The organism is Vibrio sp. QJM3NY_27 (assembly GCF_057785955.1).
This window is the reverse complement of the sequence record NZ_CM173511.1, coordinates 2,537,547-2,595,217: the sequence shown is the minus strand read 5'-3', so window position 1 is coordinate 2,595,217 and position 57,671 is coordinate 2,537,547. Positions and strand designations below refer to the sequence as shown.

At 44.6% G+C, this 57,671-nt stretch carries 55 protein-coding genes and 1 tRNA gene (2 of these 56 cut by a window edge); 39 read left to right on the top strand and 17 right to left on the bottom strand.

What is annotated here, in order from left to right; all coding sequences use genetic code 11:
- Positions 1-594: the final stretch of a Fe(2+) transporter permease subunit FeoB gene (gene feoB / locus AC3CIA_RS11495; RefSeq protein WP_488518146.1), read on the top strand. It extends 1,680 nt beyond the left edge of the window; only the last 594 of its 2,274 coding nucleotides appear in the window; the start codon falls outside the window, past its left edge; the stop codon is at positions 592-594.
- On the top strand, positions 591-821 hold the full coding sequence (locus AC3CIA_RS11490) for a FeoC-like transcriptional regulator (RefSeq protein ID WP_004734201.1): 231 nt from the start codon (positions 591-593) through the stop codon (positions 819-821). Before feoB ends, AC3CIA_RS11490 begins: the two co-directional genes overlap by 4 nt.
- A 137-nt stretch (positions 822-958) precedes the next feature.
- On the opposite strand, the gene AC3CIA_RS11485 is transcribed toward AC3CIA_RS11490, so the two are convergent.
- Together AC3CIA_RS11485 and argS are read right to left on the bottom strand one after the other, a co-directional pair.
- Positions 959-1,387 (bottom strand): HIT family protein, encoded by a 429-nt coding sequence (locus tag AC3CIA_RS11485; RefSeq protein WP_004734200.1) that lies wholly within the window; start codon positions 1,385-1,387, stop codon positions 959-961.
- A gap of 269 nt (positions 1,388-1,656) precedes the next feature.
- Entirely contained in the window at positions 1,657-3,390 is a 1,734-nt protein-coding gene (argS, locus tag AC3CIA_RS11480) for an arginine--tRNA ligase (RefSeq protein WP_017088029.1), read from the bottom strand.
- A gap of 350 nt (positions 3,391-3,740) precedes the next feature.
- On the opposite strand from argS, the gene AC3CIA_RS11475 reads away from it, so the two are divergent.
- Positions 3,741-4,337, top strand: a complete 597-nt coding sequence (locus AC3CIA_RS11475) for a VOC family protein (protein WP_428785449.1) — start codon at positions 3,741-3,743, stop codon at positions 4,335-4,337.
- A gap of 130 nt (positions 4,338-4,467) precedes the next feature.
- Here AC3CIA_RS11475 and purU read toward each other — a convergent pair whose 3' ends face one another.
- A complete protein-coding gene (gene purU / locus AC3CIA_RS11470; protein WP_065205162.1) occupies positions 4,468-5,301 on the bottom strand; it encodes a formyltetrahydrofolate deformylase in 834 nt (277 codons plus the stop codon).
- A gap of 282 nt (positions 5,302-5,583) precedes the next feature.
- Here purU and AC3CIA_RS11465 point away from each other — a divergent pair, with 282 nt between their 5' ends.
- The 8 genes from AC3CIA_RS11465 to rnd all read left to right on the top strand — a co-directional run bounded on the left by AC3CIA_RS11465 (position 5,584) and on the right by rnd (position 13,705).
- On the top strand, positions 5,584-5,784 hold the full coding sequence (locus AC3CIA_RS11465) for a hypothetical protein (protein ID WP_488518145.1): 201 nt from the start codon (positions 5,584-5,586) through the stop codon (positions 5,782-5,784).
- A 160-nt stretch (positions 5,785-5,944) separates the two neighbouring features.
- On the top strand, positions 5,945-7,873 hold the full coding sequence (gene yoaA, locus AC3CIA_RS11460; protein ID WP_488518144.1) for a DNA repair helicase YoaA: 1,929 nt from the start codon (positions 5,945-5,947) through the stop codon (positions 7,871-7,873).
- A 59-nt stretch (positions 7,874-7,932) separates the two neighbouring features.
- Complete coding sequence (gene tsaB / locus AC3CIA_RS11455) at positions 7,933-8,634, top strand: tRNA (adenosine(37)-N6)-threonylcarbamoyltransferase complex dimerization subunit type 1 TsaB (RefSeq protein ID WP_017074519.1); 702 nt, start codon at positions 7,933-7,935, stop codon at positions 8,632-8,634.
- A 91-nt stretch (positions 8,635-8,725) separates the two neighbouring features.
- Entirely contained in the window at positions 8,726-9,031 is a 306-nt protein-coding gene (locus tag AC3CIA_RS11450; protein ID WP_017074520.1) for a hypothetical protein, read from the top strand.
- 39 nt (positions 9,032-9,070) lie between these two features.
- Entirely contained in the window at positions 9,071-9,631 is a 561-nt protein-coding gene (locus tag AC3CIA_RS11445) for a Slp family lipoprotein (RefSeq protein WP_488518143.1), read from the top strand.
- A gap of 53 nt (positions 9,632-9,684) precedes the next feature.
- Positions 9,685-10,641: an alpha/beta hydrolase gene (locus AC3CIA_RS11440; protein WP_488518142.1), complete on the top strand. Its 957-nt coding sequence runs from the start codon at positions 9,685-9,687 to the stop codon at positions 10,639-10,641.
- A 106-nt stretch (positions 10,642-10,747) separates the two neighbouring features.
- On the top strand, positions 10,748-12,442 hold the full coding sequence (gene fadD, locus AC3CIA_RS11435; RefSeq protein ID WP_004734190.1) for a long-chain-fatty-acid--CoA ligase FadD: 1,695 nt from the start codon (positions 10,748-10,750) through the stop codon (positions 12,440-12,442).
- Positions 12,443-12,586: 144 nt separating this feature from the next.
- A complete protein-coding gene (gene rnd, locus AC3CIA_RS11430; protein WP_032500282.1) occupies positions 12,587-13,705 on the top strand; it encodes a ribonuclease D in 1,119 nt (372 codons plus the stop codon).
- Between the two features lie 113 nt (positions 13,706-13,818).
- On the opposite strand, the gene minE is transcribed toward rnd, so the two are convergent.
- Genes minE through minC form a run of 3 tightly spaced genes read right to left on the bottom strand, consistent with a single transcriptional unit; the run spans position 13,819 to position 15,585 of the window.
- Positions 13,819-14,082: a cell division topological specificity factor MinE gene (gene minE, locus AC3CIA_RS11425; protein ID WP_010436847.1), complete on the bottom strand. Its 264-nt coding sequence runs from the start codon at positions 14,080-14,082 to the stop codon at positions 13,819-13,821.
- A 6-nt stretch (positions 14,083-14,088) separates the two neighbouring features.
- On the bottom strand, positions 14,089-14,901 hold the full coding sequence (gene minD / locus AC3CIA_RS11420) for a septum site-determining protein MinD (protein ID WP_009848498.1): 813 nt from the start codon (positions 14,899-14,901) through the stop codon (positions 14,089-14,091).
- Positions 14,902-14,922: 21 nt separating this feature from the next.
- On the bottom strand, positions 14,923-15,585 hold the full coding sequence (gene minC, locus AC3CIA_RS11415) for a septum site-determining protein MinC (RefSeq protein WP_017084080.1): 663 nt from the start codon (positions 15,583-15,585) through the stop codon (positions 14,923-14,925).
- 221 nt (positions 15,586-15,806) lie between these two features.
- Here minC and AC3CIA_RS11410 point away from each other — a divergent pair, with 221 nt between their 5' ends.
- From AC3CIA_RS11410 to AC3CIA_RS11390, 5 genes are all read left to right on the top strand, one after another.
- On the top strand, positions 15,807-16,097 hold the full coding sequence (locus AC3CIA_RS11410) for a YcgL domain-containing protein (protein ID WP_017079488.1): 291 nt from the start codon (positions 15,807-15,809) through the stop codon (positions 16,095-16,097).
- Positions 16,098-16,127: 30 nt separating this feature from the next.
- Entirely contained in the window at positions 16,128-17,126 is a 999-nt protein-coding gene (locus AC3CIA_RS11405) for a lytic murein transglycosylase (RefSeq protein ID WP_017079489.1), read from the top strand.
- A gap of 152 nt (positions 17,127-17,278) precedes the next feature.
- Complete coding sequence (locus AC3CIA_RS11400) at positions 17,279-18,199, top strand: LysR family transcriptional regulator (protein ID WP_004734177.1); 921 nt, start codon at positions 17,279-17,281, stop codon at positions 18,197-18,199.
- A gap of 205 nt (positions 18,200-18,404) precedes the next feature.
- Positions 18,405-19,604, top strand: coding sequence for a NupC/NupG family nucleoside CNT transporter (locus tag AC3CIA_RS11395; protein ID WP_054547197.1), 1,200 nt, complete (start codon positions 18,405-18,407; stop codon positions 19,602-19,604).
- Between the two features lie 215 nt (positions 19,605-19,819).
- Positions 19,820-21,634, top strand: a complete 1,815-nt coding sequence (locus AC3CIA_RS11390) for a cation:proton antiporter (RefSeq protein WP_488518141.1) — start codon at positions 19,820-19,822, stop codon at positions 21,632-21,634.
- A 170-nt stretch (positions 21,635-21,804) separates the two neighbouring features.
- Here AC3CIA_RS11390 and folD read toward each other — a convergent pair whose 3' ends face one another.
- Positions 21,805-22,662 carry a bifunctional methylenetetrahydrofolate dehydrogenase/methenyltetrahydrofolate cyclohydrolase FolD gene (gene folD, locus AC3CIA_RS11385; protein ID WP_004734180.1) on the bottom strand — a complete coding sequence of 286 codons (858 nt, stop codon included), beginning with the start codon at positions 22,660-22,662 and terminating at the stop codon, positions 21,805-21,807.
- A gap of 210 nt (positions 22,663-22,872) precedes the next feature.
- Between folD and AC3CIA_RS11380 the strand changes: the two genes are divergently transcribed.
- Positions 22,873-22,949: transfer RNA gene (locus AC3CIA_RS11380), tRNA-Arg, on the top strand.
- A gap of 113 nt (positions 22,950-23,062) precedes the next feature.
- On the opposite strand, the gene AC3CIA_RS11375 is transcribed toward AC3CIA_RS11380, so the two are convergent.
- Complete coding sequence (locus AC3CIA_RS11375; RefSeq protein WP_488518140.1) at positions 23,063-23,566, bottom strand: GNAT family N-acetyltransferase; 504 nt, start codon at positions 23,564-23,566, stop codon at positions 23,063-23,065.
- Positions 23,567-23,863: 297 nt separating this feature from the next.
- Here AC3CIA_RS11375 and aroC point away from each other — a divergent pair, with 297 nt between their 5' ends.
- Positions 23,864-24,949 carry a chorismate synthase gene (aroC, locus tag AC3CIA_RS11370; protein ID WP_004734182.1) on the top strand — a complete coding sequence of 362 codons (1,086 nt, stop codon included), beginning with the start codon at positions 23,864-23,866 and terminating at the stop codon, positions 24,947-24,949.
- A gap of 108 nt (positions 24,950-25,057) precedes the next feature.
- Here aroC and AC3CIA_RS11365 read toward each other — a convergent pair whose 3' ends face one another.
- Positions 25,058-25,681, bottom strand: coding sequence for a trimeric intracellular cation channel family protein (locus tag AC3CIA_RS11365; RefSeq protein ID WP_108196203.1), 624 nt, complete (start codon positions 25,679-25,681; stop codon positions 25,058-25,060).
- A 299-nt stretch (positions 25,682-25,980) separates the two neighbouring features.
- Between AC3CIA_RS11365 and AC3CIA_RS11360 the strand changes: the two genes are divergently transcribed.
- The 3 genes from AC3CIA_RS11360 to AC3CIA_RS11350 all read left to right on the top strand — a co-directional run bounded on the left by AC3CIA_RS11360 (position 25,981) and on the right by AC3CIA_RS11350 (position 27,480).
- Positions 25,981-26,511 (top strand): elongation factor P hydroxylase, encoded by a 531-nt coding sequence (locus tag AC3CIA_RS11360; RefSeq protein WP_017079495.1) that lies wholly within the window; start codon positions 25,981-25,983, stop codon positions 26,509-26,511.
- A gap of 9 nt (positions 26,512-26,520) precedes the next feature.
- The gene (locus tag AC3CIA_RS11355; protein ID WP_065204980.1) at positions 26,521-26,784 is read left to right on the top strand and encodes a YfcL family protein; all 264 of its coding nucleotides are present in this window, start codon (positions 26,521-26,523) and stop codon (positions 26,782-26,784) included.
- 174 nt (positions 26,785-26,958) lie between these two features.
- A complete protein-coding gene (locus AC3CIA_RS11350) occupies positions 26,959-27,480 on the top strand; it encodes an NADPH-dependent FMN reductase (protein WP_248389607.1) in 522 nt (173 codons plus the stop codon).
- A 204-nt stretch (positions 27,481-27,684) separates the two neighbouring features.
- Here the strand turns inward: AC3CIA_RS11350 and mnmC are convergent, their stop codons facing one another.
- On the bottom strand, positions 27,685-29,832 hold the full coding sequence (mnmC, locus tag AC3CIA_RS11345) for a bifunctional tRNA (5-methylaminomethyl-2-thiouridine)(34)-methyltransferase MnmC2/FAD-dependent 5-carboxymethylaminomethyl-2-thiouridine(34) oxidoreductase MnmC1 (RefSeq protein ID WP_488518139.1): 2,148 nt from the start codon (positions 29,830-29,832) through the stop codon (positions 27,685-27,687).
- A 56-nt stretch (positions 29,833-29,888) separates the two neighbouring features.
- On the opposite strand from mnmC, the gene fabB reads away from it, so the two are divergent.
- Positions 29,889-31,100 carry a beta-ketoacyl-ACP synthase I gene (gene fabB, locus AC3CIA_RS11340; RefSeq protein ID WP_010436883.1) on the top strand — a complete coding sequence of 404 codons (1,212 nt, stop codon included), beginning with the start codon at positions 29,889-29,891 and terminating at the stop codon, positions 31,098-31,100.
- 167 nt (positions 31,101-31,267) lie between these two features.
- Here the strand turns inward: fabB and AC3CIA_RS11335 are convergent, their stop codons facing one another.
- Positions 31,268-31,555, bottom strand: coding sequence for a hypothetical protein (locus AC3CIA_RS11335; protein ID WP_114633851.1), 288 nt, complete (start codon positions 31,553-31,555; stop codon positions 31,268-31,270).
- 48 nt (positions 31,556-31,603) lie between these two features.
- On the opposite strand from AC3CIA_RS11335, the gene AC3CIA_RS11330 reads away from it, so the two are divergent.
- From AC3CIA_RS11330 to purF, 9 genes are all read left to right on the top strand, one after another.
- Positions 31,604-32,737, top strand: coding sequence for a 4-phosphoerythronate dehydrogenase (locus AC3CIA_RS11330; RefSeq protein ID WP_488518138.1), 1,134 nt, complete (start codon positions 31,604-31,606; stop codon positions 32,735-32,737).
- A gap of 12 nt (positions 32,738-32,749) precedes the next feature.
- Entirely contained in the window at positions 32,750-33,763 is a 1,014-nt protein-coding gene (locus AC3CIA_RS11325) for an aspartate-semialdehyde dehydrogenase (protein WP_054547203.1), read from the top strand.
- A 207-nt stretch (positions 33,764-33,970) separates the two neighbouring features.
- Positions 33,971-38,980, top strand: a complete 5,010-nt coding sequence (locus AC3CIA_RS11320; protein ID WP_488518137.1) for a FimV/HubP family polar landmark protein — start codon at positions 33,971-33,973, stop codon at positions 38,978-38,980.
- Between the two features lie 196 nt (positions 38,981-39,176).
- Positions 39,177-39,971 carry a tRNA pseudouridine(38-40) synthase TruA gene (gene truA, locus AC3CIA_RS11315; RefSeq protein ID WP_004734161.1) on the top strand — a complete coding sequence of 265 codons (795 nt, stop codon included), beginning with the start codon at positions 39,177-39,179 and terminating at the stop codon, positions 39,969-39,971.
- A 176-nt stretch (positions 39,972-40,147) separates the two neighbouring features.
- Positions 40,148-41,074, top strand: a complete 927-nt coding sequence (accD, locus tag AC3CIA_RS11310) for an acetyl-CoA carboxylase, carboxyltransferase subunit beta (RefSeq protein WP_004734162.1) — start codon at positions 40,148-40,150, stop codon at positions 41,072-41,074.
- 42 nt (positions 41,075-41,116) lie between these two features.
- Positions 41,117-42,379: a bifunctional tetrahydrofolate synthase/dihydrofolate synthase gene (folC, locus tag AC3CIA_RS11305; protein WP_171313157.1), complete on the top strand. Its 1,263-nt coding sequence runs from the start codon at positions 41,117-41,119 to the stop codon at positions 42,377-42,379.
- Complete coding sequence (locus tag AC3CIA_RS11300) at positions 42,380-42,952, top strand: SPOR domain-containing protein (protein WP_017084069.1); 573 nt, start codon at positions 42,380-42,382, stop codon at positions 42,950-42,952. It abuts the gene before it with no gap.
- 61 nt (positions 42,953-43,013) lie between these two features.
- Positions 43,014-43,505, top strand: a complete 492-nt coding sequence (locus AC3CIA_RS11295) for a CvpA family protein (RefSeq protein WP_004734165.1) — start codon at positions 43,014-43,016, stop codon at positions 43,503-43,505.
- Between the two features lie 33 nt (positions 43,506-43,538).
- Entirely contained in the window at positions 43,539-45,053 is a 1,515-nt protein-coding gene (gene purF, locus AC3CIA_RS11290; RefSeq protein WP_004734166.1) for an amidophosphoribosyltransferase, read from the top strand.
- A 79-nt stretch (positions 45,054-45,132) separates the two neighbouring features.
- Here purF and AC3CIA_RS11285 read toward each other — a convergent pair whose 3' ends face one another.
- Positions 45,133-46,008, bottom strand: a complete 876-nt coding sequence (locus AC3CIA_RS11285) for a LysR family transcriptional regulator (RefSeq protein WP_004734167.1) — start codon at positions 46,006-46,008, stop codon at positions 45,133-45,135.
- 228 nt (positions 46,009-46,236) lie between these two features.
- On the opposite strand from AC3CIA_RS11285, the gene AC3CIA_RS11280 reads away from it, so the two are divergent.
- From AC3CIA_RS11280 to recR, 7 genes are all read left to right on the top strand, one after another.
- Positions 46,237-47,340, top strand: coding sequence for a response regulator (locus tag AC3CIA_RS11280; protein WP_004734168.1), 1,104 nt, complete (start codon positions 46,237-46,239; stop codon positions 47,338-47,340).
- A 148-nt stretch (positions 47,341-47,488) separates the two neighbouring features.
- Positions 47,489-47,626 carry a hypothetical protein gene (locus tag AC3CIA_RS11275; protein ID WP_004734169.1) on the top strand — a complete coding sequence of 46 codons (138 nt, stop codon included), beginning with the start codon at positions 47,489-47,491 and terminating at the stop codon, positions 47,624-47,626.
- 74 nt (positions 47,627-47,700) lie between these two features.
- Complete coding sequence (locus AC3CIA_RS11270; protein ID WP_065204975.1) at positions 47,701-48,072, top strand: YbaN family protein; 372 nt, start codon at positions 47,701-47,703, stop codon at positions 48,070-48,072.
- A gap of 161 nt (positions 48,073-48,233) precedes the next feature.
- Positions 48,234-48,779, top strand: a complete 546-nt coding sequence (gene apt, locus AC3CIA_RS11265; RefSeq protein WP_004734171.1) for an adenine phosphoribosyltransferase — start codon at positions 48,234-48,236, stop codon at positions 48,777-48,779.
- 18 nt (positions 48,780-48,797) lie between these two features.
- Complete coding sequence (gene dnaX / locus AC3CIA_RS11260) at positions 48,798-51,068, top strand: DNA polymerase III subunit gamma/tau (RefSeq protein ID WP_488518136.1); 2,271 nt, start codon at positions 48,798-48,800, stop codon at positions 51,066-51,068.
- 168 nt (positions 51,069-51,236) lie between these two features.
- Positions 51,237-51,566, top strand: a complete 330-nt coding sequence (locus AC3CIA_RS11255; protein WP_004734156.1) for a YbaB/EbfC family nucleoid-associated protein — start codon at positions 51,237-51,239, stop codon at positions 51,564-51,566.
- A gap of 80 nt (positions 51,567-51,646) precedes the next feature.
- Complete coding sequence (recR, locus tag AC3CIA_RS11250) at positions 51,647-52,246, top strand: recombination mediator RecR (protein WP_017111149.1); 600 nt, start codon at positions 51,647-51,649, stop codon at positions 52,244-52,246.
- Positions 52,247-52,344: 98 nt separating this feature from the next.
- On the opposite strand, the gene AC3CIA_RS11245 is transcribed toward recR, so the two are convergent.
- From AC3CIA_RS11245 to AC3CIA_RS11235, 3 genes are all read right to left on the bottom strand, one after another.
- A complete protein-coding gene (locus AC3CIA_RS11245; protein ID WP_488518135.1) occupies positions 52,345-53,013 on the bottom strand; it encodes an outer membrane beta-barrel protein in 669 nt (222 codons plus the stop codon).
- Positions 53,014-53,228: 215 nt separating this feature from the next.
- A complete protein-coding gene (gene aqpZ / locus AC3CIA_RS11240) occupies positions 53,229-53,918 on the bottom strand; it encodes an aquaporin Z (protein WP_488518134.1) in 690 nt (229 codons plus the stop codon).
- Between the two features lie 93 nt (positions 53,919-54,011).
- Positions 54,012-54,260: a YkgJ family cysteine cluster protein gene (locus tag AC3CIA_RS11235; RefSeq protein WP_004734153.1), complete on the bottom strand. Its 249-nt coding sequence runs from the start codon at positions 54,258-54,260 to the stop codon at positions 54,012-54,014.
- Between the two features lie 159 nt (positions 54,261-54,419).
- Here AC3CIA_RS11235 and AC3CIA_RS11230 point away from each other — a divergent pair, with 159 nt between their 5' ends.
- Positions 54,420-54,857: a YcgN family cysteine cluster protein gene (locus tag AC3CIA_RS11230; protein WP_488518133.1), complete on the top strand. Its 438-nt coding sequence runs from the start codon at positions 54,420-54,422 to the stop codon at positions 54,855-54,857.
- Positions 54,858-55,025: 168 nt separating this feature from the next.
- On the opposite strand, the gene AC3CIA_RS11225 is transcribed toward AC3CIA_RS11230, so the two are convergent.
- A complete protein-coding gene (locus tag AC3CIA_RS11225) occupies positions 55,026-56,603 on the bottom strand; it encodes an alkaline phosphatase (RefSeq protein ID WP_488518132.1) in 1,578 nt (525 codons plus the stop codon).
- Between the two features lie 193 nt (positions 56,604-56,796).
- Positions 56,797-57,671 carry the 3' end of a BCCT family transporter gene (locus AC3CIA_RS11220; protein ID WP_488518131.1) on the bottom strand. 1,012 nt of this gene lie beyond the right edge of the window, so only the last 875 of its 1,887 coding nucleotides appear in the window; the start codon falls outside the window, past its right edge — the gene reads right to left on this strand; it ends in the stop codon at positions 56,797-56,799.

Here is a 57,671-nt window from a genome sequence, read left to right as displayed (position 1 = left end):
ATTACTGAAGAGAACTGGCCTGCAACGGTTGGTATTATTACGGGTATTTTTGCGAAAGAAGCCGTTGTTGGTACATTAAACAGCTTGTACACGACGCCATCAGACGAAGAAGCGGCTGAATTCGATTTAGCAGCAAGCTTGCAAGAAGCCGTCATGACCATCCCTGAAAACCTAGCTGGTTTGAGCTATTCAGATCCATTAGGCATTGAAGTGGGCGACTTGTCTGACTCAATCTCTGTGGCTGCAGATCAAGAGGTTGATACTTCGATCTTTGGTAACTTGAAAGACAAGTTTGTATCAGGCCACGCTGCGTTTGCTTACTTGATTCTTATCCTGCTTTACACACCTTGTGTTGCTGCGATGGGCGCTTATGTTCGTGAGTTTGGTCAGACGTTTGCCCGCTTCATTGCGGTGTGGACAATGGCTCTTGGTTACTTCGGTGCAACCTTCTACTACCAAGCAGCAAATTTCGCAGTACACCCAGTGAGTAGTGCTGTGTGGATGGTGGCAATTGCTGGTGGCTTTGTGGTGACGTATCGCGTCTTCAAGAAAATTGGCAGTAAGCAAAAAGCGCTAGAGGTGCAAGTAGTATGATTTTAACTGAACTTCATCAATACATTGATAACGAAGGTGTTGCTGCTCGTAGTGAACTCGCGTCTAAGTTTGGAATGAGCGAAGACGGTGTCGATGCGATGCTGAGTGTGTGGGTCAAGAAAGGTAAGGTATCTCGCTTGGTCGATACCAACAAGCATGGACATACAACTCGTATTCGTTACACCATCAGCAAACAAGATGGTTTGTCACTGAATGTGATGATGTAGTTCAGATCTTCATACTCTCGTTGAAAACGGCGAGATTAGACAATAAAAAAGCCGCTCACCTATTTTAGATGAGCGGCTTTTTGTCATGTGTCTATTCTGAACAGCCTTGCTTTAAAGCGTAATGAGATGAAATCGAATTACGCTTTCTTGAAGATAGAGCTCAGCGATAAAACGTTTTGAATGCGAGTATGGATTGCGGCTTGTTCTTCTTCACTGCGCTGTTCTCCTTTGGTGTTGCCCCATACTGGACCTGGCCACGCGATGTCGTCTTTGAAACGTGCAATATGGTGAATGTGCAGTTGTGGCACCATGTTACCCAGCGCGCCTAGGTTTAACTTGTCTGGTTGGAACGTCGCTTCTAATGCTTGGCTTACCGCTTGAGACTCAAGCAAGAACTGCTGTTGTTCTTTCATTGGCAGATGGTGCAACTCTTTTAGGTTGGCACGTTTTGGTACCAAGATAACCCAAGGCACAGCACTGTCTTTGCTTAGTAGTGCCAAGCTTAGTGGAAATTCGCCGATAAGCGTGGTGTCTTTTGCTAACTGTGGGTGAAGTTCAAAGCTCATTATTATTGTCCATTTCGATTTCTTGAGGTCATACCGATCACAGTAAGTAAATGATCAGAAATAGCGCAGGAAAAAGGTTTGAGAACAAGGCAGATTTTTTTGATAAGTAGTTATTCTACAATCAAAAATTCTAACGCAGTTATCGAGCGTTTTAACCAGCTAGGATGATTAGTTATTTACTACGATTGGTATCAGTATACGTTAGATAAAACAAAAGGTTGATGCTCTCACATCAACCTTTGTATTTATTCATTGTAACCCGAAGGGAATTACATACGCTCTAGAGTTTCGATACCTAGAAGAGACAGACCTTGCTTGATAGTCTTAGCTGTCAGTGCAGCAAGCTTCAGGCGGCTCTGTTTAACTGTTTCATCTTCAGCCACAAGGATAGGGCACGCTTCGTAGAAGCTAGAGAATTGACCAGCAAGTTCGAACAGGTAGCTACACATGATGTGCGGTTGACCTTCACGAGCAACAGACTGTACCGCTTCTTCAAATTGTAGAAGTTTCGCGATAAGTGCTTTCTCTTTCTCTTCAGTGATTTTGATTTCACCTTCAAGAGAGTCCATAGAAATGCCTGCTTTAGCAAAGATTGAAGCTACACGAGTGTACGCGTACTGCATGTACGGTGCCGTGTTACCTTCAAATGCCAGCATGTTTTCCCAGTCGAACACGTAATCAGTGGTACGGTGCTTAGAAAGGTCTGCGTATTTAACCGCCGCCATTGCAACTGTGTTTGCGATGGTTTTCTTCTCGTCTTCTGCTAGCTCAGGGTTTTTAGACTCAATCAGCTGAGTTGCACGCACTTCTGCTTCGTCCAGAAGATCAGCAAGACGTACTGTACCGCCTGCACGAGTTTTAAATGGCTTACCATCTTTACCTAGCATCATGCCAAACGCGTGGTGCTCAAGAGATACAGATTCAGGAACATAACCCGCTTTACGAACGATAGTCCAAGCTTGCATTAGGTGTTGGTGCTGACGAGAGTCAATGAAGTAAAGTACGCGGTCTGCGCCCAGTTCTTCAAAACGGTATTTAGCACAGGCAATATCGGTGGTGGTGTATAGGAAGCCACCGTCACGTTTTTGCACGATAACGCCCATCGGGTCGCCATCTTTGTTTTTGTATTCGTCTAGGAATACAACTTGTGCGCCGTCAGACTCTTTTGCTAGACCTTGTGTTTGTAGGTCAGAAACGATGTTTGAAAGCATATGGTTGTACATACTTTCACCCATTACATCATCACGTGTCAGTGATACGTTCAGGCGATCGTAGTTACGTTGGTTTTGAACCATGGTTACGTCAACCAGCTTTTTCCACATTTCAGCGCAGTACTCGTCGCCGCTTTGCAGTTTCACTACGTAGCCACGAGCTTTCACTGCGAATTCTTCGTCTTCGTCGTAAAGCTTTTTAGATTCACGGTAGAACTGCTCAAGATCTGAAAGTTCCATTGAAACTTCGCCAGTTTCAGCTTGGATGCGCTCAAGGTTTGCGATAAGCATACCGAATTGAGTGCCCCAGTCACCAATGTGGTTAGCACGGATAACTTTGTGGCCTAAGAACTCTAGTGTACGAACAACAGCATCACCGATGATCGTTGAACGTAGGTGGCCAACGTGCATTTCTTTTGCAACGTTTGGTGCTGAGTAGTCAGCAACAATGGTTTGTGCTTCAGCCGCTGTAACACCAAGGCGAGAGTCAGCCAGTGCTGCGTCTGCTTGTTGTGCTAGGAATGCTTCATCTAGGAAGATGTTTAGGAAACCTGGACCTGCGATTTCAACTTTAGAAGCGATACCGTCTAGGTTTAGAACGTCCAATACTTTTTGAGCAAATTCTCGTGGGTTGGTGCCTAGTCGTTTAGCAACACCCATAACGCCGTTTGCTTGGTAGTCACCAAATTGTGGTTTTGCAGATTGGCGAACAGCCGCAGGAGAGCCTGCAGGTGCGCCAGCGGCTTCTAGAGCCTGAGATACTTTGTCATTAATCAGTGCTTGGATATTCACACGCGTTTCCTTCAATTCAAGGATGAATAAGAGTGGCCGTTATTTCGTGGGTATTAAATTTGGTTAATTATGCTTCGAGTTAACGATTTAATGCCGAAATGAACAACAGACTCTGTTTAAGTTCACAAAAATGGCGTTAATCATACCAATTTTGTGGGGTTTCTTATAGGTCGAATTGATAGAAAATTAACATTTCCTGAGGGGTTTTTGACAATCGACTTTGACCAAGCCAGGTTTGTCTATTTAGGAAAGTAAGACACCGTACTTTTTGAACGTTTTTTTGTAAAAGCAACGCTTGTTGCTGAAAGTAAAACTGATACCATGCAGCCATTATTTGGAGAACAAAGACAATGACGATGAGCCTGAAGCAAGCCGAACTAGAACCACAACAAATGATTGCGCGCCTTGATACGTTTATGGCGAAAATTGAGAACCTAGGAAATGCACTGGGTTTAGATTTAAGCTTTGCTCAAGCGGATCATATTGCATTAAGAATTAATGAAACTGAGCTTGCGAAATCAGCACATCTGGCTTGGTCTGAATATGGCTCTACAATTTCAGAAGCGATGATCAATGGCCGTCCAATTGTGGTGTTGGCTTTCGATGAGCCATTGCAAAGCCTTGGTTGGAAGATTGAGTGCTTAGAGTTGCCATATCCAGCAGAAGGTAAAATTTATCCAAGCCAAGATTGGGAACATGTCGAGTTTGTGATTCCTTCTCACGCGCAAACGGCTGATGAGTATCTGGCGGATCTTAAAGAGACTTACCCGCAGTTCGCTGCTAAGTTTGAAACTTTGGCAGAGCAAGGCATTAAGGTAAAACTCTCTAGCCCGAAAGGCGAGGGTGAACGTTTGAATAACCCAACGGTGGCTTTTAAACATCAAGGCATTTGTATTAAGCTGCATCCACACTCTTTGAAGAAGATTGTTGAGTCAGAACAGGCTTAATTTGAGCCGAGAATAGTTGGGAATCTCTAAAAGCTAGTCTAATCACCAGATACAAAAAACGCGCAATGGGTTAACCCTGTTGCGCGTTTTTTATTGGGTTCTAACTGGAAGTATTACTTAAATAAGCGACTTACAGAATCACAGTCTTGTTACCGTAAACAAACACGTGATCATTGATCACTTTGTTTAAAGCCTTACTCAACACGTTCTTCTCTACGTCACGACCGGCTTGAGCCATGTCTTTCGCACTGAAGTTGTGATCCACTGGAATCACGTCTTGCTTGATGATTGGCCCTTCATCGAGATCGTTTGTCACGAAGTGCGCTGTTGCGCCAATGATTTTTACGCCGCGCTCATAAGCTTGTTGGTATGGTTTAGCACCAATGAATGCTGGTAAGAAGCTGTGGTGAATGTTGATGATTTTGTGGTTGTACTTCTCAACAAACCCCGGAGTCAGCACTCGCATGTATTTAGCAAGCACCAGATAGTCCGCCTCGTACTGGTCAATCACTTCAAGCATCTTCTTCTCATGTTCTTCACGGTTTAATCCTTCGTGAGAAACATGATGATAAGGAATATCAAAACGCTCGGTTAAGCTTTGCAGAGTATCGTAGTTGCCAACCACCGCTGCGATTTCGACATCTAAGCTGCCATCAAAGTTTTTCATTAGAATATCGCCAAGGCAGTGAGCTTCTTTAGTCACGAGTATCACGACACGCTTACGAGAAGAGCCTATCAGCTTACGTTTCGCATTCTCTGGCAGCGCTTGGTCTAAATCGGCAAGCAAGGTTTCGTCATTGAAGTAACCCTCTAGCTCGGTACGCATAAAGAAGTGGCCGCTAGTGTTATCAACGAACTCATTGTTGTGAATAATATTGAGTTGGTGCTTGTAACAAATGTTGGTGATCTTTGAGATGAGGCCTGGGGCGTCAGTACAATGTGTTAATAAAGTTTTTCTTTCCATTTGCATCTTACTTCCATGAAATGTTGCACTTATTATATGAAATCGGGATTCTTCAAATTTAATGCAGGCCGTCGAACGGTGAACTGAGCCGCAATATTACCGTTATAATTAATCTATTATCAATTTGGTTTCAACAAAATCTACCGTTCATTTAGGGGATTAATAAATTGAGAAGCTTAATAAATTCAGGTAGAGGTTAGATTTCTGACGGTTTTAACCGATATTCTCGGTCAAGTTTCACTAGAGCGAGCCAACATTTCAGCCATGCATAGGTGATCATTTATGGATAAAGAGTTACTAGCGAAAAAGTTGTACTGTAAGCGTGTAAATTCATTAGTGGGTGATGTTCAGGTGGACGGCAACGTTCTTGATGAAATGTGGGAAAACAAGGCCTCTCCGACTGATGCTGTTAAAGCTATGCAACCAAGTGATTCCGGTTTTTCTGGTGCGCCTTGGTTATCTCGTTATTTGAATCGCAAGTAGTTAAACAACCCTTTCATTTGTTTTGGGCTAGGTTGGTAAGAAGGACTTAGCCTGGCATGTTCTATTCGATAGACACCTCCGGTGCGCAGTCATTTCTGATTCGCGCCGGCTCACTAAACCTGCCATAATTCGCCTTCTATTTTTCTAAACCACGTACTCTATGATATCTAAAACGTTTTCTGCTGATGGTGCTCTGGGTAAAGCGATCCCTGGGTTTCAACCACGACAAGCTCAGCTGGATATGGCTGAAGCGGTCTCACAAGCCATTGAGCAACAAAGCCAACTGGTTGTTGAGGCGGGGACAGGTACCGGCAAGACGTTTGCTTACCTCGTGCCAGCGCTGCTAAGTGGCAAGAAAACTATCATCAGTACGGGGTCTAAAAACCTTCAAGAGCAGTTGTTTCATCGTGACTTACCATTAATGGTTGATGCGCTTGGCTTTTATGGTCAGGTTGCCCTGCTGAAAGGTCGTTCAAACTATTTGTGTTTAGACCGCTTGAGCCGCCAAATGATCGAAAGTCATGGCACCCATACCGATCCAACATTGTTAGCGCAGTTGGTGAAAGTGCGCAGTTGGTCTTCGGCGACTCAAACTGGTGACTTAGGCGATTGTGATGACATTGCTGAAGATAGCCCAATTATCCCAACTATTACTTCAACTAACGACAACTGCTTAGGCAAAGAATGCCCAAGCTACACCGATTGCTTTGTGCTGAAAGCGCGTAAAAAAGCGATGGATTCGGATGTTGTCGTGGTAAACCACCACCTGTTTCTCGCAGATTTAGCGATCAAAGAAACCGGGTTTGGTGAGCTGATACCTGAAGCCGATGTGTTTATCTTCGATGAAGCGCACCAACTTCCCGATATCGCCAGTCAGTACTTCGGACAATCAGTATCAAGCCGACAAATCCAAGAACTAGCCAAAGACATTGAAATCGCTTACCGAACTGAAGCCAAAGACATGCGTCAGCTGCAAAAAGTAGGGGATAGGCTCGTTCAATCGTCAGCCGATCTACGTATTGTGCTCGGCGACACAGCATTTCGCGGTAACTGGCGTGAAGCGTTGAAGTCAGAGTCGATCGCGAGAGAGCTAGTGCGTTTACAAGATGCGTTGCAGCTTGCAGTCGATGTATTGAAATTAGCATTGGGTCGAAGCCAGTTATTAGACACGGCTTTTGAACGTGCCACTATGATCAAATCGCGCATTGAACGTGTATGTGACGTGTCGATTACCGGTTATTCTTATTGGTATGACACCACGCCACGACACTTTGCTTTGCACATCACGCCTCTTTCGGTTGCGGAAAAATTCCATGAGCAGATTGAGCTAAAACCGGGTGCTTGGGTGTTTACCTCTGCAACTTTGGCTGTGTCGGACGATTTCGACCATTTTACCTCTCGACTCGGGTTAAAACCGTCAGCACAGTTTTCACTGCCAAGCCCGTTTGACTATCCAAATCAGGCGCGTTTGTGTGTGCCTCGCTATCTTCCCGAACCAAATAGCCCCGGCTTAGCGGATAAGCTAGTAAGAATGTTGACCCCTGTGATTGAGCAAAACCAAGGTCGCTGTTTTTTCTTGTGCACCTCACACAGCATGATGAAAGAGTTGGGGGAACGATTCCGTGAAACGCTCTCGGTTCCAGTTCTGCTACAAGGTGAGACAAGTAAGCAAAAAACCTTAGCCGAATTCATGGAATTAGGTAACGCATTGCTGGTGGCCACTGGCGCCTTCTGGGAAGGTATAGATGTTAGGGGCGACGCATTAAGCTGTGTTATCATCGATAAATTACCCTTTACCGCCCCAGACGACCCGTTACTTAAGGCTCGAATCGAGGACTGTAAGCTAAAAGGGGGTGATCCTTTTGCACAAGTGCAGTTACCAGACGCAGTGATTACCTTGAAACAAGGTGTTGGCCGATTAATACGTGATAAGCGTGATAATGGCGCTTTGATTATTTGCGATAATCGCTTGGTAACCCGCGATTACGGTGGTGTGTTTTTGGCGAGTTTACCGCCTATCCCACGTACCCGTGACTTAGGGATTATTAAAGAATTCTTAGCTAAAGACCATTCAACCGCTGCTGAGTAATTGGCATTGTTGAGCTTAGCCATTATTTTTAGATTAGATAACGAATATTTGAGACACGAATGAGCGCGAAAATTCTTGCAGTAGATACCGCAACTGAAAACTGTTCAGTTGCACTAGTAATGGGTGACCAGGTGTTCGCACGTAGCGAAGAGGCTCCTCGAGACCATACGAAAAAAATTCTACCTATGGTTGATGAAGTACTGAAAGAAGCGAACATCGCTTTAACCGATATCGACGCAATCGCGTTTGGCCAAGGCCCAGGCAGTTTCACGGGTGTGCGTATTGGTATCGGTATTGCTCAAGGCTTGGCTTTTGGTGCTGATTTACCGATGATCGGTGTGTCTACACTGGCAGCGATGGCGCAAGGCAGCTACCGTAAATTTGGTGAAACTCACGTAGCAACAGCGATTGATGCTCGCATGAGTGAAGTATACTGGGCTCGTTACAGCCGTGAACAAGATGGTCGTTGGACTGCAGTTGATGCAGAGTGTGTTACACCACCAAGCGAATTGGCTGCGCAGCTTGAAGTGGATTCTGAGACATGGGCAAAAGTAGGCACCGGTTGGGAAGCGTATGCAGAGCATATGGACACACTAGCGATCAACACTAAAGCGTGTGAGGTTCTGTTCCCAGAAGCTCAAGATATGGCGTTCCTTGCTCAATTTGCTTATGCAGAAGGCAAAGCGGTTGCAGCTGAAGAGTCTGAGCCAGTTTACCTGCGTGACAAAGTGACGTGGAAGAAACTGCCAGGTCGCGAGTAAATACGTATTATTTTGGTTCTGCATTCACTTTGCAGAGCCAAAATTAAAACAGATACAAAATCATTAAAATTAGGTACAAAATTCCTTAAGCATGGTTTCAATAAACGGCTTACCTCCTTCTTCGATAGGCAACACATCCAAAACCAATCGAACCAATAAAAAGAACGAGGTAAAAAAAGGCGATGCAAAAACCTCAGTTGGTCAGCCAACTAAGGTCGCGAATGCTGTCTCGCATTCCATTCGCCAAGTCAAAGAATCTGAGATTCACAAAGCTCAGGTTCAATATGATCTTCCAGAAGGGCGTGGACGACGTGCGATGGAAGAGTATATGGATGTGATGAATCAAGCTAAAAAAGAGGAACTTGCGAAGCTTATTGGGGTCGATATTTATATCTAGCTTTGTGCTTTTATTTATCCTGTTCTAAGGACCAGCATTATGTTTTCTCTCATTTTTAAATCTCGCTTATTTTTCCTTGTCGCTTTCTCTTCGATGGTGATGGGCTGCTCCTCTTTGCCTGAAGAACTTAATGCAAACTCTGAACAAGTCGTGACGGACTACCAAGAGTGGGTAAACACAGTGCCAGACGCTGGTGATGTTCGTTTAGGTGGTGTGATTGCTAAGGTGACAAACTTACAAGATAAGACTCGTGTTGAAGTGGTTAACATGCCGATTTCAAGTAGCGGTAAGCCAGATATTGATGCCGAACCAAAAGGGCGCTTTGTCGCTTACATTGATGGTTATGTTGAGCCATTGAGTTTTGCTGAAGGTCGTTTAGTCACCTTGGTGGGCACATCGAATGGCACAGAAGATGGCACTATTGGTGATTATCCTTATACTTTTCCGGTAATGAATGTTTATAACCAACGCTTGTGGCAAATCACAGAAAGAGTGGTTGTGAACGATTTTGCTCCTACTTACTACTCATGTCGCAGCTTACATTGTCGTAGTTTTCAAACGATGCCAAGACAAGGGCGCGTAATTAAAGATGTCGAATAAATAGCATCGTTTAGGATTAATGGATACATCAAGACAGGAATAACAAACTATCAATGATTGAAAAGTCATATTCTCTTGCGAGCGGGACGCTTGCAACACAACAGATTGGTAACCCCGAAACGACCGCTACGACGGTCGTTTTTATTCATGGGTGGTTAGATAACTCAGCGAGTTTTTCTTCTGTTATATCGAATCTAGAAGTACTTTCACCAAATTCTCATCTGGTTGCTATTGATCTCTTTGGCCATGGATTTTCATCGCATAAGTCGGGCAGTTACTACCCGTTTCATGACTATATCGACGATTTGCATCAGTTGGTGACTAAATTATCGCCAAACAGACTGGTACTAGTAGGACATTCACTTGGTGCATTGATCGCAAGTTGCTATAGTGCCGCCTTTCCTGAAAAGGTGTCAGGATTAATCCAAATTGAAGGTCACGGACCTCTTTCTGAAGCTCCCCACGAAACAGTCTCTCGCTTGAGAGATGGGGTACTCAGTCGTCTTCGACAGCGAAGAAAGCCTTCACGTCCTCTGGCAAGTCTTGAGGATGCTATTAAGCTGAGAGCTCACGCCAATCAAATCAAAGCAGAACTCATTGCTCCTATTGTTGAACGAGGAATCGTTGAGCTAAGTACTGTTGATCGAGCTGTTGTTGCTAAAGTTGCTTTTGAGGAAGCGACAGTAGATCAAGCTGCTTTTGATCAAACGACTGTAGCTCAAGGTAGTGCCGAGTTTGATAACTCTTGGCAATGGCGATGCGACCCTAACCTAAAATGTGACTCGTTATATCGAATGTCACAAGCGCATGCTGAAGCGATCATGGCGGCTATTGAATGCCCTCAATTAATAGTTTTAGGGAATGATGGATTCCGACATTTGCAGCATAATCGCTACAAATCAGCCCATAGTTCTCTGAATATAGAGACTGTTCCTGGCGGACATCATTGCCATTTAGAGAGCCCAGAGCTAGTTTCAGAGCTAATTCTTGGTGTAGTTAACAAAATTTAAACAAGTGTTTGAGCCTTTTAGTGCTCATGCACTAAAGCTGTGCTGTAATACCGCAATGATAAAAAGCGGCGAAGCAGTCGTCAGCTGATAAACGAGGAGTAACATAGTGGACAAACCTTGGCTTTCACGTTATCCAAGTGACGTACCAGAGACGATCAACCCAGATCAGTACCCATCTCTTATTGAAATGTTCGAACAGTCGGTACAGAAGTACGCAGACCAACCAGCATTCGAGAACATGGGGTCTATCATGACATTCCGTAAGCTTGAAGAGCGCAGTCGTGCTTTTGCCGCTTACTTGCAGAATGATCTAAAACTGAAGAAAGGCGATCGTGTCGCGCTTATGATGCCAAACTTGCTGCAATACCCAATTGCACTCTTTGGTGTACTGCGTGCAGGTATGATTGCAGTGAACGTCAACCCACTGTACACGCCTCGTGAACTTGAACACCAATTGAATGACTCTGGCGCAAAGGCGATTGTTATCGTTTCTAACTTTGCGAGCACACTAGAGAAAGTCGTTGATAAAACTCCGGTTAAACACGTTGTGCTAACCAGCTTGGGGCAAATGCTGCCACGAGCGAAAGGTACGATTGTCGACTTCGTAGTGAAATACGTAAAAGGCATGGTGCCTAAGTACGATCTGCCGGGTGCTATCTCATTCAGAAAAGCGCTGCATAAAGGCCGTCGCCTACAGTATGTGAAGCCATTTATGGCTGGCGATGACATCGCATTCCTACAGTACACAGGTGGTACAACGGGCGTAGCGAAAGGCGCAATCCTAACGCACCGCAATATGATTGCGAACGTACTTCAAGCGAAAGGGGCATATAGCCCTGTTCTGCAAGAAGGCCGTGAATTAGTCGTAACGGCATTGCCGCTTTACCACGTGTTCGCACTGACTGTGAACTGCTTACTGTTTGTTGAGATGGGTGGTCGTAACCTTCTGATTACTAACCCTCGTGACATTCCTGGCTTTATTAAAGAGCTGCAAAAGGTTCCATTTACCGCGATTACTGGCGTAAACACCTTGTTCAATGCGCTAGTCAATAACGAAGATTTCCACGAGTTGGATTTCAGTAATATGCGTTTATCTGTTGGCGGTGGTATGGCGGTTCAACGCGCTGTTGCTGAGCAATGGAAGAAAGCGACAGGTGTCCACCTACTTGAAGGCTATGGTTTAACCGAATGTGCTCCTTTGGTCACGGGTAACCCATATGATCTGAAAGACTACACAGGTGCAATCGGCCTACCAGTACCTTCAACAGAAGTTCGTATTGTTGATGATGAAGGTAAAGTGGTTGGTAATGACCAAGTGGGTGAATTGCAGGTTCGTGGTCCTCAAGTGATGCAAGGCTACTGGCAACGTCCAGAAGCGACCAAAGAAGTGATCGACCAAGACGGTTGGTTATCGACTGGTGATATCGTTAAGTTTGATGACGAAGGCTTGTTGTACATCGTAGACCGTAAGAAAGACATGATTCTAGTGTCGGGCTTCAACGTTTACCCGAACGAGATTGAAGACGTAGTGGCTCTGCATGGCAAAGTGTTAGAAGTTGCGGCTATCGGCCAACCTCATGAGGTGTCTGGTGAGCTGGTTAAGATTTACGTGGTAAAACGTGACCCTAGCCTAACCAAAGAAGACATTATCGCGCACTGCCGTGAACACCTAACAGGTTACAAGATCCCTAAATTGATTGAGTTCCGTGAAGAACTACCAAAAACCAATGTAGGCAAAATCTTGCGCCGAGTGCTTCGTGAAGAAAACGACGCAGAGCTTGCCAAACGCGCAAGCGAGTAACGAGCTCATTTACGAGAAGATGATGCACCACAAGCCATAGCAGCGCTTAATCTAAGCGAGCGCTGAAAAATGGTGTTAGAATGCCGACAGTTAATGTCGGCATTTTTGTATCCGGCGATCAAAGTAAAATCAGTGAGAGTTTTTGTGGATTATCAAATCATTACCCAAGTTAAAGACCTTGAGCGAGTTTGCCAACAAGCACGTGAAGCCGATGTTGTTATGCTTGATACAGAGTTCGTTCGTACAAGAACCTATTACCCTCAATTAGGCTTAATTCAGTTATTTGATGGTGAAACGCTGTCACTGATTGATCCTATTGCTCTTGATGAAATGACCCCGTTTGTTGGGCTGTTGAAAGACACTTCAGTACTGAAAGTGTTACATGCGTGTGGCGAAGATCTAGAAGTATTCCAGAACGCATTTGGCTGTACGCCAACACCAATGGTTGATACGCAGATCATGGCAGCCTTCTTAGGTCACGGTCTTTCAACTGGCTTTGCGGCTCTAGTTTCTGAGTTTGTAGGTGTTGACCTAGATAAGAGTGAATCTCGTACTGACTGGCTAGCGCGTCCGCTTTCTCAAAAGCAACTCGACTATGCAGCGGCAGACGTTCACTACTTGATGCCAATGTACAACAAGCTTCTCGAAAAAGTGATGGAAGCAGGTTGGTGGGAAGCGGCGCAACAAGAGTCTGATTTACAAGTGGCTAAGCGCATCCGTAAAGCAAACCCAGACAACGCTTACCTTGATATTAAAGGCGCGTGGCAGCTAAAACCTCAACAGCTAGCGATTTTAAGACCTCTAGCAACTTGGCGTTTAAAAGAAGCGATTAAGCGTGATTTAGCGTTGAACTTTGTTTTTAAAGAACAAGACTTATGGGCCGTAGCTCGTTTCGCGATGAAAGATCCTAAGCATATGGAGCAGGAAGGGTTTGATTACCGCTCTGTACGTCGCCATGGTGCGAAGATCAGCTCAATCGTGAAATTGGCTGAGCATACGCCAGAAGAAGAGTACCCAGCGCCAGTAGAACGTCTAATGGACTACCCTGGTTACAAGCAACTTTTCAAAGTGTTGAAAGATGAAGTGAAAACAGCATCGCAACACAGTGGTTTAGCGACTGAGTTTTTGGCGTCGAAGAAGCAACTTAACCAAGTGTTAAGCTGGATTTGGAAGTACGATCGTAACCCAGAGAAGCTGCCTGATGTAATGCAAGGTTGGCGCCTAGATGTCGTTGGCGAGAAGCTAAATAAAGCAATCAAGTAACTTTAGTTTTGTAGTAAGCAACGAATGCTTTAGAGATAAAAGTTTCAGACACAAAAAAGAGAGCCTAGGCTCTCTTTTTTATTGAGTATTGATAAGCACAGCTCAGGCTCTACTTATCGATCTTCTTCTGGAAGCTTAACGTTCAGCTCTAATACTGAGATGTCGTCATCTTTATGTTCGAATGTCAGATCAACCATTGATGGATCGACTTCAACGTACTTCGCAATACACTTCAAGATGTCTTCTTTCAGTTGCGGCAAGTATGACGGTGCAGGGTCGTCATGGCTGCGTCGCTCGGCAACAATGATCTGCAAACGCTCTTTGGCTAGGTTTGCGGTTGTCTTTTTCTGTGGTCTAAAAAACTCTAATAATGACATTGCGTATTAGCCCCCGAACAGTCTTTTGAAGATGCCTTTCTTCTGTTCCGTTAAGAAACGGAAGTCCACTTGGCTACCCAGTAGTCGCTCTACAGTATCATTGTAAGCCATACCTGCGTCTGTTGCTTCGTCAAAGATAACTGGCACACCCTTGTTCGATGCGTTCAGTACTGCTTGGCTCTCTGGAATCACGCCCAGTAGAGAGATGTGCAGGATTTCTTCAACGTCTTCAACACTTAGCATCTCACCTTGAGTTACGCGTGCTGGATTGTAGCGAGTCAGTAGAAGGTGTGTTTTTACTGGCTCCAAGCCGTCTTCTGAACGACGAGATTTAGAGTCAAGAATACCTAGAATTCGGTCTGAATCGCGTACAGAAGAGACTTCAGGGTTAGTCGTTACAATCGCTTCATCAGCGAAATACAACGCCATCAGAGCGCCTTGCTCGATACCCGCAGGAGAATCACAGATGATGAAATCAAAGCCCATTTCATCCAATTCATCAAACACACGACGAACGCCATCTTTTGTTAGTGCGTCTTTGTCACGAGTTTGAGAAGCAGGAAGAATGAACAGGTTCTCTGTACGCTTGTCTTTGATCATCGCTTGGTTCAGCGTCGCTTCACCATTGATAACATTAACGAAGTCGTACACAACACGACGCTCACAACCCATGATTAAATCTAGGTTACGCAGACCGATATCAAAGTCGATGACTGCGGTTTTCTTCCCTTTTAAAGCCAGACCTGAGGCAATAGCTGCACTGGAGGTCGTTTTGCCTACCCCGCCTTTACCCGACGTTACAACGATAATGCGTGCCATTCTGTTTTCCTTTTATTTCTCTTATATTGCGAGGACATCAACGTGTAATACATCGTTTGCCATACTGAACATGGTTTTCTTCTGCCAGTACTCGCTTTCAATTTGATCGCTGAGCCAGTAATTTCCTGCAATGGAAACCAGCTCGGCTTGTAAATCATTACAAATTATTTTTGCTTCAGTTTGACCACTTGCACCTGCAATTGCACGACCGCGTAGCGTGCCATGAATATGGATGCTGCCATCGGCAATCACTTCCGCACCTGCACTTACGTGGCTAAGAATCAGCAAATCACCATCTTTCGCATACACCTGCTGACCAGAACGTATCGGGGTTCTCACCACCTTTATCGGGGCCATCTTCGCCGGAGCTTGAGAAGGAGATTTACTTGCTGTCATCACGGCAAAACCTGCATCTCTGGCTAGGTTTTGCATGCGTTTATCTGAACAGCCAGCCACACCAACCGGGATCATGCCCGCTTGAGATATACCATTTTTCAGTTGCACGAAATCTATATCGCCCGCGACTTTGCTAATGTTGATAACAACAGGCGCAGCTGCGAAAAAAGTGGGTGCCTGGTCTACCTTCTCTTGAAGAAAAGACACTGCATTTTCGACTTGATCATCGGATAAGTGCAAAACAGATAGCGTGAAACTGCTACCTTTTAGATCTGGGTTACTAGACATCGAAAAACTACAGGACCTCAATAGCGGATTGGTACAATTTCTTTATCAATAAAATAAAGGGCATTGCCTGAAACTAGGTTTATCATGTTATATTCCCAAACCAAGCACAGCAAGTAATCTTGTTGTCAAATGAACGTTTTGTTCCCAATATTTCCCTAACATAAACTATTGATCTCGCAAGTGAGAGTTTTGTAGTCATAAACATTTAAAAAAGGTTTGTCATGCTGTGTTCTATATATAAAAGTTCAAAGAAAGAAGGAACATACCTTTATATCCCTAAGAAGGATGATTTTTCACAAGTTCCTGACGCATTGATGCAAATGTTTGGTAAACCTAGTTTTGTAATGGTAATTAAAATGGACGGCCGTAAACTGGCTCAAGTGAACATCGATAAAGTGAGAGAATCACTGAACACCGATGGTTTCTTTTTGCAGGTTCCGCCGCCACCAGTTAACGAACTTGAGCTTCATAAAGAGCGTAAAGCTCAAAATAAAGGTCAAGACGAAGAGTGATAGCCACCTCAATTCAAGGAGGAGTGATCGTTGAGTAAATTTTCGAAAACCATATTGGCTGTGTCGGCATTACTATTGGGTAATAGCCTGACCATTGGCTCGGTTCAAGCTGAAGAGCTTAGCTTTGAGCAATATGTAGAAAAACTAAAGCAACAAGGTCGTGAAGAAGGTATTTCTGAAGCGATCATTGATGAAGCTTTTGATGGTGTGACGTTTAAGCCAAGAGCGGTAAAAGCTGACAAAAACCAACCTGAAAAGAAACTGACTCTGGATGAATACATTCCACGTGCGGTTCCTGACTGGAAAGTGAAGCAGGCGAGATCACTCTATAAGAAACACTACACAGCGTTAAAGCGTATTGGTGATGAATATGGTGTTCAACCAAGATTCATTGTCGCTCTATGGGGTGTGGAGAGTAATTTTGGTAAGTTCACGGGGAATTACAGTGTTATTGATGCTCTAACAACCATGGCTTATGAAGGTCGCAGAGAAGCCTTCTTCCGTAGCGAAGCGATGGCGGCATTGAAGATACTTGATCAAGGCCATATTGCACCAAAAGAGATGAAAGGCTCTTGGGCTGGCGCGATGGGGCAACCTCAGTTTATGCCTAGCTCATTCTTAGCTTACGCCGCTGATGGCAGTGGTGATGGCAAGAAAGATATTTGGGGTACCGAAGAAGACGTGTTCGCTTCGGCGGCGAATTATCTCAGCCAATCGGGTTGGGATGACAAATATACTTGGGGGCGTCAGGTTCACGTTCCATCAACCGTGTCTATTGAGATGCAAGGTCGAGACGAAGACAAAGCGAAATACCTAAAAGAGTGGTCTGAACTTGGTATTAAGCGTTATGACGATCGCCCACTGCCTACACTTGATGAAGACATCAAAGCTTGGTTGATAATGCCGGACGATGAAACGGGTCGTTCGTACCTCATTTACAACAACTACAATGTGTTAATGAAGTGGAATCGTTCTTACTACTTTGCTTTGGCTGTCAGTCACCTAGCCGATAGAATTAAGTTTGATTAATCGACTCAATCTGATTAATAGAACTAGGTCGCTTTGAATAGCATTTAGCCTACTATAGGCAGAACAGATTAAAGGACTCTTCGGAGTCCTTTTTATTTTATATTTCAGATATTTAAGAAGGTGGTTTTGTGCTAACAGATAGAGCCGCACAGATGGTGATATTCCATGCGTTAATCAAGCATGAAGGCTTTACCAGTGCAGCAAAAAGCTTGAATGTGTCGGTATCTCACATCAGTAAACAAATTGCTTTGCTCGAGGATTCGATAGGTATCAAGTTAGTGCAAAGAACCACACGCAGCCTTACGTTAACTGAAGCTGGAGAAGTGTTCTATCAGCATTGTGAGCAGCTGTTCAATACGGTGAAAGCGGCTCAAATGGACATGGATAGCCAGCGTGACGACATTTCTGGAATATTCCGTATAGGCTTGTCTCAGTCATTTGGCACACTGCATATCATTCCAGCGATTGACCAGCTTAGACAGCTTTACCCTCAGCTGAGAATTGAAGTGCATTTGTTCGATTACAAAGTGGACATGATTGAGGAGCGCTTGGATCTCTGGATCACTAACAATGAAGACTTGCCGGAAGGTTACATTGCGCAGCGTTTAGCAGATAGCCAGTTTGTGGTAGCCGCATCACCGGATTATCTGATTAAGGCAGGGACTCCACACGTGCCATCTGATCTGATTGACCATAACTGCCTAATCTACCGCAGCCGCGAACGTGATTACACGTCATGGGCATTTGATAACGGCCAAGAAAATCTCAGTGTTAAAGTGGCGGGCGATTACTCGGTGGATTTGGCTGAAGCGGTACGAGACGCGGCAGTATCAGGTTGGGGCGTTGCTTACCTAGCGACTTACTTAGTCAAAGAAGAGTTTAGAACGGGCAAGCTCATCCAAGTTTTACCGGAATGGCGAGCGAGTCAGCTGATGCCATTCTATGCCGTGTATCCGAGTAGAAAGAACATGCCGAAGAAGCTTTCAGCAGTGATTGAGTTCATCAAAGATCATATCGGATCGCCGACTTATTGGGACAAAAACCTCAAAACCTGCGTTGAACTGCACCGCTAACTGTTTCCCAATCTATAAATATAATTTCCATATGGAAAAAGTTTGTTTTTTAAGCAAGTTAAATCATTAAAATTCAATGATTTAATATAATCATAGGTGAGGCAGTGATAATCCCAACATCACATTAACAACCGCACCTTGCCGCAAACGATTTCCTCTATACAATGCGTCGCCTTTACTACCTACAACTTTTAGGTTGACGCATATGGCTTCCCTACTTGGAATTATCACTATTTTAGTAGCCGCTTGGTTACTATCTACGGACAGAAAAAATATCCCGCTAAGAACCGTCTCTTTGGCTTTCTTACTGCAAATCTCATTCGCGCTATTGGTTCTTTATGTGCCGATGGGTAAAGAAGTGTTGAATGCAGCTACTGGTGCAGTGTCTAGCTTGATCAACTACGGTCAAGAGGGGATTAACTTCCTATTTGGTGGCCTAACGAATAACGGATTTGTATTCGCTATTAACGTTCTCGGCATCATTATCTTTTTCTCTGCATTGATTTCAGGTTTGTATCACATCGGCTTTATGCCAAAGGTAATCAACCTAATCGGTGGGGCTTTGCAAAAGTTCTTAGGTACAGGTCGTGCGGAGTCACTGTCTGCAACTGCGAATATTTTTGTTGGCATGATCGAAGCGCCATTGGTGGTTAAACCTTACTTGAAGCACATGACGGATTCACAACTGTTTGCCGTCATGGTGTGTGGTTTGGCTTCTGTAGCTGGTGGTACGCTAGTCGGTTATGCATCGCTTGGTGTTGATTTGAACTACCTGATCGCTGCGGCATTCATGTCTGCTCCTGCTGGTCTATTGATGGCCAAGATTTTGGTACCAGGTAGCGCAGATGAGGCTCAAGAAAATATTGAGTCTGACGTTGAAATTCCACGAGCAACAAACGTAGTCGAGGCAATGGCAGATGGGGCTATGTCTGGACTTCGTATTGCCGTTGCAGTGGGTGCGACACTTTTGGCCTTTATCAGTGTGATAGCAATGCTGAATGGCTTGTTAGGTATTGTTGGTGGCTGGTTTGGCGTAAACCTAAGCTTCGAACTTATCCTAGGTTATGTGTTCGCGCCCGTTGCATGGCTGATCGGTGTGCCGTGGTCTGAGGCTGTGGTTGCAGGCTCGCTGATCGGTAACAAGATCGTTGTGAACGAATTTGTGGCTTTCATCCAGTTAATGGACGTAAAAGACGCACTGAGTGAGCACTCAAAAGCGATCGTTACTTTCGCGCTATGTGGTTTTGCCAACATCTCTACGATGGCCATTTTGATTGGCGGTTTGGGCAGCTTAGTTCCAGAGCGTCGTTCTTTCATCTCACAATACGGCTTTAAAGCAATTTGTGCGGGTGTGCTTGCCAACCTAATGAGCGCAGCGATTGCCGGCGTGGTGCTTTCTCTATAAGTAATCATTGGTGACTTATAAGCACTTTCTAACTGGGCCATAACCACCCAGTTAGCTAATCGTGGCTTTGCTCTCCCTATAGTAAAGTGACTGATTAACCACAATAATATTCGCTTAGTATGATAAAGAGAGCCTATAGTGTAAGAACGTAGGCTTTCTTATTTCAGTGAATAAGTTTGTACCACAGGGTGTGGTACAAATGTTTAGGGGCACAAATGGATTTGTCGATCACTTCTTCTTTGGCGTTAATTGGACTCTTGTCCTTGGCTTGCCAGCTACTTGGTTGGCGTTTGCGTCTTCCCGCTATTCTTCCTTTGCTTATCGTTGGCCTGCTATTAGGTCCCGGTCTCAACATCCTTAATCCTGATGCCATTTTTGGTGATGTACTGTTCCCGTTGATTTCATTAGGGGTCGCCATCATTTTGTTTGAAGGTGCATTGACTCTTAATTTCAAAGAAATCAGAGGCCATGGCCGCATGGTGACTCACTTAGTGAGTTTCGGCATGTTGATTACATGGGCGTGCATCGTGGTGGGGGCTTATTATTTTGTCGATTTCAGTTGGCCATTGGCGGCGTTGTTTGCTGCATTAGTCGTGGTGACCGGCCCAACGGTGATTGTTCCCATGCTGCGCAGCATTCAACCCAAATCTTCGCTAGGCAGTATCTTGCGCTGGGAAGGGATAGTGATTGACCCGATTGGCGCTCTGTTTGCCGTTCTCGTTTACGAATACATTGTCTCTTCAGCCGATCCTACAAGCCATGTTCTGTCGGCGTTGGGGCTGACTTTAGCCATTGGTTTGGGCTTAGGGATCATCGGTGGCTATTTGATTGCCAAGATGCTGCAAGGGCATTGGGTTCCGCACTATTTGCGTAACGTGGCGGTCCTGACATTAATGCTGGCGGCGTTCTCTTTTTCAAATGATCTGAGTGAAGAGTCCGGTTTATTAACCGTGACCATCATGGGTATCTGGCTCGCCAATGTGAAAGGCTTGGATCTCGAAGACATTATTGAATTCAAAGAAACCCTGACTGTGTTACTCATTTCTGCGTTGTTTATTCTGTTAGCGAGCAGGCTTGATTCAGGGACTTTCCTCTCGATAGGTTGGGGTGGTATTGGCTTATTAGCGGTCGTTATGCTGGTGGCTCGTCCTCTGAGTGTGTGGATCAGCGGGATCGGCACGGATCTTACTTCAGCCGATAAATGGTTTTTGAGCTGGATGGCGCCTCGCGGGATCGTAGCTGCCGCGGTTTCTTCTCTGTTTGCAATCAAGCTTCAAGAGAAGCAATTAATCGAAGGGGCGGATTTACTGGTGCCAATGGTGTTCTTGGTCATTATTGGTACGGTAGTGATTCAGAGCCTAACCGCGAGTTGGTGGGCTAGAAGGCTGGGTGTGACTCAAGAGAAGGCACAAGGGGTTATTTTCTTTGGTGCGACTCATTTTTCACGTCAGTTTGCCAAAGTGCTGGCGACACACAACATCAACAGTGTGCTTGCTGATACCAACTGGGAGAGCATTCGCTTAGCGCGCATGGACAACTTGAATGTCTATTTCGGTAATCCAGCTTCGAGCCATGCTGAAAATAACCTGGAATTGGATGGGATAGGGCGTGCCATGATTGTATCGCCTTATCGTCAAACCAACCCACTAGTCAGTATGCACTATCAAGATGAGTTTGGTGAGAATAAGGTGTTTGAACTTGAATCCTCAGAAAATAAACATGAAAGGCATCAGGTGAGCCGTGATGGCAATAGAAGCCTGTTTTCAGAAGGGGTTACCTATTCCAAACTTAACTCCTTGATGGCTCAAGGCAGCCAAATTAAGAGCACGGGTTTAACCGAGGCGTTTGACCTTAATGAGTTTAATGCCCTGTACCCTAAAGCGATTCCACTTGGCGTGATTAATGATGGTGATTTTCGCTTAGTGACACAAGGCTCTGAATTGGAAAAACTCATATCAACGGAGTGTCAGGTCATTAGTTTATTGCCGCCTTTGGGAGAGATTGAAGGTATTGATACTCCAGATAAGTAGTGAGTGCTCTGTATTTAAAGCGAGTCGCTTTGTATCAAAAATGAATAGCTCAGTATCAAAAAAGCCGCAACGTTTTCACGCTGCGGCTTTCTAATTTTGCTCTAGCTTATTTTACTCTAGGGCGAGGCAATTCATGCCACTGGTATTACTACCTAAGCTGTCATTGCCGACTATTTCGAGTGAAATTGCTCACAAGCGATCATTGTATTCTCGATTAGGCTCGCCACTGTCATTGGGCCTACACCACCCGGTACTGGTGTGATGAAGCTTGCGCTCTCTTTAGCCACATCGTATTCAACGTCGCCAACGAGCTTGCCAGATTCCAAACGGTTGATACCAACATCGACCACAACAGCACCTTTCTTAATCCAAGCACCAGGAATGAAGTTAGGCTTACCAACGGCAACCACAACAACGTCTGCTTGACGTACGTGACCTTCAAGGTCTTTGGTGAAGCGGTGGCATGTTGTTGTCGTACAACCTGCTAGAAGCAGTTCTAGAGTCATTGGGCGACCAACAATGTTTGATGCGCCTACAACAACCGCGTGCTTGCCGCGTAAATCGATGTTGTAACGGTCAAGCAGCGTGATGATGCCTTTAGGCGTACAAGAGCGTAGCTTAGGCATACGCTGAGCCAAACGGCCTACGTTGTATGGGTGGAAGCCATCAACGTCTTTTTCAGGTGTGATACGCTCAAGAACGTGAGTAGTATCGATACCAGCAGGCAAAGGCAGTTGAACTAGAATGCCATCAATCTCTGGGTCTTCGTTGAGTTGATCGACTAGCGTTAGCAATTCATGTTCGGTGGCAGTTGCTGGTAAATCAAAAGATTTCGAGACGAAACCAACTTCTTCACACGCTTTGCGTTTACTGCCAACGTAAACCTGAGATGCCGGGTCTTCACCCACTAAAACAACCGCTAGGCCCGGAGCACGCAATCCAGCTTGAGTACGAGCTTTTACACGTGCCGCTACTTCAGAGCGAACCGTTTGAGAAATTAGCTTTCCATCAATATTTTGAGCAGTCATGAATTTCCTTAGTATTGATATTCAAGTTAGTGGCTGATGTTTTGGCGCATTATTCCAGAAAATCTTTTTGATTACCATCAAGCAAACGTTTGCTTTGTTCTATTTTCCAACACTTATAATCTTATTGCCCTTTTTTTACTCACTTGGATCAGAATGTTAGATAAAGCCGTTGCTTTACTGATTCGAATTCGTATAATCCTTTCCTGTAGCGCGCCCTTAGCTCAGCTGGATAGAGCACCTCCCTTCTAAGGAGGTGGTCGAAGGTTCGAATCCTTCAGGGCGTACCACTATTTAAAGAAACCCGATAACTCTCTGAGTTGTCGGGTTTTTTGCATTTCAGAACGACTTAATCTTTCAATACCATGTTGTGTCTTTAGGTGTCTTTGTCTTTCAGTTTTTGCTAAACGGCAACGAGCTGTGGGGCATATCTAAGGCCTAGCATACTGCATCCATCTTCCAAGTAACGATCGGTCACTACGTCGAAGCCGAACTTACCATAATAGTCTTTAAGATGAGCTTGTGCCGAAATAAAAATTGAGCAATCAGGGTAAATCTTCCGAGTGGCATCAAAACTCACTTGCATGAGCTGGTTACCTATCTGTTTACCTCGGTATTCTTTCGCTACGATCACTCGCCCGATACAAACATCATCAGCATCAGAATCGAGCAAAGGGAGAACATCTACGGGGTATCCAAGCTTCTGAGCCATAATTCGGCTGTAAGCCACTAGGTGTCCGTTCTCATAACCCATGATGTGATAGGTCTCTGGATGGTTATCTTTGCCGTCTAGGTCACTATAGGGTGTGTTCATATCCACGATAAAAATATCGACTCTTTGCTGTAAGAAATCATAGAGCTCTTGAACAGACAGGTCCGCAAATTTTTTAACTTTCCACTCGATCATCACTTTTCTCCTAATTATTTTGGGCTACAACATAGAGAGTATTCAAACCGAGTTCATTAACCTTTGTTAACTGGACATGAAACTATTCAAAATCACCACTTTAAAGCGCCACTCATTTTCCCTCGTTATTCATTTCATTCGGCTTATGTAATAGAAAGTTAAAATTGTTCGTTTTTTGGGGTTTACATCATTTAGTAATAAAGCCACTATGAATTCACGAAGAATAGACAAGTAAAGCTATTAGCTGGTTGGTTTAGGAATCAAACCTTCTGATTGATGGCTGATTTAGAGGAAGTAATGGCAGGAAACAGTATCGGACAACATTTCCGCGTGACTACGTTCGGAGAAAGTCACGGTATCGCACTAGGATGTATCGTAGATGGGTGCCCACCAGGATTAGAAATTACCGAAGCAGACCTTCAAAGAGATTTGGATCGTCGTCGCCCAGGTACTTCTCGTTATACAACGGCTCGCCGTGAAGCGGATGAAGTGAAAATCTTATCAGGTGTATTTGAAGGCCAAACTACGGGTACTTCTATTGGTCTATTGATTGAAAATACAGACCAACGCTCTAAAGACTATTCCGAAATTAAAGACAAGTTCCGTCCTGGCCACGCTGATTATACCTATCATCAAAAGTACGGTGTGCGTGATTACCGAGGTGGCGGTCGCTCTTCTGCTCGTGAAACTGCAATGCGTGTTGCGGCAGGTGCAATTGCGAAGAAATACCTGAAACAAGAATTTGGTGTTGAAATCCAAGCTTACCTTTCTCAAATGGGCGATATCTCAATTGATAAAGTGGATTGGAATGAGATCGAAAACAACGCGTTCTTTTGTCCAGATGCCGACAAAGTTCCTGAGTTTGACCAACTGATTCGTGACCTGCTAAAAGAAGGCAACTCGATCGGTGCGAAGATTCAAGTGGTTGCGACTAAAGTGCCTGTAGGCCTTGGTGAGCCAATATTTGATCGTTTAGATGCTGACATTGCTCACGCTCTAATGAGCATTAATGCGGTGAAAGGTGTTGAGATTGGTGATGGCTTTGATGTCGTTAATCAACGCGGTAGTGAACACCGTGATCCATTAACTCCAGAAGGCTTCAGCAGCAACCATGCTGGCGGTATCTTGGGCGGTATTTCTACTGGCCAAGATATTGTGGCGAGCATTGCGCTTAAACCAACATCAAGCATTACTGTTCCTGGTGACACGATCACTAAAGACGGTGAAGCAACGCAGTTAATCACTAAAGGTCGTCACGATCCATGTGTGGGTATCCGTGCGGTGCCTATTGCTGAAGCGATGCTGGCTATCGTGCTGCTTGATCACTTGCTACGTCACCGTGGTCAAAACTTTGGTGTGACAACAGAAACGCCAAAAATCTAGTTCTGCTTCGTTTTATTCAAAACAGATTTGAAACTGATTTGATAGAAACCAAAAAGGGTTGCTTCGTAATGAAGCAACCCTTTTTATATTCTGCGTAATTGAGAATATCTAATGCACAGAGCTTTCCGGATCAAGCTGGAATGAAGGCAAGCGCCATTTGAATCTTACGGCCGCCATACGCAGCAAGTAACCAACCACAAGCGTAACAATCGTTGCGGTTACGTCGTTAACGCCAAGCTCAAGCAAACCTAGGTATAAACCTGAAGCGACAAGGGCGACAGATGCATACAGCTCTTCATGCAGAACCAATGGTGTTTGACGGCAGATAAGATCGCGCAACAGGCCACCGAACACGCCAGTTACCAAGGCAGACACCATACAGATCATTGGGTGCAGACCCATGGTCATCGCGACTTTAGTGCCAATGATACTGAACACGATAAGACCTAGAGCATCTAAACGAATGAACAAGCCTTTTAGCTTGATTACCCATTTAGCCAGTCCTGTTGTGATAACACCCGCGATACAGGTGATCGCCAGATATTGTGGGTTTTCAACCCAACCTAAAGGGTAATGGCCGAGTAAGATATCTCGTACTGTACCGCCGCCAATTGCCGTTGCACTTGCAACCAACATTACACCAAACCAATCCATTTTTTGTTTGCCAGCGCTGAGAGCGCCGGTCATGGCTTCTGCCGTGATGCCAATGATATACAAAACACTTAGTAGCATTGCTGTAGCTCTATAATTTAGGTCTATAAATTGGAGTCTTATAGGCCATAGGGATATAAAAATGAAGCGCGAGTGTAGTAGTAAAAACGCTGATTGACGAATGAATATTTGTACCGTGAATAGGCATTTCAGATTAGCTAAACTAATCATTCACCTCAAAATGGTGTAATCTGGGATCAGCAATCGATTGTCATCGTAAAGTATTATGATGAACCTAATGTCATTGCCAATGATAGGGCTTTACCGAGCGCTTAAAAAAACGCAAAATGCCCCAGTTCTTTTTATTTAAATTTGATCTTATGACACACCAATACCCAGATATCATCGACATTTTCAATCAAACCTTTTTCGAGAGCTTTAATACCAAGCTAGAACTGGGAGCGGACGAGCCTATTTACCTGCCAGCCGATGGGGAGGTTTCTCATCACCGTATCGTATTTGCTCGCGGTTTTTACGCGTCAGCACTTCACGAGATAGCACACTGGTGTGTGGCTGGTCCTGAGCGTCGTTTATTGGAAGATTTTGGTTACTGGTATGAGCCTGATGGCCGAACTGAGTCGGTTCAAGCTGAGTTTGAAAAAGTAGAAATTCGCCCACAAGCGTATGAATGGATCATTGCGACCAGTGCAGGCTTTCCTTTTAATGTCAGCTGTGACAATCTACACGGCGATTTTGAGCCAGATCGTTTGGCCTTTATGAATAAAGTACACAGCGAAGTCATGGGTATCTTTGAAGCTGGTCTTCCGCCTCGCGTGAAAATGCTCTCTGAAGCATTACGCAGTTTCTATGATGTTGCACCTTTATGTACTAGCCAATTTATTGTGAAATAAGAGAATATTATGATTATCGAATTTGAAGAAAAACTACTTGAAGTAATTGATGCTCGCATTGAAAACGCATCAGACGATGAACTGTTTGCTGGTGGTTACTTACGTGGTCATATTTCTCTTTCAGTGGCTTCATGTGAAGAAGACGGCATTGAAGACGTAGCAGAAGTTAAAGCACGCATCGAGAAGAGCCTAGATGACGCGCGTTCTGAATTGACGCCAGCCGATCGCACGATCGTTAATGACCTTTGGGTTGAGCTGCAAAGCCAAGCTTAATTTTATTCGTCTAGCGTTATTCGCTCATAACTCTCCCTCCTCATTTTTGAGCGAATCAATAATTTGAGACTCATTCGAATTTTTTGAATGAGTCCGTTCATTTCTTGTGATGGTTCCATTTTCTGACTACGTTATTCTAATCCCACTTAACAGAATCACAGAAAAGGTCACATCATGAAAGTTATCGCATTCGGCGCAAGCACCAGCTCTACCTCTATCAACAAAACTCTAGCAACTTACGCAGCTAACTTGATTGAAGGTGCTGAAGTTAAAGTCCTAGACATCAACGATTACAATGTTCCTATGTTCAGTGAAGACACTGAAAAAGAGATTGGCCAAGCGGAAGGTGCTCAAGCATTCTTGCGTGACTTAGCAGAAGCGGACGCATTTGTTATCTCTTTCGCAGAGCACAACGGTCATTATCCAGCAGCGTACAAAAACCTATTTGACTGGGCGACACGCATTGAGCGTTCAGTATTTGGTGAGAAACCTGCGGTTTACTTAGCGACATCTCCGGGCCCAGGTGGTGCACAGACGGTACTTGGCGCAGCAACAGGCTCAGCGCCATACTTTGGCGGTAACGTTAAAGCATCGCTTTCAGTACCTAGCTTCTACGATAACTTTGATTTTGAGTCAGGTTCAATCAGCAATGAAGAGATTGCCGCTCAAATTAAAGACGCGATTGCGAAGCTGTAAAAGCGGAAAGTAAAGCGAATAGCTGCTAAGTAGCCAGCTGATGTAAAGTTACGAGCCGCTGCAAAGTAACGTACTGCTCTAGAATAAGAAGCAGCGACGTAAACAAGATTGAAAAAACAAAGCCCGAGCATTGAGATATGCTCGGGCTTTTTGTTTGGGTTGTACTAACACTTATTTGAATATTTAGACCTAGTCTAGAATCGACTAGTCCGTACTGGCTTGTTTCGTTGAAACCCAACCTTCTGTTAACGCTTTGCCTTTGCGTAATCTTCTAATCCACATTCGACTTGGATGAATGGCTTCGAGCACATCAACCGGAAGAGGTAGAGGATCGCCACAAATTTGTGAGGCTAAGACTTCTGCTAAAAGAGGGGTCGAGCTCAAACCACGTGAGCCTAAACCAATAAAACAGAACAAGTTCGGATAGCTGGTAACAGGTTCGATACCGTCGATAGCATCACGCTGCGGATTAAAGTTGTGCAGATTCTGATATTGCTCTTTGATGGATTCAAAATCGCCAACATTACCGACGAATGGTAGGTGATCTCGACTCACGCTACGGATACCTTGGCGTGCTAAGTTACCACTAGTATCGACATCTTTGGTCCACGCTTGTTCTGGTAGCGACCCGTGTAAACGCTCGCCATTGTGCTGTTGCACTTCGCTATCAAACTCTTGATCGATATTGGTTTTATCGTAATTCGCGCCAATACAATGGTGCCCGTTATTTGGGTTTTGTGGCGTTAAGTAGCCATCAAAACACAACACTGTTTTTAGCTGGCTGAGATTTTCTGTAGTCGGGATATGACTCACTTGCCCTTTAACTGGCGTCAGAGGTACGGGACGAGTTTGTTCAAATTGAGTGAACTTGTGTCCATTCGCGACAACCACTTGGTCGTGCTTAGTTTGAATTTCACCTTGAGGTGTATCAATCGTTAGTAGCCATTGTTGCTCTGCTTCTAACCACTCAAGTTGTGTCACTTGGTGTTGATAGTGCGCGCTTACTTGGTTGATCTCTTCTAACTTACCAATCAAACCTTGAGTAAGCTGAAGAGGGCTTAACCAACCACCCAGTGGGAAGTAAACACTCTCTTTATCAACCGGTAAGCCAATCTTTTCGTTCGCTTGTTCGGGCGTTAAGCGCTGAATCAAGTCTGTGTGGAAATTGCCTTCCAACATGCGGTTGAGCTTTTTAGTTGAGCCCTCATCCCACATCAAAATATTCACGCCACACCAGCTGTGATCAAAGTTTACTGATTGTGCTGCTTGACTAATAAATTGGCGGGCAAACAATAAGCCCGGACCAAATATTCTTGAAACATTAGATGTCGCTTCGCTGAGTAGCGGATAAATGGCACCTTGATTGTTGCCAGAGGCATTTCCAGCGGCTTGTTGGTGTTCACAATAAAGGGTGATGTTTTTACCACGTCGGCTTAACGTTTTTGCAAGCGCAGCGCTGGCAACACCACCACCGATAATGGCGATATCTTGTGAATTACTGTGTTGAGCTAGGCCATACCAAGGTTTAATGTTGGTGTGAGCGTGCTTCTCATCAAGTCGGCCGGCAATCATTTCCCGCTTAGTACCAAAGCCTTTAACTTTTTTCATCGCAAAGCCAGCTTCGATTAAACCGCGGCGAACAAAACCGGCAGCGGTAAACGTTGCACAACCGCAATCTTGTTTTGCCAATTTGGCCATTCCGTTGAATAGGTTTTGATTCCACATTTCTGGGTTCTTACTCGGTGCAAAGCCATCTAAGAACCAAGCGTCAACCAAACCTTCCTGCGGGGTCGGCACGTTTGGCATACAATCTTTAATATCACCAAACCATAAATCGAGTGTGATCGCGCCATCGCCCAAAACAATACGGTGACACTCAGGCAGAGCAATCGGATAGTGTTCTTGGAGTTGCGTCGCGTACTGGGCTAATTCTGGCCAAGATTGGTGCGCTTTGATCAGATCATCTTTATTTAAAGGATATTTTTCAAAACTGATGAAATGTAACTCTTTGGTCATCGCTTGTGGGTTATCTTTAAGAAAAGCATCGAACCATTGCCAGACTGCGAGAAAGTTTAAACCTGTACCAAAACCGGTTTCAGCAATCACAAAACGGCGTTGTTGATGTTCAACCCAACGCTCTGGAAGGTGGTTTTGTTTTAAAAAGACGTAGCGAGTTTCTTCTAAACCGTTAACATTAGAGAAGTAAACGTCGTCAAATTGGTCTGAAACTGGCGTGCCAGACTCATTCCATTCCAGTTCTGCATTAGTAATTGAAGTCATAAAATCTATCATTTTGTGATTTGAAGCGATATGTTGGTAGGGATTGTACGAATTTCTAGGAAAGCTGACCACTTTTGTTAGGCTTCTTAGTTATCATCTAGCTGAATTTAGAATTATAGGAATGTCACATGAAACGAGTCGTAATCACCGGTATGGGTATTGTTTCAAGTATCGGTAACAACGTCGAAGAAGTTTTAGCATCACTGAAAGAGGGTAAATCAGGTATTACCGCTTCAGAGCAGTTCAAGGAAAATGGCTTGCGCTCTCAAGTTTGGGGTAACCTGAAAATGAACCCTGCTGACCATATCGATCGCAAAAAAATGCGCTTTATGGGTGATGCAGCGGCATTCGCTTATCTTTCAATGGAGCAAGCAATTGCTGACTCTGGCTTAACTGAAGATCAAGTATCTAATGACCGCACAGGTATCGTTGCGGGTTCAGGTGGTGCTTCATCTCTAAACCAAGTTAACGCTGTAGACATCATCCGTGAAAAAGGCGTTAAGCGCGTTGGTCCATACATGGTTCCTCGTACAATGGCTTCTACGGTTTCTGCTTGTCTAGCAACTCCTTTCAAAATCCGTGGTGTGAACTACTCTATGAGTTCTGCATGTGCAACATCGGCACACTGTATTGGTCACGCAATGGAGCTTATCCAACTGGGTAAACAAGACGTTGTATTCGCTGGTGGCGGTGAAGAACTGGATTGGTCTCTGACTATGATGTTCGACGCAATGGGCGCACTTTCTACTAAGTACAACGACACTCCAGAATTGGCTTCTCGTACCTACGATGCAGACCGTGACGGTTTCGTTATCTCTGGTGGCGGCGGCATGCTAGTTATCGAAGAACTTGAGCACGCTGTTGCTCGTGGCGCAAAAATCTACGGCGAGATCGTGGGTTACGGCGCAACTTCAGATGGTTACGACATGGTTGCTCCTTCTGGTGAAGGCGCGGTTCGTTGTATGAAGATGGCAATGCAAAACGTTGATGGCGTTGACTACGTAAACACTCACGGTACTTCAACTCCTGTTGGTGACGTTAAAGAACTTGGCGCAATCCAAGAAGTCTTTGGCGGTAACAGCCCTGCAATCTCAGCAACTAAAGCGATGACAGGTCACGCTCTAGGTGCGGCTGGTGTACACGAAGCAATTTACTCAACGCTAATGCTTGATAACGGCTTTATCGCACCAAGCATTAACGTTGCAAACCTAGACGAAGCTGGCGCAGGCCTAGACATCGTAACGGAGGCTCGTGAACAAGAGCTAACAACGGTTATGTCTAACAGCTTTGGTTTCGGCGGTACGAACGCAACGCTAGTAATCAAAAAATACCAAGGCTAATTGAAGCCAAGGTTAAATTAATAAAGGTTAATCGTTAATGGGTGACGTGAGTGCAGACTCAACACGCATAGGTTGCCCACTAACCATGACCAACAGAACAAAGCTTTTTAAATGTAGGTTTTATACGTGTTTTTTTGAACATGACTTTTTTAATCTGGGTTTAGAAATTAAAAGGTTTCCAGAGCTTGACCAGTAGTGACTTTGGTTAGTACTGGTTGAACAGACGCAAGACTCTGTCTCCTGGAGAGCGAGATAGGATCCTTTTGTTCTGGATGTTTGCCCGATTGTTTATTCAATCGGGCATTTTTCGTTTTAGTCTTCTGACTTTTGCTTTTTGATTTTAGGTATTGGTTCTTATTTCTGTTCTTGTTTGTGCAGACTAGGCGATTCAGCCCTTTATTTATAATGTATTCCAATTGCGACTCGACACCGTGTGTGGAATTTTGCACAATCATTTCAATTCACATTTAAGGTCGACAGACCCCAACGAAAGTACCTTCCCAATGAAAATCTTAATCGATGAAAATATGCCTTACGCTGAAGCGCTTTTTAGCCAACTAGGTGAAGTGACAATGAAGTCCGGTCGAACGCTAACCGCTGACGATCTTGTTGACGTAGATGCTCTGATGATTCGTTCGGTGACTAAGGTCAATGAAGCGCTGATCAGCAAAGCGAACAAGCTTAAGTTTGTTGGAACCGCAACGGCTGGTATGGATCACGTTGACCAAGCATTGATGAAAGAGCGTGGCATTTTCTTCACCGCAGCTCCTGGCTGTAACAAGGTGGGTGTTGCTGAGTACGCGTTCAGTGCGATGATGGTTCTTGCACAGCAGCAAGGTTTCTCTGTTTTCGATAAAACGGTCGGTATTATCGGTTGTGGTCAGGTAGGTAGCTACTTAGCGAAGTGCCTTGAAGGTATTGGTATCAAAGTTCTGCTGAACGATCCTCTAAAACAACAAGAGGGTGATACTCGTGAGTTTACTGAATTAGAGACACTGCTTGAGCAGTCAGACGTTATCACTCTACATACACCAATTACTAAAACGGGTGAGTTCCCAACGCATCACTTGATCAATAAGCAAGTGCTGAACAACTTACGTGCTGATCAAATTTTGATTAATGCAGCTCGTGGCCCAGTTGTTGATAACCAAGCGTTAAAAGCTCGCCTGCAAAAAGCCGATGGTTTTACTGCCGTTCTTGATGTGTTTGAGTTTGAACCTGAAGTCGATTTTGAGCTGCTTCCACTGCTTGCTTTTGCAACTCCTCACGTAGCGGGCTACGGTTTAGAGGGTAAAGCACGTGGTACCACGATGATCTTCAACAGTTATTGTGAGTTTTTAGGTACTGAACAGCGTGCTTATGCAAGCGATCTTCTGCCGACAGCCCCAGTACCTCAAATGAAATTAGATAGAGCTTGGGATGAAGCAACACTGCACAATTTGACTCAGTTGATCTATGATGTGCGCAAAGACGACGCCTTATTCCGTCGCAATATCTCTACGCCGGGTTCTTTTGACAAGATGCGTAAAGAATATTGGGACCGTAGAGAGTACAGTGCAGTCGAGTTAACGGGCGATGAATCTTGTAATTTAACGCCGTTATCTAAACTCGGTTTTATGGTAAAGCCAACTTTATAAAAGAGAGAAACAATGAGCCAAGAATTTAATATTGCTATTTTAGGTGCGACTGGTGCGGTTGGTGAAACCATTCTTGAAGTACTTAAAGAGCGTAAATTCCCTGTCGGTGAAATGCACTTACTAGCAAGTGAACGTAGTGAAGGCAAAACTTCCCGTTTTAACGGCAAAACAATACAAGTACAAAATGTAGAAGACTTCGATTGGTCTCAAGTACATATTGCGTTTTTCTCTGCAGGTAGCGAGCTTTCAGAGCGTTGGGCTCCAATCGCGGCTGACGAAGGTGTGGTGGTTATCGATAACACATCACGTTTCCGTTATGAATACGATGTTCCTCTGGTTGTGCCAGAAGTGAACCCTGAAGCGATTGCTGAGTTCCGTAACCGCAACATCATCGCGAACCCTAACTGTTCTACTATTCAGATGGTAGTAGCACTTAAACCTATTCACGATGAAGTAGGTCTTGAGCGTATTAACGTTTCTACTTACCAATCTGTGTCTGGTGCAGGTAAGCCGGGTATCGATGAGCTAGCAGGCCAAACTGCCAAGCTTCTTAACGGCATGCCAGCTGACAAGTCAGCATTCTCACAGCAGATCGCGTTCAACTGTATTCCTCAGATTGATGAATTTACAGAGAACGGCTACACACGTGAAGAAATGAAGATGGTTTGGGAAACTCAGAAAATCTTTGCTGATTCGTCAATCACGGTGAACCCGACTTGTGTTCGTGTTCCTGTGTTCTACGGTCACGCTGAATCTCTACACATTGAAACTCGCGCGCCAATCGGTGCAGAGCAGGTTATTCAGCTTCTAGAGAACACGGAAGGCGTTGAAGTATTCCAAGCTCTAGATTTCCCAACTCAAGTTCGTGATGCGGGTGGTAAGGACCACGTAATGGTTGGTCGTATTCGTAGCGACATCAGCCATCACAGCGGCGTGAATATGTGGGTAGTCGCTGATAACGTTCGTAAAGGCGCAGCGACAAACGCAGTTCAAATCGCTGAAGTTCTGATTCGCGATTACTTCTAAGCTTCATTGCTTTGATTATCAAGCCTCACTCTTTAGTGGGGCTTTTTTAATCGATTGAAAATATTGTTAGTCAAATTGTGTGAAATTGATGCGAATATTGTTGCTGCAACACATTTTTTGTTTTCATCTCTATAGTTTTACGTCATTTATCCGATATATTTAATAGATCATCACTTTTCCGAATTTAAGCACCTAGCTGAGCCTTTTATGTTTCAATTTTTCAAGCCGTGGTTAATGCCTTTTGCCTTTATCATTGCGACTCAGATTTCCGTTGTTCGTGCAGATTCCATTCGAGTTGTAGGGCCTAATGGCCAGATACAATCAGCGCCTACGTTTTCAGAACCTCTTCAAAGAGCGCAATTGAATAGCGCTGAGCCTTCACGTTTCTATGGCCCAACTCGTGGCTCAGAAACGCTATGGTCTATTGCTTCAAGGTTACGCCCTGATAACTCCGTTTCAGTCCAACAAACATTGTTGGCGATTTATCGCTTAAACCCACAAGCGTTTGAAAATCAGAATATCCATAGCCTGCTGCCTGCCAGTAATTTACGTGTGCCTTCTTTAGAGCAAGCACGTGCAAGTTCGACGCAGCAAGCTATCAACATCATGAACTCGCACCTTGCTAAGCTTGATGCTCCTGCGACAAAGCCTACCGTTTCAAAACCTAAAGTAGCGCAAGCGTCAAGTCGACCAGATGTAGCACCTAAAAATGCACAATCCAAAGCTAAGGTTAGCGAACCTAAAGTTGTCGATAAATCGATAATTGGTAATCAAGAGATAGTGAATAACAAGCCGCTAACCGGTGCCAAGGAAATGAACCACCTTGAGAAGCAGTTAGAGCTTTCAGAAACTGAGTTACTGTCACTCGAAGAAAAAAACCATCAACTTCGTTTGATGCTGTCGAATGTTCAATTGGAAGTGGATGAGCTAAAAACAGAGCTCAGTGATGAAGACCGCATTCGTAGCGAAGTGGAAAAGCTGCTTGATGAAGAGCGTAGAAAGAACGCCGAAATTGAAAAAATGGCACCAAGTGCCATGGATGAACTGTTATCTAATGGTTGGTTAGTTGCGGCTCTTGCGATTATTCCGGGTCTTCTACTTGGCTTGATCATCGTGATGCTGATAGGCCGTCGTTCTAAAAATGAAGAACAACAGCAAACCACTCAAGAACAAACGATTCAGCCTGAACCAAGCAGCGTCGCGCCTATTACACTGGGCGACGAGATGGACGACCTTAACGAGCTGTCTTTAGACGATGACTTGTTTGGCACTGAAGATGACGCCAATAAGTTGTTTGACGACCAAGCTCTTGCTGAAGAAGACGATGTATTTGCAGGATTGGATGAATCTGATCTCGATTTCAATCTCGACGGTGAAGATGATGACCCATTTGCGAGCATTGGCGAAAATGGTGATTTAGACACTAACTTTGATGATCTGGACTTGGACAGCAGCAACGGTATCAGTGTTAATGGTGAAGAGAAAGCGCTTGGTCTTGAAGAGATGGAGCGCGCGCTCGATAAAAGCGCAGAAAGCGCACTTGATACCGATGAAGTCGATTTTGATCTCTCAGATGATAACGCAATGTCTGCTGATGACATTGAAGCGCTGCTATCTAAAGAATCCGAGACTGAAGATTTAGGCTCTAACGAATTAGACCAGTCACTATTAGATGACCTGTTTTCTCTTGATGACGAAGATGATGATAGCTTCGACATCGATGCTTTGATTTCGGAAGAGCAAAATGATTCTACTTCTAGTGCCGACACATCAATAACCGATGATTTTGATATCGATGCGCTTATCTCAGAACAACAAAGCGATGCTACGCCTTCGGACATAAGCAATGACGACTTTGATATTGATGCTCTGATCTCTGAACAACAGACCACTCAATCTTCAGCTCCTAGTGTAGAGGATGATATTGATGACATCTTTGCTCAGGTTGCCGCTCAGAACGAGCAAGCGAATGATCCTTTCAACCTCGATAGCGACGATGAAATAGCGACGAACCTAAACAATGGTTTGGCGTCTGATGATGATATCGAAAACATCTTGTCTCAGTTTGATAAGCCAATCGTTGATGAAGAGGCTCAAGACAGCGTTGATCTACTTGATGAGCGGTTGGAAGGGGATGACGTTGACCTAAGCAACTCGACCGAACTCCTTGATGAAATGCTGGGCGATGAATCGGATGATGAGCCTGAAAGTGAGCCTTTAGGTTTCGATGCCTTATCTGAACTTGAAGAGCTTTCTGGTTTATCGACTGATGATGAGCTAAACATTGCAGAAGACAGCACGGAAACTCTGGATGAATTAATCGGAGATTCTGATGATGATTTCGAACTCGATGCGGAGAGCACCGACTTACTTGATGATTTCCTTGATAGTGAACTATCGGATGATGCGCTTTCAGCGGACCAAGCTGATTCACCAAAATCTGAATCTTTAGACCCGTTTGATGATTTACTGACAAGTGGTATTGAAGACGAGCTTGAATCAGAAGAGCAGACGTTTGATAAAGAGCTAGATGCTGCCTTTGGTTCTGATAAAGCTAGCGACGACCTTATCAAGGATTCAGACGTTGAACATACTCAATTAACGTCAGAGCCTTCTGAAGCCGAGTCTGAGCAAATAACGGACATTACTGAAACACCACAACCTGAACTTGTTGGTGATGCTTCATTAGATTTAGAACTGACTCAAGACGGTGCTGATGTTAAGCCAGAAAATGATGAAGCCTTTAATCGTGATGACTTTATCGATGACTTGTTTGGTGTAGCGCCTGCAACGGATGCGTTGCTTGATGACGCACTAGAAACAACAGATGAAGCATTGATTGATGAGTTGATGACTTCTGATGACAGCGATTCGTTGCAAGCTAATGAAGAGCCAGCTGAAGCATCAATCGAAAGTGCTTTGGAACCAGAACAAACGTCTCTTTCTGATAGTCATGAATTATCACCAGAAGAAGCGGTGTCGTCTGTTAAAGATGATGAACTGGATATTGACTCGTTGCTCTCTGAGAATTCTGACGTACAAGATCAGCGTGAAGACATCGCTGCGAGTACTGAAGATCAAGCTTCGCCGTCGTCTTTGAATGATATCTCTGAAGACGATGAAGAAACGGTAGAAGATTGGTTAGCCGAAGCCATTGATGATGTTGAACCTCCTGCGAATATAGACTCTGATTTTGACTTTGAACCGAAAATTCAAGGTAGCGATGAACTTGAAAATATCGTTGAATCCTTGCCAGAGCCAGAGCCAGAGCCAGAGCCAGAGCCAGAGCCAGCCCGTGCTGCACATATGCCAGAAATCATTCCAAATGAGTTCGGTGTACCAGAAGACGATGATTGGCTGATTGGAGACGATACAGCTAAAGAAGATGCGTTGGCGAAAGCGGACGCTGAAGCTGATGTTGAAGTAATACCAGACCCAGTTACTCCTGCTGTTGAACCTCAACTAGACGCTGAACCTCAAGCAGAAACGGCACCGAAAATTGAAGCTACGGAACAAGCTGAAGTTCTAGGACAAGACAGCGAAGAAGAGTTCTCGTTTGATGACTTCGAACTTCCAGAGTTTAATGAAGAAGACGCATTGGCAGAAGCCGATGTTGAAGCTGATGTTGAAGTAATACCAGAACCAGTTACTCCTGCTGTTGATTCTCAACTGGATGCTGAGCCTAAAGTAGAATCGGCACCGCAAGTTGACGCTACGGGACAAGCTGAAGTTCCAGGACAAGACAGCGAAGACGAGTTCTCGTTTGATGATTTCGAACTGCCTGAGTTTAATGAAGAAGACGCATTGGCAGAAGCCGATGCTGAAGCTGATGTTGAAGTAATACCAGAACCAGTTACTCCTGCTGTTGAAACTCAACTAGACGCTGAACCTCAATCAGTATTAGAACCACAATCAACATCTGAGCCGCAAGCAGACGTTGCGCCTCAAGCAGAAACGGCACCGCAAGTTGAAGCTACGGAACAAGCTGAAGTTCTAGGACAAGAAGACGAGTTCTCGTTTGATGACTTCGAACTGCCTGAGTTTGGTGAAGAAGATGCATTGGCGGAAGTCGTTAGTGAGCCTGATGAAGCTCAGTTAGAGCAAGATCTCGCTCCTGAGGCAGAAAAGTTTGAGTTCGATGATCTTGACCTTCCTGAATATGACGAAGAAAGCGCAAAAGCAGACTCTGTTTTAGACGATATTGAACAAAGCAGCGCAGAGCCAGTAGCGGAAGAAGAAGGCGTCGAGTTCGATGAGCTTGATTTGCCTGAATATGGTGAAGACGAAGCCATCTCAGATGCGTTTGCAGAGAAGCCGACACCACTGACTTCTTTTAGTCCTCAAGGTGAAGAGCAAGATGCGTTGCATGATTTGTTCTCAAACCCGCAAAGCTTTAGTCACGCTGACGATTTCTCGGATACAGAGGGTTTCTCGGGCGAAGCAGGGTTCTCAGATACAGAAGAATCTGAATTGACAGCGTTCGCACAACCAGATGATTCACCGAGTTCATCTTCAGGATTAAATTCAACGCCTTTAGAATCAAACTCAGCACTGACAGCGGTTCAAGACGAACCACTAGAAGGCTTTGACGATTTTGATGAAACAGCATTGGCTGAGTTGCTTTCAGAAGATGTACAAGACTCAGTCGACAATATGTTTGAGAAGCCATTAGATGCAACGTCGATTGACAGTGCAGGGCTCGATATCGATGCGATGCTTGAAGTTGGCGGTGAAGATTGGAAAGGCTTTAACTTAGCTCCAGAGCAGCAATCAAGCATGCACAATGGTGTACCTGACGATCAACAAGAGATTTGGGCATCGGCTGAAAAACAAGCTGAACCTAAAATTAAAGAAGAGAATTGGGGTCAACAAGATAATCTAACAGAGTCAGGTAACAGTCGTGATAAGCAATACATGACGATTGACGAACTGATGGCTCAAGTAGAGCAAGAAGGCGAAGAAGCCATTAATCCAGATGATGAAGAGTTGAAGCTGGATGTTGGTCTCAATGAATTCCCTGATGTTATCGGTGATATCGGCAACTATGATGTCGACAACAATGCAGAAGCTGCTGGCAAGCTCGATTTGGCTAAAATCTATATCGAGATGAGTGATTCGCAAGGTGCAATTAAGCTTCTAGAAGAGGCGATAGTTGACGGGAGCGATGATATTCGTCGAGAGGCAAAGAATCTTATCGATACCTTAAACGGTCGATAAATTTAAAAAAATCATAAAGGGTAGCGTTGGCTACCCTTTATGTTTGGGTGAGCCCAAGCGCCTTTGTTTTATTTGGCTTCTTAAAATCATCGTCTAGGGCGGTAGTGATTGTTTATTGCAGTTTTAGCCCCATCCTATTTGGGCTAGCACTCATTTCCGTATATACTTCTTGCCCATTTTCAAAGAGAACAAAAACATGAAAATTGCTTTAGGTATTGAATATAACGGTACCCACTACTTTGGTTGGCAGCGCCAACGAGACGTGAAAAGTGTCCAAGAAGAATTGGAAAAGGCTCTTTCAGTTGTCGCGAATCATCCTGTAGAGGTTATGTGCGCAGGTCGTACAGATGCCGGTGTTCACGGTACGGGACAAGTCGTTCACTTTGAAACTAATGTTGATCGTAAAATGGTTGCTTGGACAATGGGCGCGAATGCCAACATGCCAAAAGATATTGCGGTTCGTTGGGCGACAGAAGTGAATGAGGATTTCCACGCTCGTTTTTCTGCAACTGCACGCCGTTATCGCTACATTATCTTTAATCATGCACTACGTCCTGGCATTCTGAATTCAGGCGTGAGCCATTACCATGGTCACCTTGATGAGAAAAAAATGCATGAAGCGGGTCAGTACTTGTTAGGCGAGAACGACTTCACTTCATTCAGAGCGACACATTGTCAATCTCGTAGTCCATGGAGAAACATGATTCACTTAAACGTGACTCGTCATGGACACTACATAGTGATCGATATTAAAGCGAATGCGTTTGTTCACCACATGGTGAGGAATATTACGGGTAGCCTAATTGCAGTAGGTAAAGGTGAGCAAAAACCAGAGTGGATCCAGTGGCTTTTAGAGGCTAAAGATCGAAAAGTGGCTGGCGCAACCGCCAAAGCGGAAGGCTTGTATCTGGTAGATGTTGATTATCCTGAACATTTTGAGTTACCACGAGAGCCAATTGGACCTCTGTTTTTACCGGATAATTTGAACTAAATGTGAGACTTAGGTTCAAAAAACATTACGGTTTCGTGCGTAAAATAGTGCCAGAAAATAGGTACAACCAGTTTTTTATCTACAGTCGCTGTTTTATGTGCTTTAATTCCCACGCATAATTCCCAAATTTATTTCTTTCGCAATCAAGCGTAAGAATCGAAACAAAAAGGTCTTCCATGAGTTGGCTTGAAAAGATTTTAGAAAAAAGCAACATCGTAACATCTCGTAAGGCGTCTATCCCTGAGGGTGTTTGGACTAAATGTACTTCTTGTGAGCAGGTTCTTTACCATGCTGAACTAGAGCGTAACCTAGAAGTGTGTCCAAAATGTGACCATCACATGCGCATGAAGGCACGTCGCCGTCTGGATACATTCCTAGACAAAGGTGAGCGCGTTGAACTAGGTGCTGATCTTGAGCCACAAGACAAACTGAAGTTTAAAGATTCTAAGCGTTACAAAGAACGTATCTCTACTGCTCAAAAGAACAGTGGTGAAACTGACGCGTTGATCGCAATGAAAGGTGAACTACTAGGTTTACCAATCGTAGCGTGTGCTTTTGAATTCTCATTTATGGGTGGTTCAATGGGCTCCGTTGTTGGTGCTCGTTTTGTGAAAGCGGTAGATGCGGCTATTGAGAACAACTGTGGTTTAGTTTGTTTCTCTGCAAGTGGTGGTGCTCGTATGCAAGAGGCATTGATGTCTCTAATGCAAATGGCAAAAACCAGTGCTGCTCTAGAGCGTTTATCTGCGAAAGGCCTACCGTTTGTTTCAGTCATGACTGATCCAACAATGGGTGGTGTTTCTGCGAGTTTGGCAATGCTTGGCGATATCAACATCGGTGAGCCAAAAGCGCTTATCGGTTTTGCTGGACGTCGTGTAATCGAACAAACTGTACGTGAAGACCTTCCTGAAGGTTTCCAACGCAGTGAGTTCCTACTCGACCACGGCGCTATCGACATGATCGTTGACCGTCGTGAGATGCGTCAGCGCGTTGCAAGCCTTGTTGCTAAAATGACCAACCAGCCTTCACCATTAGTAGTTTCTGTGAACGATTCACCGAATGAAGCTACTTATGAAGTACCAGAAGCGCCAGAAAAAGGGTAAAGTACCTTCTAACAAACCTACTTAATCATGGTTATGAGTTAGATGAGTCAACAACCTATTCCTCAAGCCACATCCTCTTTGGAGATGTGGCTTGATTATTTATCAAACATCCACACAAGCGCTATTGATCTTGGATTAGACCGAGTTCAGGCCGTCGCCTCTAAGGCAAACCTCACCAAACCTGCTCAACACGTTATTACTGTTGCCGGAACTAATGGCAAAGGCTCAACGTGTGCACTAATGGAAGCTATTCTGTTGGATGCTGGTTACTCAGTTGGTGTCTACAGTTCTCCTCACTTAATTCGCTATAACGAACGTGTTCGTATTAACGGCCAAGATCTATCCGATGAAAAGATGGTTCAGTCTTTCAATTTCATTGAGAAAGAGCGCGGCGAGATCAGCCTTAGCTTTTTCGAATATGGGACTTTAGCGGCGTTACGTGCTTTTCAAATTGAAGCGGTTGATGTTGTGTTATTAGAAGTGGGTCTAGGTGGACGCCTAGATGCGACGAATATCGTTGAGCATGATGTTTCTGTGATTACCAGTTTGGCTGTCGATCATGTTGATTGGCTAGGTGATGACATCAATGTGATTGGTTTTGAGAAAGCCGGTATTTATCGTAGTGGTAAGCCGGCTATCTGTGGTCAACCTAAACCACCAGCTACGGTTGCTGCTCATGCTGATGACATTAAGGCTGAGTTCTATCAGGTGGGTATTCAATACACCTATGATGTAGACGGCGATACTTGGAACTGGCGCAGTGGGGCATTCCAACTAGAATCACTGCCTATTCCAAGCCTACCGCTACCTAACGCAGCAACAGCATTGATGGCATTAGGTACTTCAGAACTTAGCATTAGCGATGTGAACGTCGTTAATGGCATGAAGAACGCACAGCTTCCTGGGCGTATGCAGCAAATTAGCGAACAACCCGTGATTGTGCTTGATGTTGCGCACAACCCGCATTCGGCTGAATATTTTGCGCAGCAAGTAACGAAGAAGTATGCAGGTAAAAATTTACACGTTGTAGTCGCCATGCTTCATGACAAAGATATCCCTGCGACATTGGAAGTATTAGCACCAATCACAACACATTGGTACCCAGCTTCGCTGAACGGCCCACGAGCCGCAACAGCTGCTGAATTGTGTCAAAGCCTACCTCAAGGCGTAGAGCAGCATTCAAACCCTGTAGCAGCGTTTGAAGCGGCTTTAGCTTCTGTTAAAGGTGACGATGTTGTACTGGTGGTCGGTTCTTTCCATACTGTGGGTGAAGTATTGGAGCATTGGCAGAAAAAAGGAAACTAAATGGCAAGTAAATTCCAAAGCCGATTAGTCGGTACCATCATTTTAGTGGCCATTGGTGTGATTGTATTGCCCGATGTGCTGGATGGTAAGAAGCTCCACTATAAAGAAGAGTTTGCAAGCATTCCGATTAAGCCAGAGCTTGATAGTAATGTAGAAGTTTTTGAAGTACTCGACCCTGTTGAAGATCAGATTGCACTGCCGGACTCTCCGGTTGAGCGAGTGGTTGAAAGTGGTGTTGATAATTCAGATAAGCAAACTGCGTCGGCTTCCAGTAACAAAGAAGCGGATAAAGTGGCTGTGGTGGTTAAGCCCGTACCGGAAAAAAATGAATACCAAGACAGTGCTTGGATTATTCAATTGATGGCTTTGAAGAATGCTGACAACGCAAAAAACGTTGTTAAGGATTTGCAAAAGCGTGGTTACCAGGCTCACACCAAGCAAGAAAAAACGTTTACGCGAGTAATTATTGGCCCGGATGTCTCTAAATCCAAACTTGAGCGACAAATTAAGGAATTAGAAAAAATTACGGGTTCAAAAGGCCAATTGCTCAAATTTAAACCGTTAAATCCATAAGAAAACGTTTGCGTCAGCATTTTTTCTGTTAAAATGCGCGCCAACTTAAGATGAAGAATTCATGAATTGGTTAGATTTTGTCATTTTAGGCGTGATCGGCTTCTCTGCCGTGATCAGTTTAGTTCGCGGTTTCGCTAAAGAAGCGTTGTCACTTGTTATTTGGTTTGGAGCATTTTTTATTGCTAGCCAGTACTACGCTAAATTAGCCATGTACTTCACCAATATCGAAGATGAGATGTTTCGAAACGGAACTGCGATAGCAGCATTATTTGTTGCAACGTTAGTTGTCGGTGCCTTAGTTAACTATGTCATCGGTCAGCTAGTTCAGAAAACAGGCCTGTCGGGTACAGACAGAATCCTCGGTGTCGTTTTTGGCGGCTTACGTGGTGTTCTGATTGTCTCAGCAGTGTTGTTTTTCATGGATGCGTTTACTGCATTCCCAAGTTCTGAGTGGTGGGAGAATTCGCAGTTGGTTCCGGAGTTTAGCCGAATCATTGCGCCGTTCTTTGAGCATTTACAAGCAACATCTAGTTTCTTATCTGGCGCGCTTTAGCGCCAGTTAATGTCGAAAATCGAGGATTAGGACATGTGTGGTATTGTTGGAATCGTGGGTTCAACACCTGTAAACCAGTCTATTTATGACGCTTTAACGGTATTGCAGCATCGTGGCCAAGATGCCGCTGGTATTTGTACCATAGAAAGCAATCGTTTCCGTCTGCGTAAGGCGAACGGTTTAGTTAAAGATGTTTTTGAAGCAAAACACATGCAACGCCTCCAAGGTAACGTGGGTATTGGTCATGTTCGTTATCCTACAGCGGGAAGCTCGAGTGCTTCTGAAGCGCAGCCTTTCTACGTAAACTCTCCTTTTGGTATCACGTTGGCACACAACGGCAACCTAACGAATGCAAGTGAAGTTCGTGAGAAGTTGTTCGAAAAAGACCGTCGTCATGTCAACACAACCTCTGATTCTGAAGTTCTACTGAACGTATTGGCTCATGAAATCGATACTGTTAAAGGTAATGTGACTTCAGAAGATGTGTTCCGCGCCGTTGCAAACGTGCACCGTACTATTCGTGGTGCTTACGCAGTGACAGCGATGATCATCGGCCACGGTATGATCGCATTCCGTGACCCACATGGTATTCGTCCACTGTGTCTTGGTAAGCGTGAAATTAACGGTAAAACAGAGTACATGGTTGCGTCTGAATCGGTAGCGTTAGACGCTGTTGGTTTTGATTTTATGCGCGATGTTGCCCCTGGTGAAGCTATCTACGCAACATTCAATGGTGAGCTTTTCACTAAACAATGCGCAGATAACCCACAACTAAACCCATGTATTTTCGAGTTTGTTTATTTTGCTCGTCCTGATTCATTCATCGATAAAATTTCGGTTTACAGCGCACGCGTTGAGATGGGTGAGATGTTAGGCAAGCGTATTAAAGAAGAGTACGCAGACCTAGACATTGACGTGGTAATTCCAATCCCTGAAACATCGAATGATATTGCTCTACGAATTGCTCAAGCGATCAATAAGCCATACCGTCAAGGTTTCGTGAAAAACCGCTATGTTGGCCGCACGTTTATCATGCCTGGTCAACAACAGCGTAAGAAGTCGGTTCGCCGTAAGCTCAACGCAATTCGTTCTGAGTTTAAAGGTAAGAACGTTCTATTGGTTGATGATTCTATTGTTCGTGGCACGACATCAGAGCAGATCATTGAGATGGCTCGTGATTCTGGCGCAAGCAAAGTCTTCATGGTTTCTGCTGCTCCTGAGGTTCGTTTCCCGAACGTTTACGGCATCGATATGCCAAGCGCGACTGAGCTCATTGCTCATGGCCGTGATAACGAAACGATTTGTAAGCAGATCGGCGCAGACGCTTTGATTTTCCAAACGCTACCAGATTTAATCTCGGCGGTAGGTATGGGTAATCAAGACATCTCTCGTTTTGATACATCTGTATTCAACGGCGAGTATGTAACGGGCGATATCGACCAAGCGTACCTAGATTTCCTAGACTCTTTACGTAATGACGATTCAAAGGTTGAGCGTGAGATCCAACAAGATCTCGCGAACCTAGAGTTACATAACGAAGGCGCTTAGCGTACTCATAAAAAATGAGTAATAAAAAACCAGAGCATCGGCTCTGGTTTTTTTGTTTGCGGGGGAAGGGGATTGAATCTTAGTGAATGTGGTATGCGATCACAAAATCGATAAACAATCTAACCTTCTCTGGCAGGTGGTCTTTGTGGTTATAAAGCATGTAAATATCACGAGGGTTAGCACTCCAGTCTTCTAAGACTTGCACTAAGCTACCATCTTCAATGTATTCACGGATCATCACGTCAGGCATTAGGGTGATACCTAGGCCTTCTGAACAGGCTTGTCTTACGACATTAAGCGCATTCGCATTGAAACGACCTTTCTCGCTATTCACGACCGTCTCTTCATTCGAATTACTCAGCTGCCACTTAATCAGCGGATAGCCTTTAAGTAGCGAATGATTCGCGAGCTCTTCTGCATGACTCGGTGCCGGGTTCTTCGCTAAGTAGTCAGGACTCGCGATAAGAATATCCTTCACTTCACTGATCTTTCTTGCGATTAAGCTTGAATCACGTTGCGGGCCGACTCTGAAAATGACATCCCACTCGGTTGGATCAAGCTGATCAGCTTGGTTGTTCATCATCAGCTCAATATTGATATCAGGGTATTGAGTCATGAATTCACTGAACATCGGCATCATCATGCGCTTGGTCAGGTTTGAGGGGGCGGTAATGCGAATCTTCCCAGAAGCACCCTTACACACGTCAGTGAGTTCTTCTGCAGTAGAAGATAGACGTTGTAGTAACGGTGAGCATTCATTGAAAAAACGTTCGCCAGCCTCTGTCAAAGAGAGTTTACGCGCGTGTCTATTGAGAAGCCTTAGGTTCAAAGAGTCTTCTAGGGCTTGGATGCGTCGTGTAATGGTCGCAACCGGAATCATAGTCTTGCGCGATGTTGCGGTGTAGCTCCCATTTTCAACGACAAGTCGAAAGAGGTTTAAATCATCTAATTTCATAAATCCAGACACATTTGTTTACAATCTCATCTAATTTATACGTAATATTGAGATCAATGTTTGCGTTACGTCAACTCGTTGCACTATTTACCAGTATTCCAACCCTTGTCACGAATTACCAGTAAAGAGTGAACATTTGTGTATTTAGTATTTTATTACTAAGTTTTATATTAGTTCTTAGAACAGATAACAATAATAATTCGACTTAGTTTTGTGAGGTTAGAGATTATGTACAAAACTCACAGTCAGCCAGTTATGACCTCGGCTCAGGAAGTTCTCAATCAAAAATGCGTTATGTTGGTTGATGATGATCCTATTTTTCGCCGGATAACCAGCGCGTACTTAGACAAGATTGGTTATAAAGTGGTTGAGGCTGAAAATGGGCTGGACGCTCTGCAAAAGCTTAGAGACTCAGCGCCAGATTTAATTGTGTGTGACTTATCAATGCCGATACTGGATGGCATTGAGCTTGTAGAAGAGCTCAGTTTAGAGTATCCGTCACTGCCTATGATCGTTGTGTCTGGCACTGATGATATGTCTGATGTGGCGAAAGCATTACGATTTGGTATCAAAGACTTTTTAGCGAAACCTCTAGAGGATCACGGTCACTTAGGAAGTGCGATTGCGAATACATTGACAGATTCGTTCGATAACATTTCAGACCAACGAGATTTTTCAAGCCAATGGTTCTGCGTTGATGACGGTGGCGAGATCCCTGAAGACCAAGAGCTGCATTGGCATCTAAACTACCTGCAAGATAACCCGAGTGCTGCAAGAGACTTATTGCACGCGCTGCTTCCAGAGAAAGACACACGACAAGGCTCATGGCGTTGCAGCTACCGTTTACTGCAATCAACAGAAATGATGCCGCTTGTGTTTGATTATGCGTGGATGATGAACGGGCAGTTTGCTTTCTACCTTGTCGATTCGTCGTCTTCTGATAACGGCGGCTCAGCAGCTACATTGTTGGTGAGAGCGTTATTCCACGATTACATCAGAAATAGAAAAGATTTTAACGTTGACCTTAAAGATATTGCGGAAATTTTGGAGAAGGGGATTCGTTGCTCTAAATGTTCAACCCCTGTGAATGCTTTGTTTGGTGTTGCTGATCTTGCTGTGGGAACTATCTCTATTTTACCTGCGGGTTTAGATGGACAATGGTCAAATGGTGAATTGAATCAACATATTGCAGCAGGAGAGCGCTTGGGTGAGAACTGTAAGAAGAACTTTATTACAAGGGATCTTCCGATTGAACAAGGCTGCCAGTTATCATTGAGCCTGCTTGGATCGGCCAGTTTTAGTTTAGATATACACCAAGGGTCCACTGATTAACCCTATATTTCCTCGGTTTTTGTGAATAATTGATTAAGGTATAGTTGCGCAAATGGTGTGGCTATGCCTTTTTTGTTAAATGTCGATTTAGCAAAGCGGGTTTGGTTCGCCAGATACTTACCTTTACTAACAAAAACAAGAAGCAATCATGGCAGATAACAAAGACTTTCAAGACCCGTTTAATGTATTCTATTTTTTAGGATTTTTAGCCGCATTTTTAGCGATTCCATTACTACCAGCAACCCTTACGTTGATCCGAGTATTCAATGGTTACGCAACATTCTAGTTAAGTTATCATCGCCGATTGGTGATAGCTAACTCAAGGAGGCCACAATTAGCGTTCGAGTTTTAAGCCTCAATATTGCTGGTGGCCTTTGTATCATTCTTGCAGTTCTAGGGATCGTTTTACCCGTTCTGCCAACCACGCCTTTTCTCCTTCTTGCCAGTGCATGTTTCATGCGAAGCAACCCCAAAGTTCACAAATGGATGCATGAGCATAAAACGCTGGGTCCCTTGTTGAACAATTGGTATCAACACGGTGCCGTTACCAAGCAAGTTAAAACGCGTGGGGTGTTCTTTATCTTGTTGAGTTTTGCGTTATCGATCTACTTTGCCCCGCTCATTTGGGTCAAGGTTTTCCTAATTTGTGTACTTGTTATTCTTCTCACATGGTTTATGCGACTTCCAACCCATGAGTTGGTTGCTGACAGCAAAGAAAATCACTACCATTAAGCCAGTGTGCCTGCTTGTATAGCGGGCGTTTATTATTTCAGCAATCAGAGTTATGACTCTCGTTGCAATGAATACCAATCGTACCTTTCCTTAATTCCGAGCGTTGATGTTTGATTCGCTAACGAGAGTTTGGAAAGCGGCCTAATGAAGTGCATAAGATTATGAACACAGAAAAAATCTCTCTGATCAAAGCAAGCATCAAAAGCATTCCTGATTACCCTAAAGCGGGTATTTTGTTCCGTGACGTAACAAGCTTGATGGAAGATCCTGCCGCTTACAAAGCGACAATTGACCTGTTAGTGGACACATACAAGGGCATGGGCTTTACTAAGATCGTTGGTACTGAAGCTCGTGGTTTCCTATTTGGTGCGCCTCTTGCTCTTGAGCTAGGTGTCGGCTTTATCCCTGTTCGTAAACCGGGTAAGTTGCCTCGTCAAACTGTGGCACAATCTTATGAGCTTGAGTACGGCACTGATACGCTAGAAATCCATACCGATGCGATCGTTGAAGGCGATAAAGTGCTGATGGTTGATGACTTGCTAGCAACAGGCGGTACGATTGAAGCGACAACAAAGCTGATTCGTCAGCTTGGTGGTGTGGTAGAACACGCTGCATTTGTTATTAACCTTCCAGAAATCGGTGGTGACAAGCGCTTACAAGGCTTAGGTCTAGAAGTGTTTAGCATCTGCGAATTCGACGGTCACTAATCCTTTTCGGAATTATTCATGAGCTATCTTGCGTTAGCGCGAAAATGGCGACCAACCAAATTCAAAGAAGTGGTTGGTCAAGCCCATGTTTTAACAGCATTAGAGAATGCCCTTAGCCAAAATAGGTTGCACCACGCTTACCTATTCAGCGGTACACGAGGTGTCGGTAAAACGACCATCGGCCGTTTGTTTGCGAAGGGACTCAACTGTGAAACAGGCATTACTTCAACCCCTTGTGGTGAGTGTGCAACCTGTAAAGAGATCGATGAAGGTCGTTTTGTTGACCTGCTCGAGATCGATGCTGCCTCACGTACTAAGGTAGAAGATACCCGCGAGCTTCTGGACAATGTTCAGTACAAGCCTGCACGTGGTCGCTTCAAGGTTTACCTAATCGATGAAGTACACATGCTGTCTAGGCACAGTTTTAACGCGCTTCTAAAGACCTTAGAAGAGCCGCCTGAGTATGTGAAGTTCTTGCTCGCAACGACGGATCCGCAAAAGCTTCCTGTGACTATATTGTCGCGTTGTCTGCAATTCCATCTTAAGCCGATTAGCGTTGATAATATCCACGAGCAACTCGATCATATTCTTGAACAAGAAAATGTGACGTCTGAATCTCGTGCGCTTGGAATGATTGCTCATGCCGCTGATGGCAGTATGCGTGACGCGCTGAGCCTAACAGACCAAGCTATCGCATTAGGCAATGGCAACGTAGTGACAGACACTGTTGCTCACATGCTTGGAACGCTGGATACAGACCAAGCGATTCATCTACTTGAAGCGATTAGCAGTAAACAACCACAATTAGCGATGGCTTGCATTCAAGCTCTTGCTGAAAATGGCGTTGAGTGGGATGGATTGCTGAGTCAACTTGCGACTCAATTACACCGTTTGGCGATGTATCAAGCTCTGCCGTCTACTTTAGACAAGGCTCAGCCTGACGCTGAAAGGCTAGAACTGTTGAGCAAAGCGTTAAGCCCACAAGATATCCAACTCTACTACCAGATAGTGCTGAAAGGGCGTCAAGACTTGCCATTATCGCCAACCGCTCGTGTTGGTATTGAGATGGTGGTTCTGCGTATGTTGGCATTCAGACCTGCTGAACAAACTGTTGCTACGGCTATCTCGACTGAGTCGACTAGCCCAGCGCCTGCAGCTCAGAATCCGGTTCAGAGTGTTGCTCAGCCAGTGAGTCAAGCTGCGCCAATGGCCGCTCCGAGACAGTCAGCTCAGGCTCCAGTGGTTTCACAGCCTCAAGTGCCTCAACAAGCTCCTGTACAGCAGCAGCCTGTGCAACAGCAACCGCCGCAGAATCAGAACCAATATTCAGATTCGCAAGGTTACGCTGATCATTCAGGCAACCAAGGTTATCCAGAACAGGATTACCCGCACAGTCAGTATGACGCGCCACCTGCCTATGATGAGCGTCCAAGCTACGGTACAGAGCAGCCGATGAGTCCCATGACTCAGCAAGCTAATTATCAGAATCAAGAGCAGCCAAATGTTGCTCCCGTTGCTCCCGTTGCACCTTCTGTTCCTTCTGCTTCGCAAGAGCAACCAGCGCGTGCAACTTCGCCTGTGAGTGGTTTACGTCACCAATTGCGTTCTCAACGTAGAGGTGGTGCAGCAACAGAAAACAAAGGATCGGCGCCAAAAAAGGCTAAAGCGACACCAGCTAAAACTTCAGTTCTTGACCGAGTTGCTCAGCAACACGGTGGTTCTGAGCGGGTGTCGCCAGCTTCTTTATCAGCCTCTTCGACAGAAAATGTGACCAACGATAATGAACCTTATCGCTGGAAACCGTCTAAACCTGTAGTGAAAGAGGTGAGCAAAGAGCTTACACCTACTCAGATCAAGCGTGCGTTAGAGCATATTAAGACACCAGAAATGGTCGATAAACTGCTTCAAGAGTCAATTGTTCAAGATGAATGGTCCGCCACGATTCAAAAGCTAGAGACAGCCAAGCTTGTTGAACAGTTAGCATTGAACTCAGTATTTACTAAGATTGACACATCAATCACCTTAACGTTAAGAGCGAGCCAGGCTCACTTGAATACGGACCGTGCACGGAGTGAGCTATTACAGTCTCTCAATACTGTGCTTGGAGAAGAGTGTCATTTGAGTGTTGAAATTGGTGATGGTGGAGAAACGCCGCTAGAACTGCGAGAAAGATTGTATCAAAGCAAGTTGAAAGACGCGTTTACCAGTTTGGAAAACGATGCCAACGTACAGTTTATCGAAAGACGTTTTGCTGCCGAGTTGGATAGAGACAGCGTTCGTCCAATATAGTGTTCCTCCAATATCGATATGCCTTTCATTTAGTGATGAGCATATCATCCTTGGAAAGCAAATCAGAGAACTGAACTCGTGGGGTTGAATCACAGTGTTTTAACCCCCATTTAAGCCCTTAGTAGCTTAAATGATTTTAATAAACCAATTAGACCAGAGAGTAATAACATGTTTGGTAAAGGCGGTATGGGCAACATGATGAAGCAAGCCCAGCAAATGCAAGAACGCATGCAAAAGCTTCAAGAAGAAATCGCAAATATGGAAGTTACAGGTGAGTCAGGTGCTGGCCTTGTAAAAATTACGATTACTGGTAGTCACAGTGTTCGTCGCGTTGATATCGATGAAAGCCTAATGGAAGACGATAAAGAGATGCTTGAAGATCTTATCGCAGCCGCTTTCAACGATGCAGCTCGTCGTGTTGAAGAGACTCAAAAAGAGAAAATGGCTGGCGTAACTGGTGGGATGCAACTTCCACCAGGTATGAAAATGCCTTTCTAAGCGACTTATTTATAAGAGACTTGTCTCTTCCAACGGCTTGTTCTTGAATAAGCCGTTATTTAAAGTTAGAACGGTTAAATATGCGTACCAGTCATATGCTGGAGCATTTGATGGAGGCCTTACGTTGTCTACCTGGGGTTGGCCCCAAGTCGGCGCAGCGTATGGCCTTTCATTTGTTACAGCGCGATAGAAAAGGCGGCCTACAGTTGGCTGAAGCTCTTAGCCAAGCAATGACCGAAATTGGTCATTGTAATGAGTGCCGTACTTTTACTGAAGAAGATACTTGCCACATTTGTACCAATCCTAAACGTCAGGACAACGGTCAAATTTGTGTAGTAGAGAGCCCTGCAGATATTGCAGCCATTGAAGCAACTGGCCAATATTCAGGTCGTTACTTTGTGCTTATGGGGCATCTTTCACCACTTGATGGTATCGGTCCAAGTGATATCGGTCTCGATGTCTTGGATTACCGTTTACGTCGTGGTGATATCACTGAAGTAATTCTAGCGACTAACCCGACAGTAGAAGGGGAAGCAACAGCGCATTACATTGCTGAGCTATGTAATGCCCATGAAGTGAACGCTAGCCGTATCGCCCATGGTGTTCCCGTCGGTGGTGAGCTAGAGCTGGTGGATGGCACCACGCTTTCGCACTCCTTACTCGGTCGTCATAAGATCTAAAAAAGCCGCTTGGTGAATAATCACTAAGCGGCTTTTTCTTTATTAAGGCAGTCTGAATATCTTCCCTATATTCACTTTAGCTGAACATCACTATCCAATTAGAAGCGGTAGTCGACAGAAACGGTAAATTCACTGTTGTTTGGAATCGATAGCTTCACACCTTCCGCTGATTCAGAATACGATTCAAACATATGACGGTATTGGAAATCTGCAGAAACGTTTTTCATGATCTTGTATTGGATACCTGCTTGTAAACCGTACACAAAGTCGGTTTCTTTAGATTTAGCTGAGCCATTCTCTGAAGAGTCAATTAGATCAATATACTCCCCTTTAAAAGTGTTCTGTGTCATGCCGACAGTCGCGCCACCAAATACGGAGAATTGAGAGTTAATGGCATGAACGTAGTCATAAGAAACAAGGAACTCGGTTTGTGCAAGGTCTAGGTTAATTTCATCATCGTAGTCAGTAACTCCGCTGTGCCATAGTTCGTTGTCACCAGTAAAGTTAATCGTACCGGTAATACGATGGTTTTCTTGAATGTAAGCACCGCCACGAATATGGAAAGCAGCGCCTTTGGCTGTTTTACTTTCTTTAAAGCCAGGCTCTGATATTTGAGCTTTAGCTGAGTGGTAGCCTAAACCGCCACCAACAAAAAACTCGGTTTTAATTGGTTCTGGCATTAATTCAGGGGTTGGTGCTGATTCACTAGCGATAGCTGTTGTTGCTGTGAAAGAAGAGATAGCTAGTACAAGAAATGTTTTGTTCATTGTTGTGTCCATAGGTATAGGGAATTGCGTGCATTATGCTGAGGCTGATAATGGATCGCTAATGAACCGATGGAATATCCGTGTTAACCGGAGGTTATCACGTGGAGGAGCTAGGGGGCTTGCAACAAAATAAAAGCCGCTCAGTTTGAAGTGACCCCGTAAAGTTGGACATTTCTGTTAAGCGGCTTTGTTAGTTCGCTGTGTGAAAGTTATAGTTAATCTTTACCTCGAACAGCGTTATAGATGATTGCGCCAATCACGGCACCAATAATCGGTGCAATCCAGAATAGCCATAATTGCGAAACAGCCCAATCGTCGACAAACACAGCTACGCCAGTACTTCGAGCAGGGTTCACAGAGGTGTTGGTTACAGGAATGCTGATAAGGTGGATCAAGGTTAAACAAAGACCAATCGCGATAGGTGCAAATCCAGCCGGTGCTTTCGAATCGGTTGCCCCCATGATCACAAATAGGAACACCATGGTCATGACTACTTCACACACGAGTGCTGCGGTTAGTGAATAGCCACCCGGTGAGTGCTCACCGTAACCATTCGAAGCAAAGCCTGATGAGACAACGTCAAAACCTGCTTGACCAGAAGCAATCACAAATAGCACGCCGCCCGCGATAATACCGCCAATCACCTGAGCGATAATATAAGGCGCAACATCTTTGCCATCAAAGCGACCACCACTCCATAGACCGATGGTGACAGCAGGGTTGAGGTGGCAACCGGATATATGACCAATAGCAAAAGCCATGGTGAGTACGGTTAAACCAAAGGCAAGGGAAACTCCGAGTAGACCAATTCCCACATCAGGGAAAGCCGCGGCTAAGACGGCACTACCACAACCACCTAACACCAACCAAAACGTACCGAACATTTCTGCGATATACTTATTCATAACTATCCTTATTAATCTTTACCAGTATCAATAAGATAGTTTAGATCTATCAAAGTTGTGAAATCTTGGGCATATATAAGAAGAAAAGTATTGTTAGGTTATTGCTTCGAGCTCAATAAGGTTATCAAGCGCTTCTTGGTCTGTTTTACCACAGATGATAGGGCAGGCTTTGAACTGGTGACATACCTTCGGGCGTGAAGGTTGACCAAATAATTTGCATAGATCTTGCTCATTTAATTGAATGCAGCGTACGCCAGCAGGCTTACCATTAGGCATTCCAGGAATAGCAGATGTAATACTTGGAGCGATACAACAAGCTCCACAACCTAGGCGACATTCCATCAAATTAAACTCACTAAATAACAGGGTGCGCGATAGTAGCAAAAAATGATGAGAGTGACAGCTGTTGATTGAATCAAAGAATGAACAATTATTATCCTTGAACTTTTTATGGGCTAGCGGTATAACACGCACCCCAGTAAAAGAGTAAGAAGTAATCCTATGACGAATCCATTTTGGCAAGAAAAGACACTAGAGCAAATGACCGAGAACGAGTGGGAATCACTGTGTGACGGTTGTGGTAAGTGTTGCCTGCATAAACTAATGGATGAAGATAGCGATGAAGTTTACTACACCAACGTGGCGTGCAGCTGGTTAAACGACAAAACATGTTCTTGTAAAGACTACCCGAACCGCTTCACTTCAGGTGAAGAGTGTTTGAAGCTGACTCGTAACAAGATTCATGAATTCCATTGGCTACCAGACACTTGTGCTTACCGCCTTCTATCAGAATCCAAGCCGATTCCTGAGTGGCACCCATTGATTACGGGTTCTAAAGCCGAGATGCACGCTGCAGGTGAAAGCGTTCGTAACAAAGTGGTATACGAAATCGATGTGGTGGATTGGGAAGACCACATTTTGAATCATCCGAATCGCTAATTATTCTAAAACAGTCGCTCTTGAGCGGCTGTTTTGTTATTTGGCGTCGCCTAAGTTTAAAACTTACTTGCTTACTTACTTGCTTAACTTAAAGACTAAAAGATTTAAAAACTTAAAACAAAAAACGCCCCGAAGGGCGCTAAGTGAAACGAGTAAAAAAGATTCAGGCTAGTTTACTTGTTGTTTTATGTACTCACCCAGTTCTGAGTGGTGCATGATTTTCGAAACTGGCAGTATCTTTTCAGCAGGACCCCAAGCAAACACGTTCACTGGTGTATGAGTGTGTGTGCCTGTGCCCCAAACGATGTTTTGGCCTGTTGCTTGTTCACGAGCAAGTAGGTTGCCACGGTCGTTATATGGGAAGAAAGCATCGAAATCGTTGATAGCAGGCACTTCTTCTGCCGACAAGTATTTGTGCTGAGCCAATCGGTATGGGTTCGGCTTACTGGCTAATACGTTTCTCGCTTGTTCCGCTGTGATAGGGAACTCACTGTTTTTGTTGACGATCTCAGCCAGCTTCTCAGGTGTTTGCAGTGCTTTATCCAGCTTCTGAAATTCGCTGATCATGCCGTAGTAGCTTTGCTTTTGATTGTATAGACCATCAAGAATATCGAATGCGCCAAAGTTAAAGTTGGGTGCATAGTCGCGATCGGCGAAGGCTTCGCCAGAACGTTTCTGTGGTTTTGGTAGGTCGTTAGAAGAGTAGCTGAAACCGAAAGAGCCTGTTTCGTGGTCTGCGGTCACAATCACGATCGTGTCTTCACGATTTTTTGCCCATTCATACACCGTTTGGATCGCTTCATCAAACTTGAGCAGTTCATGCAGCATAGTACCTGCATCGTTACTGTGTCCCGCCCAGTCGATTTGGCCACCTTCGACCATTAGGAAAAAGCCATCTTCATTTTTGGATAGGATGTTGAGCGCTTTTTGTGTCATCTCTTTCAGGCTTGGCTGAGTTCGTTCGCCACTCTTTTTCTTGTTGCTGTAAGCGATGCCATCATCCATGCCTGAGTAGGCGAATAGGCCAAGTAGTTTATCGCCCTTAGCGTCGTCTAGCATGTTGCGATTAAACGCCAGTTGGTAGCCGTCTTTCTCTGCTTCAGTCAGCAGGTTACGGTCGTCTTTACGCTTCGATTTGAGATAAACATCACCTTGAGTCAGTTGCTCAAGTTGCTTATAGGTTTCACCTTTGTCGTTGGTCGATTTAGGAATCCAATGACGTAGCCCTCCAGATAGCATCACATCAGCGCCAGTTGCAAGCATATCGGATGCGATTTGATTCTCTAAAGAACGGTGAGGTTGGTGAGCGGCGAAAGAAGCAGGGGTCGCGTGAGTTAAGCGTGTGTCGGACACTAGGCCGGTCGCTTTGCCTGCTTTTTTCGCTTTCTCAAGTACGGTCTCAACATGGTTACCCTGTGAATCGATACCGATCACTTCTGAACCGCTGTAGATACCCGTTGCAAGCATGGTCGCAGAGCAAGCTGAATCCACTACGATTGCGTCTTCCGGATGCGTTAGGGATGAACCAATAACCCCTTCTTGAGCAAGTTGATAAATGGCCGTTTTGTTCCCTTTATAGATGGAATTTGGCGCTTGGTTTGCGTAGGTTTCCAATAAGCCAACTTGCTGAGGTCCCATGCCGTCGCCGATCATCAGAATGACATTTTTGATTTCTGCTGAAAGTACGTTGAATGAGAGTGTAGAGGTTACCACTGCGGTAACAATTGGTTTCATAAAGTGCTTCATTAGTTATCCCTTTTTATATAAGCGGGATGATTAGAACACCGATTTGTGTCAAAGTCGTTTCATATTTGTTTCATCAATATGAAATTGAGCAATAACTCAAGTTTTTTGAAAAGCATAAAAAAAGGCTCACATTTCTGCGAGCCTTTGTCGTATTTAGGAGAGTCCAAATAAATGGACTGTGTCATGGCTAATGTCAAGCAAGTGGCAGTTCTGCAACCACCTGATTGAACGCGACTCGAGCTTTCTGAGCTTGCTCTGATAACTCAACTTTTTTCGCTTGAGCTGTGCTTAGGTTGTTTTCAGCCTGCTCAAGTGCTTGTTGTAGGTTTTCAGGAAGCTCATGTGTTTCCATTTGTGCACCCTGTTCAAGAACATAAGCGCGGATTTCTTTCTTCACATCAGCAAGGGCTTTATAAGCTTCACGTTCAAGTTCTGCGGCTTCTTGTGCTGCGTCTTTCTCTTTCTCGAACTGTGCCAATGCCATACCTTCTGCCGACCATGGGTCCATGTCTGGCAGCTCTTCGATGTTAATCGTTGGCTCGATGTAATTCTCTTGGTGACGCAAATCGAGGCTCGTCGCACGAACGGCTGAGATCATCAACATCACAGAGATAGCCAGTAGCGGTAAGCCACCAACAATCGCAGCCGTTTGAAGCGTGCTTAGACCGCCCAAGAACATCAGAATCGTTGGTAAGAACGACAGTGTGAATGCCCAGAACATACGGTTCCAACGCATTGGCTCTTCGGTCACGTTGTTCTGAACCACAGAAGCCAGAATGTAAGAAATCGAGTCAAAGGTTGTCGCAGTGAAAATAATACACAGCAGTGTAAATACTGCGATCACTAACGTGCTCATTGGCAGTTGTGCCAGCATTGAGAAAATTGCTTTGGTTGCGCCTTCTTCGTTTAGGATTGCAACGACATCTAGCTCACCAGATAACTGTAGGGATAAACCGTAGTTACCTAAGATCATGAAGAATAAGAAGCAGCCTAATGAACCAAAGAAGATAGAGCCTGACACCATTTGTTTAATGGTTCTGCCGCGAGAGATGCGCGCAACAAACAGGC

Coding starts and splice junctions, on each gene's coding strand:
- AC3CIA_RS11490 (WP_004734201.1), top strand. CDS start 591: ATGATTTTAACTGAACTTCATCAATACATTGATAACGAAGGTGTTGCT.
- AC3CIA_RS11485 (WP_004734200.1), bottom strand. CDS start 1,387: ATGAGCTTTGAACTTCACCCACAGTTAGCAAAAGACACCACGCTTATC.
- AC3CIA_RS11475 (WP_428785449.1), top strand. CDS start 3,741: ATGACGATGAGCCTGAAGCAAGCCGAACTAGAACCACAACAAATGATT.
- purU (WP_065205162.1), bottom strand. CDS start 5,301: ATGGAAAGAAAAACTTTATTAACACATTGTACTGACGCCCCAGGCCTC.
- AC3CIA_RS11465 (WP_488518145.1), top strand. CDS start 5,584: ATGGATAAAGAGTTACTAGCGAAAAAGTTGTACTGTAAGCGTGTAAAT.
- yoaA (WP_488518144.1), top strand. CDS start 5,945: ATGATATCTAAAACGTTTTCTGCTGATGGTGCTCTGGGTAAAGCGATC.
- tsaB (WP_017074519.1), top strand. CDS start 7,933: ATGAGCGCGAAAATTCTTGCAGTAGATACCGCAACTGAAAACTGTTCA.
- AC3CIA_RS11450 (WP_017074520.1), top strand. CDS start 8,726: ATGGTTTCAATAAACGGCTTACCTCCTTCTTCGATAGGCAACACATCC.
- AC3CIA_RS11445 (WP_488518143.1), top strand. CDS start 9,071: ATGTTTTCTCTCATTTTTAAATCTCGCTTATTTTTCCTTGTCGCTTTC.
- AC3CIA_RS11440 (WP_488518142.1), top strand. CDS start 9,685: ATGATTGAAAAGTCATATTCTCTTGCGAGCGGGACGCTTGCAACACAA.
- minE (WP_010436847.1), bottom strand. CDS start 14,082: ATGTCATTATTAGAGTTTTTTAGACCACAGAAAAAGACAACCGCAAAC.
- minD (WP_009848498.1), bottom strand. CDS start 14,901: ATGGCACGCATTATCGTTGTAACGTCGGGTAAAGGCGGGGTAGGCAAA.
- minC (WP_017084080.1), bottom strand. CDS start 15,585: ATGTCTAGTAACCCAGATCTAAAAGGTAGCAGTTTCACGCTATCTGTT.
- AC3CIA_RS11410 (WP_017079488.1), top strand. CDS start 15,807: ATGCTGTGTTCTATATATAAAAGTTCAAAGAAAGAAGGAACATACCTT.
- AC3CIA_RS11400 (WP_004734177.1), top strand. CDS start 17,279: ATGGTGATATTCCATGCGTTAATCAAGCATGAAGGCTTTACCAGTGCA.
- AC3CIA_RS11395 (WP_054547197.1), top strand. CDS start 18,405: ATGGCTTCCCTACTTGGAATTATCACTATTTTAGTAGCCGCTTGGTTA.
- AC3CIA_RS11390 (WP_488518141.1), top strand. CDS start 19,820: ATGGATTTGTCGATCACTTCTTCTTTGGCGTTAATTGGACTCTTGTCC.
- folD (WP_004734180.1), bottom strand. CDS start 22,662: ATGACTGCTCAAAATATTGATGGAAAGCTAATTTCTCAAACGGTTCGC.
- AC3CIA_RS11375 (WP_488518140.1), bottom strand. CDS start 23,566: ATGATCGAGTGGAAAGTTAAAAAATTTGCGGACCTGTCTGTTCAAGAG.
- aroC (WP_004734182.1), top strand. CDS start 23,864: ATGGCAGGAAACAGTATCGGACAACATTTCCGCGTGACTACGTTCGGA.
- AC3CIA_RS11365 (WP_108196203.1), bottom strand. CDS start 25,681: ATGCTACTAAGTGTTTTGTATATCATTGGCATCACGGCAGAAGCCATG.
- AC3CIA_RS11360 (WP_017079495.1), top strand. CDS start 25,981: ATGACACACCAATACCCAGATATCATCGACATTTTCAATCAAACCTTT.
- AC3CIA_RS11355 (WP_065204980.1), top strand. CDS start 26,521: ATGATTATCGAATTTGAAGAAAAACTACTTGAAGTAATTGATGCTCGC.
- AC3CIA_RS11350 (WP_248389607.1), top strand. CDS start 26,959: ATGAAAGTTATCGCATTCGGCGCAAGCACCAGCTCTACCTCTATCAAC.
- fabB (WP_010436883.1), top strand. CDS start 29,889: ATGAAACGAGTCGTAATCACCGGTATGGGTATTGTTTCAAGTATCGGT.
- AC3CIA_RS11335 (WP_114633851.1), bottom strand. CDS start 31,555: ATGATTGTGCAAAATTCCACACACGGTGTCGAGTCGCAATTGGAATAC.
- AC3CIA_RS11330 (WP_488518138.1), top strand. CDS start 31,604: ATGAAAATCTTAATCGATGAAAATATGCCTTACGCTGAAGCGCTTTTT.
- AC3CIA_RS11325 (WP_054547203.1), top strand. CDS start 32,750: ATGAGCCAAGAATTTAATATTGCTATTTTAGGTGCGACTGGTGCGGTT.
- AC3CIA_RS11320 (WP_488518137.1), top strand. CDS start 33,971: ATGTTTCAATTTTTCAAGCCGTGGTTAATGCCTTTTGCCTTTATCATT.
- truA (WP_004734161.1), top strand. CDS start 39,177: ATGAAAATTGCTTTAGGTATTGAATATAACGGTACCCACTACTTTGGT.
- accD (WP_004734162.1), top strand. CDS start 40,148: ATGAGTTGGCTTGAAAAGATTTTAGAAAAAAGCAACATCGTAACATCT.
- folC (WP_171313157.1), top strand. CDS start 41,117: ATGAGTCAACAACCTATTCCTCAAGCCACATCCTCTTTGGAGATGTGG.
- AC3CIA_RS11300 (WP_017084069.1), top strand. CDS start 42,380: ATGGCAAGTAAATTCCAAAGCCGATTAGTCGGTACCATCATTTTAGTG.
- AC3CIA_RS11295 (WP_004734165.1), top strand. CDS start 43,014: ATGAATTGGTTAGATTTTGTCATTTTAGGCGTGATCGGCTTCTCTGCC.
- purF (WP_004734166.1), top strand. CDS start 43,539: ATGTGTGGTATTGTTGGAATCGTGGGTTCAACACCTGTAAACCAGTCT.
- AC3CIA_RS11285 (WP_004734167.1), bottom strand. CDS start 46,008: ATGAAATTAGATGATTTAAACCTCTTTCGACTTGTCGTTGAAAATGGG.
- AC3CIA_RS11280 (WP_004734168.1), top strand. CDS start 46,237: ATGTACAAAACTCACAGTCAGCCAGTTATGACCTCGGCTCAGGAAGTT.
- AC3CIA_RS11275 (WP_004734169.1), top strand. CDS start 47,489: ATGGCAGATAACAAAGACTTTCAAGACCCGTTTAATGTATTCTATTTT.
- apt (WP_004734171.1), top strand. CDS start 48,234: ATGAACACAGAAAAAATCTCTCTGATCAAAGCAAGCATCAAAAGCATT.
- dnaX (WP_488518136.1), top strand. CDS start 48,798: ATGAGCTATCTTGCGTTAGCGCGAAAATGGCGACCAACCAAATTCAAA.
- AC3CIA_RS11255 (WP_004734156.1), top strand. CDS start 51,237: ATGTTTGGTAAAGGCGGTATGGGCAACATGATGAAGCAAGCCCAGCAA.
- recR (WP_017111149.1), top strand. CDS start 51,647: ATGCGTACCAGTCATATGCTGGAGCATTTGATGGAGGCCTTACGTTGT.
- AC3CIA_RS11245 (WP_488518135.1), bottom strand. CDS start 53,013: ATGAACAAAACATTTCTTGTACTAGCTATCTCTTCTTTCACAGCAACA.
- aqpZ (WP_488518134.1), bottom strand. CDS start 53,918: ATGAATAAGTATATCGCAGAAATGTTCGGTACGTTTTGGTTGGTGTTA.
- AC3CIA_RS11235 (WP_004734153.1), bottom strand. CDS start 54,260: ATGGAATGTCGCCTAGGTTGTGGAGCTTGTTGTATCGCTCCAAGTATT.
- AC3CIA_RS11230 (WP_488518133.1), top strand. CDS start 54,420: ATGACGAATCCATTTTGGCAAGAAAAGACACTAGAGCAAATGACCGAG.
- AC3CIA_RS11225 (WP_488518132.1), bottom strand. CDS start 56,603: ATGAAGCACTTTATGAAACCAATTGTTACCGCAGTGGTAACCTCTACA.